We start from the raw sequence: 51,344 nt of genomic DNA, 5'->3' as shown, positions 1-51,344 counted from the left end.
CGCGCGTGGTCCGGCTTGCCGCGTCGCACTGGTGCCGCGTGGCGACGTGGACGCGCTGCGCACGGAGGCGGACGTCGCCCGCGCGGACGCCGTGGCCGCGGCGGCCCGCGTTTCCGCCGCGCGGGCGCAGGCGCGTGCGGCGCGGTCGGTACTCGACGTGCAGGGCGCCGCGGATGCGGCGTCGGTTCGTATCGCGGTCGAGGCACCGGTCGATGGGCGCATCGTGCGACGTGTCGCCGAAAGCGAGACCGTGGTGACCGCGGGCCAGCCGCTGCTGGAACTCGGCGACCTGCGCGACCTCGAGGTCGTCGTCGACGCGCTCACCTCGGACGCGGTGCGGATCGCGCCGGGCACGCCGGTTGAGCTGCGCAACTGGGGCGGCGACGGCGTGCTGGCCGCTCGCGTGTGGCGCGTCGAGCCGGGCGCATTCGTCAAGGTGTCCGCGCTGGGCGTCGAGGAGCAGCGTGTGCCGGTGGTCGTGCGGCTGCTGCATCCGCCACCGGCCGCGCTGGGCGACGGCTATCGCGTGGATGCGCGTTTCCTGGTGTGGCGTCGCTCCAACGTGCTTTCCTTGCCCGTCGCCGCGCTGTTCCGGGACGGCGACCGCTGGGCGATCTACGCCATCGAGGACGGCCGGGCGCGGCTGCGCCGCGTGCACGTGGGGCGCGTGGGCGAGACGCGCGCCGAGGTGCTGTCGGGACTTCGCGAGGGTGGGGCGGTGGTGCTCTATCCCGGCGACCGGTTGCGCGACGGCAGCCGCGTCACGCTGGCTGCAACGGCAGAGGACGGCTGACGCCGTCGCTCCCGCCTCAGTGCCGCGTCGCCTGCTGCACGTAACGCGCGAGCGCGTCGTCGAGCGTCGGCATCGGGAACGCGCGGCGGCTACCGAGCGCGCTGTAGCGCGGGCGGCGCGCGGGCAGCGTGGCGTGCTGGTTGCCACAGGCCTGCAGCGCACTCGCGTCGACCTGCGACAGCGCGGCCGCGCGTCGTGCGAGGTCGGCCCACGTGATCTCGCCATCGTTGGTGAGGTGCCAGATGCCTGATTCGCGGTCGATCAGCAGGTCGAGGCATGCGTGCACGAGGTCGGGCACGTACGTAGGCGATACCGTCATGTCCTGCGCGGCGAAGAACGGCTCGCCGCTGCGCAGCGCGCGCAACGCGATACTGACGAAGTTGTGCTGGTCCCACGGCCCGAAAAACGAGCTCGTGCGCACGACGAGTGAATCCGGATGCCGGTCGAGCACCAGCGCCTCGGCGCGCGCCTTGCTCTCGCCGTAGACGTTGAGCGGACGCGGGGCATCGGTTTCCACGTACGGGGAATCGCTCTCGCCGTCGAAGACGAGGTCGCTGGAGAACGTGACCAGCGGCAGCGCGTGACGGGCGCATGCCGCGGCGAGGTTGGCCGGGCCGAGGGTGTTCTCGCGGAAGCAGCGCTCGGCATCGCGCTCGGCATCGTCCACGCGCACGTAGCCTGCCGTATTGATGATGGCCCAGGGCTGGTGGAGGTCGATGGCGCGTTCGATGGACGCCGGATCCGCGATGTCCATCTCGCCGCGGCTGAGCACGCGGCAGTTGAGGTCGCGCTCGGCGCAGATGCGGGCGAACGCGCGGCCCAGCGTGCCGGTCGCGCCGGTGACGAGGATCGGTGCGTGCGCCTCGCCCGTGACGGGTCGCGGCGGGAACTGCAGGCCGGGCACCGCGCGCGGCGGTGTGAAGAACCGATCGTCGCGCTTCCACCAGCCGCTGCCCGACAGCACCGGGTGCGCGGGAACGTCGCCGCGGGCGAGATCCCGCATGAGGTGCGCAACGGCCGTGGGACGCGGCGTGCCGCTGCGGACGTCGAACGCGCCGGACTCGTAGTAGTCGCGCACCTCGGTGAGCAGGCAGTTCCAGTCGTAAAGCCCGAGCATTCCCCACACGGTGACGGCGCGCACGTCGATGCCGCTCGCCCGCGCGTCCTCGCAGCCGCGCCAGATCTCCGCGAGCCAGCGCAGCTGGTCCTCGCGACGCGCATCGATGTGCGCCTCGGTCACCGCGATCGGCAGCGCGTAACGCGCCCAGCATTCGGCCAGCAGCGGGCCGATGCCGCCGGTGGGCTGGGCGAGCACGCGCGCGGCTTCGACGTCGGCATAGCGGTGGCGGCCGTTGCCGCCGCGATGATGGTCCGGATAGTCCTCGACGTCGTCGTCGAGGAAGCGCTCGCTGGTGATGTAATGGTTCACGCCCACGATGTCGGGCGGGCAGGCGTTGTCGCGGAACCAGAGGATCTCCTCGGGCGTCGCACCGCAGCGATCGGTGAGCCAGGCCCACAGGTAGTGCGATTGGTCCACGCGGCCGCAGAGCAGGTCCCAGGCGAGCCAGCGCAATTCGTTGTTGAAATACGCCTGGTATTCGAGAACGGGCGTGCTGTAGGTCTTGCCGAGGTCATCGGTCTGCACGAGCCGTGCCGACGGGTTCACCTCGCGGATCGCGCGCATCGCGAGCACCACACCGCGGCACTCGTTGAACAGGCATTCGCGGAACGTCGCCTCGTCGCGCCCGTGCGGGTACCAGAGGCCGTACAGGCCGGAGAAGCGCGCGGTGGTCAGCGGCTCGTTGACCGGCGTCCAGTACGCCACCCACGGGTAGCGCTCCGCGACCGCACGTGCATAGGCAGCGAGCTTCGACGGAAACTCCGGATCCACCAGGCTGGTGTCGATCGGGCCGCTGCCGTGGTGCACCAGCCCGACGATCGGCGTGACGTCGAGCTCGCGCAGTCGCGCGAGCCGCTCGTCAGGCCACGACCAGTCCGCCGACGCGAGCCCGAACGGGGCGATCTGTTCCCACAGCACGGGATAGCGGATCGCCCGGATGCCCAGCGAGGCGAAGCGGTCGAGGTCGTCGATCCGCTCCCAGTGCGCGTTGCGCTCGAGCTGTCGGATGAACTGGTCGCCGACGCGGTTGACCGTGCATTCCACGCCGCCCCACAGCTCGAGCCGTCCGTTGCCTTGCGTCATCGTTTCGGCCGGTTCCCCGTCAGCGCTTGGCGGCGATCAGCGGCGCCGGCGTCGCGGTGGCCTGCGCCACCACCAGATCGACCGGCGCACGCTCGTCGTCACCCATCTTTTCGAGGATGTAGTCCACCGACTTCAACGCGGCTCCGACGCACTGGTCCATGTTGTAGTAGCGGTACTGGGCGAGGCGGCCGACGAAGGTGACGTCCTGCTCCTGCTCGGCAAGCGCCTCGTACTTCTTGAACAGCAGTTCGTTCTCGGGGCGCGGTACCGGGTAGTAGGGGTCGCCTTCCGCAGTCGGGAACTCGCGCACCAGCGACGTGCCGCGGTGCTGCTGGCCGGTGAGGTGCTTGAACTCGGTCGTACGCGTGTACGCATAGTCGTTCGGGAAGTTCACCGTGCCGACCGACTGGTACCACTCGGTGTCCGGCAGATGCTCGTGTTCGAAGCGCAGCGAGCGGTAGGGCAGGTGGCCATAGCAGTACGCATAGAACGCGTCCACCGGACCGGTGTAGACGATGTGGCGCGCCTGCACGCGGTCGCGCAGCTCGAAGAAGTCGGCGCCGAGCTCGATGGCGATGTTGGGATGATCGAGCATGCGCTCGAACATCTTGGTGTAGCCCTCCGCCGGCATCTTCTGGAACTTGTCGGTGAAGTAGCGATCGTCGCGGTTGGTGCGCGTGGGCACGCGCGCGGCGACCGATGCGTTGAGCTCGGACGGGTCCAGGCCCCACTGCTTGCGCGTGTAGCCGCGGAAGAACTTCTCGTAGAGATCCTGTCCGACGGCATTGACCACGACGTCTTCCGACGTGCGTATCTTCTCGCGAGGCTCGCGTACCGAGTCGTAGAAGCCCTGGATCGTGTCCTCGTCTAGGTCCATGCCGTACAGCGCGTTGACCGTATCGATGTTGATCGGAATCGGGACGAGCTTGTCCTCGACCTTCGCCAGCACGCGGTGCTCGTACGGACGCCACTCGGTGAACTGCGTGAGGTATTCGGCGATGCGGTCCGCGTTCGTGTGGAAGATGTGCGGCCCGTAGGGGTGGATCAGCACGCCGTGCGCGTCCATGCGGTCATAGGCGTTGCCGCCGATGTGGTCGCGCTTGTCGATCACGAGGACCCGGTAGCCGCGCTCGGCCAGCTCGCGTGCGACGACGGAGCCGGAAAAGCCCGCGCCTACGATCAGTACGTCTGTCTTCATATGTGGATTCCTGTCAGGCGGCGGCTTGGGTGCGGACGTCGGCCCACAGGGCCTGCTGGACGTCGTTGCGCATGGATTCGACGGTGGCGTCCCAGCTGGCGCCGGCCGCGCGTTCGATGCCCTGTGCGATGAGATCGGCGTCCGGCGTGCGCCAGGCGCGCTCGACCGCATCGACGAATTCCTGCGGCGAGCGGGCGATGTCGACGATGGGCGTGAAGTTGCGGACGACGTCGGCGACGGCGGTGGAGACGATGGGCTTGCCCGCCGCCATGTACTCGAGCGTCTTCGTCGGATTGATGTACTTGGTCGCCTCGTTGAGCGCGAACGGCATGAGGCAGACGTCGAAGCCCTTGACGATCGCCGGCAGGTCCTCGTAGCGCTGCTGCCCCAGCCAATGGATATTCGGCTGCTTGGGCAACTCGGCCGGGTCGACCTTGGCGAGCGGCCCCGCCATGATGATCGACGCCTCGGGGAATCGATCGGCCAACGCGCTGATCAGCTCGTAGTCGAGGCGCTCGTCGATCACGCCGAAGTAGCCGAAGCGCGGGCCCGGCGTCGACGCCACCGCGGCAGGAACTTCCGTCGCCGCGTCCCGCGCGCTGCCGTAATGCTCGACGTCCACGCCGCAGCCGTAGAAGTTCACGTTGCCATGGTGCCTGGACTTCGACTCGAACAGCTGGTAGCCGCCGGTGAACACCACGCCCGCATTGGACATCACGAAACGCTCGCGATCCGCGATGTCCGGTGGAGCGAAGCGGAAGTTCGCCAGTTCGTCCATGCAGTCGTAAACCACGCCGACGGTGCCGAGCTGGCCCATGTAACCCGGTGCCGGCATCGGCGAATAGAACCAGTGCACGGCGTTGTCGAAGCGGCCGGCCAGAAGCGGGTGCTCGCGAAGCGCGCGCTTGATCTGCGGCAGGAAGATTTCGGCGTCGTGGTCCGCATCCACGGCGAGGTGCTGCGGGATCTGCGGGACGATCCGCACGAGGTTCGGATACGGCTCGTCGATCGCCAGGCGCGGTTCGCCCTCGGCGATGACCGGATCCTCGATGAAGAGCACCGCGTGCTGGCGCGCCAGTCGCGAAAAGATCTGCTGCGGCCGCTGCCAGACGAAATCCCATCGCAGGTGGCAGTGCACGATGATCGGGAAATCCTCCCGGCCGTCGCCCGTTGCGGCGACCGCGGCCGCCGAAGCGGCATTCGACGCGCCCGGTGCGGAGCCGTCCATGATCCCGGCGTCGCCTTCGACGCTTACCGAACTCGTTTCCTTTGACATGGCGCTCTCACTGAATTGGTTAAACATGAGTCTTGAGTGAACGGCATCTCGAACAAGTGAAATCCGAAAACGAATACACATCCATGACGACGCTGGCTGACGCGGAGCGCTTCTGCGACGACGATGCTTATCCCCGGCCGCAGCTGCGCCGTGCGAACTGGCGCTCGCTCGACGGTTCGTGGCTGTTCGCGTTCGATGACGAGAAGCGCTACACGCATCCCTGCGAGATCGAGCAATGGCCGTTACGGATCGAGGTGCCGTTTCCGATCGAATCGGTGGCCAGCGGGATCGGTGATCGCGGGTTTCACAAAGCTTGCTGGTACCAGCGTGATTTCGACGTGGAGGCAGGCGGCGATTCGCGCGTGATCCTGCACTTCGGCGCGGTGGATTACGCCGCGAAAGTGTGGGTGAACGGCCATTTCGTCGCGAGCCACGAAGGCGGACACACGCCTTTTCAAGCGGATATCACCGGCGCGCTGAACTCTTCAGGCTTGCAGGTCGTGACGGTTCGCGTCGAGGACGATCCGCATGAATTGAACAAGCCCCGCGGCAAGCAGGACTGGCAACTCGAGCCGCATTCGATCTGGTATCCGCGTACCACCGGTATCTGGCAGACGGTGTGGATCGAGCGGGTCGCACGCACGCACATCCAGAAGGTCCGCTGGACCCCGCACGTCGAAGGCTTCGCGCTCACGTTCGAAGCGCGCGTCGCCGGCGAGATCCGCGAGGGCATGACCATGGACGTGGAGATCCGCCATCGCGATCGTCTGGTGGCGAATGATCGCTACATGGTCATCGACGGCGAGGTCGACCGCCGCATCATCCTGTCCGACCCCGGCATCGACGATTTCCGCAACGAACTGCTGTGGAGCCCCGAGCGCCCGCAGCTGCTCGATGCCGTGATCCGCCTGCGGCAGGGGGAGGTCGTGCTGGACGAGGTGCGTTCGTATACGGCGCTGCGCTCGGTGGGCGTGCTGCGCGACCGGTTCATGCTCAACGGTCGCCCGTACCACCTCAAGCTCGTGCTGGACCAGGGCTACTGGCCGGAGACGCTGCTGGCGGCGCCGAGCGACGCCGCGCTCCGCCGCGATGTCGAACTCGCGAAGGCGATGGGCTTCAACGGCGTGCGCAAGCACCAGAAGATCGAGAGCCCGCGGTACCTGTACTGGGCCGACCGACTGGGCCTGCTCGTGTGGGAGGAGATGCCGTCGGCGTACCGTTTCACGCGCACCGCGATCAAGCGCACGGTGAAGGAGTGGGGCGAGGCGATCGAGCGCGATTTCAGCCACCCCTGCATCATCACGTGGGTACCGTTCAACGAGTCCTGGGGCGTGCCGGAGCTGACGTCCGTGGGCGCGCACCAGCACGCGGTGGCCGCGCTCTACTACCTGACGAAAACGCTCGACCCGACCCGGCCGGTGATCGGCAACGACGGCTGGGAAAGCAGCGATACCGACATCATCGGCATCCACGACTACGACGCCAACATCGAACACATGCGCCAGCGCTACGGGCCGGAAGTGAGCACGGAGCAGCTGTTCGACCGTCGCCGCCCGGGCGGGCGAATCCTCACGCTCGACGGCTATCCGCACCGCGGCCAACCGGTGATGCTGACGGAATTCGGCGGTATCGCATTCGACACGCGCCCGCGCAAGGCCAGCGACGTGGATGGCGAGACGGCCGAAATCTGGGGCTATTCGGTGGCCGAGGCCGCGGACGAGTTCGCGCGCAAGTTCCACGAGCTCATCGAGGCGGTGACGTTTACCGCGCTCTTCAGCGGGTACTGCTACACGCAGTTCGCCGACACCTTCCAGGAGGCGAACGGCCTGCTGACCGAGGACCGCGTGCCGAAGATCCCGATCGAGCAGATCCGCAAGGCGGTCGGCATGTCGCGCACGCATATCCAGGGCGCCGCGTGATGCACACGCTGGCGTTGACCAAGCCCGATGGCCGCTCGCTCACGCTCTACGCGCGGGAGCCTATGGGCGCGGTCGGCGCTGCGCCGAGCCCCTTCCTCGAGCCGTTGGGGCGAAGCCCGCACCTGCGCCGCCATCCGCTGCGTGACGAATGGATCACCTACGCCGCCTACCGGCAGGACCGAACGTTCCTGCCGCCGCCGGAGTACAACCCGCTGGCGGTCACGGTCGACGCCGCCGCACCCACGGAACTCCCGCAGGGCAACTGGGACGTGGCGGTGTTCGACAACCGCTTCCCGTCGCTGAGCCTTGGCGCCGACGAGGTGCCGGCTTTGATCGTCGATACCGCGCCCGGCACGGGCAAGTGCGAGGTCGTGGTGTTCACACAGGACCGGCTGTCCGCGCTAGGCCGCCTGCCCCTGTCGCACATTGAACTTCTGCTGCGTGTCTGGGCCGATCGCACCGCCCGGCTGGGCGAACTCGACGCGATCCGCTACGTGCTGCCGTTCGAGAACCGCGGCGCCGAGGTCGGCGTGACGCTGCACCATCCGCATGGGCAGATCTACGCGTATCCGGCGGTGCCGCCCGTGCCGGCGCGCATGCAGCAGGTGGCGTCGGCCTACTACCGGCAGCACGGCCGAGGCGTGCTGCAGGATCACATCGCCCGCGAGATCGAAGACGCGCAGCGGCTGATCTACCGCGGCGAGCACGCGGTCGCCTTCGTGCCGGCGGCCGCCCGGTATCCGTACGAGGTTTGGGTCGCACCGATCGAACCCGTCGCCACGTTCTGCGACCTCGGCGATGCGCAGCGCGCGGACCTCGCGCGCGCACTCAAAACCGTGCTCATGAAGTACGACGCCTTGTGGGACCGGCCGTTCCCGTACCTGATGGCGTGGTACCAGGCGCCGACCGACGGGGAGCCGCATCCGGAATCGCACCTGCACGCGGAGATCTACCCGCCGTACCGCACGCGCGACCGACTCAAGTACCTCGCCGGCACTGAGATCGCGGCCGGCTGGTTCGCCATGGACGCGCTGCCGGAGGACAAGGCGCGCGAGCTGCAGGCCATCGACGTGGACATCGACGCATGAGCTTCGAGGACATCTTCGGTCGAGCGCCCACGGTGGTCGCGTCGGCTCCGGGCCGCGTGAACCTGCTGGGCGAGCACACCGACTACAACGACGGCTTCGTGCTGCCGGCCGCGATCCCGCAGAAGACGACGGTCGCGCTGCGGCCGAACCAGGGCGGCGAATTCGTCGTGCATGCGGCGGACCTCGCAAGCGAATCGCGCTTCGGGCGCGACACGCTGCCGGGCGACCACTTCGCGGCCTACGTCTACGGCTGCATCCGCTGCGTCATGGCGATGGGCGTGGAGGTGCCGCACCTCGATGTCCACGTGCGCTCCGACGTCCCGATGGGCGTGGGCCTGTCGTCGAGCGCGGCGCTGGAGGTGGCCACGCTGCGCGCGTTGCGGGAGTTGCTGTCGCTCGACATCGACGACGTGCGCATCGCGCAGATGGCACAACGGGCCGAAATCGACTTCGCCCACGTGAACTGCGGAATCATGGACCAGATGGCGTCGAGCCTCGCGGACGAGTCGCACATGCTGTTCCTGGATACGCGCACGCTCGAGCGGCGGCTGGTCCCGATGCCGCCGGGCGCGGAACTGCTGGTCGTCGACTCGGGCCTCAGCCGCTCGCTGGCGGCCAGTGCCTACAACACGCGGCGCGCCGAATGCGAGGCTGCGGCGCGCGCGCTGGGCGTGCCGGCGCTGCGCGACGTCGAGGATCCGCAGCGGGTCGAAGCGCTCGACGAGCCGCATCGCCGCCGCGCGCGACATGTCGTGAGCGAGAACCGACGCGTGCTGACGGCATTGCAGGGCGTGGATGCCGAGACGTTCGGGCAGCTGATGAACGACTCCCACGCCAGCCTGCGCGACGACTACGAGGTCTCGGTGCCGGAACTCGACCGACTGGTGGCCCTCTTGCAGTCGCATCCGTCGGTGCACGGGGCGCGCCTGACCGGCGCGGGCTTCGGCGGCGCCTGCGTCGCGCTGTGCCGCGCCGGCGAGGCACGGCGCGCGGGTGCGGACGTCGTGCGGCAGTACGGCGAGCGCGGCCGCGTGCTGGTGCCGGTCGCGGGAGGGCAGGCATGACGACGCGGGAAGACCCATTGCAGACCGGTACGGCACAAGCGCGCGGCGCGGCGCGGCCGCGGACGCACACGCTGGCGGCCGGGGGCCTCGTGGCGGTATTCCGGCCGGAACAGGGCATGCTCGGCACGTCGCTCAAGCACCGCGGCGAAGAAATCCTGCGGCGCGTCGACGAGATGGACGAGGCGCTCGTGACGGGTATGTCCGTGGGCATTCCACTCAATTACCCATGGGCCAACCGCCTGCGCGGGCCGCGCTACGACTTCGACGGCAAGGAGGTCGAACTCGACCCGGCGTCCCCGTGGCTCATGAAGGACTGGAACGACATCGTGATCCACGGCGTGCCGTGGCCGAAGCTGGGATGGCAGGTGGAGGAGGCGAGCGACCGCCGCCTGCGCAGCCGCCTGCGCTGGAATCGCCCGGAGTTGCTCGCGGTGTTCCCGTTCGAGCACGAAGTGGAGATGACCGCGACGCTCGACGGCCTCGGCCTTACCGTCGAAACGGCGGTGCTCGCCAATGCCGGCATGCGCGTGCCGGTGAGTTTCGGCTTCCATCCCTACATCGGCGTGCCCGGACTGCGACGCACGCAGTGGCAACTCACGCTGCCGGCCATGCAGGGCATCGTGCTCGACGACAGGCTGCTGCCCGTCGGCGAGCGAACCGACCTGCCGCCGTACGACGACCGCCTGGCCGACCTCGACTTCGACCACGGCTTCGCCCTCATTGGTCCAAGCCCATCGATGTCGATCTCCGGCAATGGCCGCCGCATCAGCGTCGACTTCCTCGAGAACTTCCCGTTCGCGCAGATCTACGCGCCGCCGGGTCACGACTACATCTCGCTCGAACCGATGACGGCGCCGGCCGACGCGCTGCGCAGCCACGCGCATCTGCCCGAGGTCGCGCCGGGCGGTCGCTTCGCGGCGACATGGCGGTTGCGCGTCGAAGCGACCGAGAACGCGCTGCACTGAGGCAGCGCGGCGGCTCGGGGGCGATCAGGGTGTGCCGGACTCGGGTGCGCGGCTGGGATCGTCCTTCGCCTTGCCGGACTCGTCGGTCCGCTGCGAGGACGACTTCACGCCCTGCTGGTCGCGGGTGCGCTGGTCGCCGCCCCGGTTCAGCAGGTCGCGGCGCTGGTTGTCGTTCACGCCGGCAAGGCCCTGGCCCATGTTCTTGCCGGCGTCGTGCGGGTTGCGGTCGGTCATCGTCGTGCCTCCGGTGGGTCGCTCGAAGCTAGCGTCGCGGGCGTGAGTCGCGCCTCAGCGGCGGTGGGGGCGGCGTTTCCGATTGGCGGGGCGATACCGCACGCCCGGCTGCGCGTTCGTGGTCTTACCGGCTGCGACCTCCGCCGTTTACCCTGCGTGCTCGACGGAGGGGTTCGATGATCGGGAAGTCCGCGAAATCCGGCGCGCGCCGCGCCACGGCCTACGTCTGCGCCGAGTGCGGCTCCGAGCACAGCAAGTGGCAGGGGCAGTGCACGGACTGCGGCCGCTGGAACACGCTCAGCGAGATCGCGCTCGAAGCCGCCGTGCCCGAGAAGTCCGGCGTCGCGCAGTCGCGCCGCAGCGGCTGGGCGGGCAAGGTGGATCCGCCCGCGATCACGGCGCTCAAGGACGTCACCGTATCCGAAGAATCGCGCGAGACCACGCACATCGGCGAGTTCGATCGCGTGCTCGGTGGCGGCCTGGTGCACGGCTCGGTCGTGCTGGTCGGCGGCGATCCGGGCATCGGCAAGTCGACGCTGCTGCTGCAGGCGGTCGCGCTGATGGCGCAGTCGCTACCGGGGCTGTATGTCACGGGCGAGGAATCGCTGGCGCAGGTCGCGGGCCGCGCGGTGCGCCTCGGGCTGCCGCTGGAGGGCGTGCACGCGCTGGCCGAGACCTGCATCGAGCGCATCCTCGAGCAGGCCGCGCCGATGGGCCCGCGCCTGATCGTCGCCGACTCCATCCAGACGCTTTGGACCGAAACGCTCACCGCGGCGCCCGGCTCGGTGAGCCAGGTGCGCGAAAGCGCGGCCCGGCTCGTGCGCTACGCGAAGGAAACCGGCACCGCGGTGTTCCTCGTCGGCCACGTGACCAAGGAAGGCGGCATCGCCGGCCCGCGCGTGCTCGAGCACATGGTCGATGCGGTGCTGTATTTCGAGGGCGAATCGGGCAGCCGTTTCCGAGTGCTGCGCGCGTTCAAGAACCGCTTCGGCGCCGTCAACGAGCTGGGCGTGTTCGCGATGGCCGACAAGGGGCTGCGCGAAGTACCGAACCCGTCGGCGATCTTCCTTTCCGGCAGCCGCGAAGCGCAGCCCGGCAGTTGCGTGATGGTGACGCGCGAGGGCACGCGGCCGCTGATGGTCGAGGTGCAGGCGCTGGTCGACCATTCGCCGCTGTCGAACCCGCGCCGCGTCGCGGTGGGCATGGAAGGCAATCGCCTCGCGATGCTGCTCGCGGTGCTGCATCGCCATGGCGGGGTCGCGGTCGGCGACCAGGACGTGTTCGTCAACGTCGTCGGCGGCATCCGCGTGCAGGAAACCGCGGTCGACCTGCCGCTGCTGCTGGCCGTGCTCTCGTCGCTGCGCGACAGGCCGCTCGGCGAGATGACCGTGGCTTTCGGAGAAGTCGGCCTGTCCGGCGAGATCCGCCCGGTGCCGAACGGCGAGGAACGCCTGAAGGAAGCCGCCACGCACGGCTTCAAGCGCGCGATCGTGCCGAAGGCGAACGCGCCGAAGTCGGGCAAGGTGGCCGGCATGGAAGTGATCGCGGTGGAACGCCTCGCGGACGCGCTGGAGCACGCCTGAGCGCGCCCCGCGCGGTTGACCCCCTGCGCCCGCATCGCTACGGTGGCCCCTGACAGGACCTGGCCGACGCCGGGTCCTTTTTCACTTGGAGGCTCCATGTCCGCTCTGCCGCGCCTGATCATGTCCATCCGCGATGCACGCCGCCTGGAGGCGCTGATCGCCTCGCCGCGGGCCGCGGGCTCGGCCACGGCCGAGCTGCTGGAGCGCGAGATCGCCCGGGCCGACGTGCGCGAGCCGGCCGACATCCCGCCGGACGTGGTCACGATGAATTCCGACGTCGTCTGCGTGGACGAGGTGACTGGCGTCGAGCATTCGCTGCGCCTCGTGTATCCCGAGGCGGCAGACGTGGACGCGCACCATGTGTCCATCCTCGCGCCGATGGGCGCGGCACTGCTGGGCCTGTCGGTCGGCCAGTCCATCGACTGGCCGATGCCCGGCGGACGCATCTCACGGCTGCGCGTCGCACGCGTGACCTACCAGCCGGAAGCGGCGGGCCTGCCCGAATAACCGAAGGGCGATGGTCGTGCGGGGCTGGCGCGGCGGGTATCGCCGCGCGTTCGAGGTGGTCGGGCGCGTGACGGACGAAGGCGTCTGCGGCGAATGCGTGCACGCGGGCGATCGCTGGACGATGCGCGCGCGCCTGGCCCCCTGGGCGCAGGTCGGGTACGCCCCCACACACGAGCCGCTGGAAATCGTCTGCGAAGGCGACGTCGATGCGCTGCGCGACTGGCAGCGGCGCTGGCCGCCGGGTCGGGATGTGCGCGCGCGTGTCAGGCCCGGCGTGTCGCCGATGACCGCACGGCTTCTTGCCCTGCGGTCGTGACGGTTAATGGCCGCCCGCGGCCGCGGGCCCGGCCTTCGCCGCGAACGGCGGCTTGGCGATCCATACGAATGCGATGACGACGAGGAACACGATACCCAGCACGTGGAAGATCTCGTTGAAGCCGATCTGCACGGCCTGCTGCGAAATCATCTGGTTGAGCACGACCGCGCCCCGTTGCGGGTCGCCTTGGCCGAGCTTCTCGACGGTTCCGCGGATCACCGGGTCGTAGGCGTCGATGTGCTCGGTCAGCCGCGCGTGGTGGATCGTGCTGCGCTGGTTCCAGGCCCAGGTCGTCAGTGAAGCCGCGAAGCTGCCGCCGAGCGTTCGCACGAACGTGGCGAGGCCCGAACCCGCGGCGATCTCGTGCGGCTCGAGATCCGACAGCAGGATCGTCAGCACCGGCATGAAGAACAGCGCCACGCCCAGGCCCTGCCAGAGCTGCACCATCGCCACGCGGTTGAAGTCGACGTCGAGGTTGAAGCCCGAGCGGATGAAACTCGTGCCCGCCATCACCACGAAGGCGAAGCTCGCGAGGACGCGCAGGTCGAAGCGCGTGGCGTACTTGCCCACGAACGGCGTCAGGATCACCGGCAGGATGCCGATCGGCGCACTGGCGAAACCCGCCCAGATCGCGGTGTAGCCGAGATTGCGTTGCAGCCACAGCGGCACCAGCAGGCCCACGCTGAAGAACGCCGCATACGCCATCACCATCGCCGCGGTGCCGGCGCTGAAGTTGCGATGGCGGAACAACCGCAGGTTGACGATCGGATCCTTCTCGGTGAGCTCCCAGATCAGGAACACCGCGAGCGAGATCACCGAGACGATCGAGAGGATCACGATGCGCGTGGAGTTGAACCAGTCCTCGTCGTTGCCGAGGTCGAGCAGGGTCTGCAGCGCGCCCACGCCGAGCACCAGCGTGGCGAGGCCGATGTAGTCCATCTTCGGCTTCTGCAGCCGTTCCGGCCGCCCCTTGAGCTGCCGGCCGACGACGAAGCTCGAGAAGATGCCGATGGGAATGTTGATGAAGAAGATCCATTCCCAGCTGTAGTTGTCGGTGATCCAGCCACCGAGGATCGGGCCCGCGATCGGCGCGACGACCGTCACCATCGCGAGCAGTGCGATCGCCTGTCCGCGTTTGTTCGGTGGATAGATCGAGATCAGCAGCGCCTGCGTGACCGGGTACATCGGACCGGCGACGAAGCCCTGCAGCGCGCGCGCGACGACCAGCAGGCCCATCGAGTTCGCGAGGCCGCAGAGCAGCGAGGCGATGACGAACGCGAGCGTCGCCCACGTGAACAGCTTGACCTCGCCGAAGCGGCGCGTCATGTAGCCGGTGAGCGGCAACGCGATCGCGTTGCTCACCGCGAACGACGTGATCACCCACGTCGCCTGGTTCGAGCTCGCCCCGAGGTTGCCGGCGATGGTCGGCAACGAGACGTTTGCGATCGTGGTGTCGAGCACCTGCATGAACGAGGCGAGCGCCAGACCGATCGTCGCGAGCGCGAGGTTCGGCGGGCGGAAGCCGTTGGCGGGGGCGGGGGCAGCGGCCATGGATGCCTGTCGTTGTGCCGGCGCGCAGCGGCGTCGACGTCGATGCGGGTGACGCCGGCGCGTGCGCCGGGCGTCGTTCGTGGCGGCACGCACCCGGTGGGGCGCGCGCCGGCGGCGATCAGCCGCGGCCCGAGAGGTTCTCGCGGATGACCTGGTCGATGCGGTCCTGCGCGGCCTTCATCTGCTGGTCGTACGCGGTGGTCGTGAGCAGCGGCTTCTGCGGCGGCGCGCTGGCCAGCACCGGGCCGGTCTGGTCGTGCAGGTCGACGTCGGCGCTCATGCTCAGGCCGATGCGAAGCGGGTGCTTCGCCAGCTGCGCGCGGTCGAGCTCCACGCGCACCGGCACGCGCTGCACGATCTTGATCCAGTTGCCGCTGGCGTTCTGCGCCGGCAGCAGCGAGAACGCGCTGCCCGTGCCGAGGCCGAGGCTCGCGACGCGGCCCTTGAACGTGACGTCGCCGCCGTAGAGGTCGGAGTGCAGCTCGACCGGCTGGCCGATGTGCATCTTGGCGAGCTGCGTTTCCTTGAAGTTCGCCTCGACCCAGACCTGCTCCAGCGGAATCACCGTCATCAGCGCCTGGCCCGGCTGCACGCGCTGGCCGAGCTGTACGCTGCGCTTGGCGACGTAGCCGCTGACCGGGGCGACGATCCCGCCCCGCTGCATCGCGAGGTAGGCCTGACGCACCTGCGCGGCGGCCGCCTTGACCTGCGGCTGGTCGCGCACGGTGGTCGCGTCCACCAGCGCGCGGTTGCGCGACAGGTTGCCGCGCGCGGTGGCCAGCGCGGCCTCGGCGACCGCCAGGTCGTCGCGCGCATGGCTCAGCTCCTCGGCCGATACCGCGCCGGTGGCGACCAGCCCGCTGCGACGCGCGACGTCGGCGCGCAGCTTGGCGACGGCGGCTTCGCGGGCGCGGATCTCGCCCTGCGCGGAGGTCACGCTGCTGTACAGGCCGCGCACCTGGCGCACGGTGTTCGCGAGGTTCGCGACCGCCTGCTCGTACCCGACCTGCGCATCGGTCGCGTCCAGGCGCACCAGCACCTGGCCCGCTTCGACGCGCATGCCGTCCTCGGCGGTGATCGCGGTCACCGTGCCCACGGTCTGCGGGGTGATCGTGACGATGTTGCCCTGCACGTACGCGTCGTCGGTGTCCTGGTGCCAGCGACCGACGAGGAAGTGGTAGAGCAGCCAGCCGATGCCGGCGAGCAGGACGACGAGCGCGAGGATCATCAACGCACGACGGCGCTTGCTGTTCTTCGCAGGCGCGGCGGCGGGGGCGGTGGGGGCGGGTGTGCTCATCGGGAGGCGGTCGCGGAGTCGGAATCGGAGTCGGAGGAGGGCGCGGTCAGCTCGAGGCCACCGCCGAGCGCCTGGTCGAGATCGACCGTGGCGATCAGGCGCTGCGCACGCAGCGCCGCGAGTTGCTGGTCGAGCTGCAGCAACGGACGCTGCGCGGCGAGCACGTCCATCTGCGTGGCGAGCCCGGCCTTGTAGCGGGTGTTGGCGAGCGTCAGCGCGGACTGCGCGGCGCCGCGGGCCTGCCGCACCGCCGCAATCTGCGCGTCGAGCGCGCGTGCGTCGTCGAGCGCATCGGCCACTTCGCGCAGCCCGGTCACCAGGCTGCCGTTGTAGGCGGCGACGGCGAGGTCGTAGTCAGCGTCGCCCTTGGCGAGGTTATTGCGCAGGCGGCCGCCGTCGAAGATCGGCAGCGAGATCGCCGGTCCGCCCTGCGCGAGCAAGGCCTTCGTCGAGAACAGGTCGGCGAGGCCGCCCGCGGCGACGCCGACGAGTGCGGACAGGTTGACCGACGGATAGAACTCCGCCTTCGCGGCATGGATCGCGCGGCTCGCGGCTTCGGCGCGCCAGCGCGCCGCCACCACGTCGGGGCGGCCGCCGAGCAGTTGGCTCGGAATTACCGAGGGCACGCCGGGTGCCGGCGCCTTCAGCAGCGTGGGACGCGCGATGGAATCCGCGCGATCGGGACCCTTGCCCAGCAGCGCCGCGATCGCGTTCTTCGCAGCGTCGATCTGCTGCTGCGCGGCCTGCGCCTGCTGGGTCGCCGAATCGACGAGCACCTGCGCATTGCGCACCGGCAACTCGTTGTCGACACCGGCCTTGAAGCGCTGGCGGCCGAGGCCGAGCAGCTTCTGCGAGCGCGACTTCTCGCCGTTGGCCACGTCGAGCGCGTCGTACGCCTGCGCGAGACCGACGTAGGCGCGCGCGATGTTCGACGCCAGCGTGAGGCGTGCCGCCTGCGCGTCGATCTCGCTCGCCCGCACCTGGCCGAGCGCGGCTTCGTAGCGCGCGCGCTGCCCGCCCCAGACGTCCGGGCTGTACTTGATGTTGAGGCCGAGCAGGATCACACCCTTGTACTCGCCGCCGAGCGGCGCGGGCGCGACCGATTCCGGGATCCGGATGCCCGAGTACTGCGCCGTGGCTCCGACGCTGGGTTGACGTGCTGCGTCGGCGAGGCCGGCCTGCGCCACCGCCTGCCGCACGCGCGCATCGGCGGCGGCGAGAGTCGGCTGGCCCTGCGCGGCTTCCTCGATCAGTGCGTCGAGCTGCGGGTCGCCGAATGCACGCCACCAGTCGCGCGACACCGGCTGTTGCGCGACCGCGCCCAGCGTGCGCGACGCGGCGAGCGTGTCGGCGTCGATCGGTCGCTCCTGCGGCTCGATGCCGCGCGTGCTGGCGCAGCCGGCGACGGCGAGCGCGAGGACGAGCGGGGCGAGGCGCCGGGCGGAAGGCGTGACGGTTCGTGGGCGCATGTCAGTCGGAATCGGAGGAAAGGTTGTCGCGGACGCGCGAGAGCATGTCCATGAGGCGCGCCTGTTCGCTGGCGTCGAAGCCGTGCATCGCGCGGGCGTGCACGCGGCGGCCGTAATCGCCGACCACCGACCACAGCCGACGGCCCTCGTCGGTCAGGTCGACGTGCAGCGCGCGGCGGTCCTGCGGATCGGTCACGCGAGCGACGAGGCCCTGCGCTTCCAGCTTGTCGAGCACGCGGGTCATCGCACCGGGGTGCAGCTGCGCGGCGCGGGCGAGCTCGGACACCCCGGCACGCCCGGCGCCGAGCGTCTTGAGGGTGATGTACTGGCTGAAGGTGAGGTCGTGGCCGCCCGCCTGGAGCTCGCGCTCCATGTAGGCCCACATGGCGTCGCGGACCTGGCGGAACATCAGGCCGAGCGAGGAGCCGTTACAGGTGGAAGACGTCGTCATGGGCGCGCAATTTAAGTGCGCGCGCAATAGTTGTCAATGCAAATATTGTATCGACGAGTAGTTAGCCGGCGTTCCGTTCGGGAAACGGTTCAGGCGACCTGCCGGTGGAGGATCAGCTCCAGCACCGCCTTGCTGCCGAAATAGGCAAGCACCAGCAGGGCCATGGCCGAGAGCGTCCAGCGCACCGCGGTCGCGCCCCGCCATCCGTACCGCCGTCGGCCGACCAGCAGGGCGCCGAACGCGAGCCAGGACAGGATGCTGAGCACCGTCTTGTGCATCAGGTGCTGGGCGAAGAGGTTCTGCACGAACAGCACACCGGTGAGGAGGGTCGCGGTCAGCAGGCCGAAGCCGACGGCGATCGTCCGGAACAGCAGGGATTCCAGCTGCACGAGCGGCGGCAGCGCACGCGACCAGCCGTGGAATTCGCGACGCCGCAGCGCACGCTCCTGCACCCAGAGCGTGACGCCCAGCAGGGCTGCGACCGCCAGCGTCGCGTAGGCCAGTAGCGCCAGCGCGGCGTGCAGCTGCTGCTGCCAGTCCAGCGTCATGGACGCCGCGTGCCCGTATGCGCGGTAGGCCCCCAGCAGGACCGCCGCGAGCGGCAATGCCAGCACCGCGAGCGCGGCCACGCGTTCGCGCACCGCGACCGCGGTCGTGAGCGCCGCCATGCCGAGCCCGACCAGCGACAGCGCCGCGAAGAAGTGCAGGTCGGGCCCGCCGACCTCCTTCCACGCCGCGATGTGCACCGTCGCATGCGTGGCCAGTCCCAGCGTCGCGGGAACGCGCCAGCCTTCGGACGGGGACACCGGATCGGCGCGCAACGCGGCCGCGAGCATGCCGGTCGCGGCCAGGTAGAACAGGATGGAAACGATGACGAGCGCCATGGACGAAGTGTGGCACAGCCGTTCCACGGGCCGCCGGCCCTCGACCGCTATACTTCGCGACCGTTTTCGTCGTCGGTTGCACACATGTTCGAGTCCCTGTCCCAGCGCCTCTCCGGCACCATCGAGCGCCTGCGCGGCCGCGGCCGCCTGACGGAGGAGAACATCCGCGAGGCGTTGCGTGAGGTGCGGATCGCACTGCTGGAAGCCGACGTCGCGCTGCCCGTCGTGCAGGCGCTGATCGAGCGCATCAAGACGCGCGCGGTCGGACAGGAAGTGCTGAAGTCGCTGACGCCGGGCCAGTCGCTCATCAAGGTGGTGCGCGACGAGCTGACCGCCGTGATGGGCGCGCAGGCCTCCGACCTCAACCTCAACGTGCCGGCGCCCGCGGTTATCCTGATGGCCGGCCTGCAGGGTGCGGGCAAGACGACGACCGTCGGCAAGCTCGCCAAGCACCTGAAGGAGCGCCGCAAGAAGAAGGTCATGGTGGTGTCGGCCGACGTGTACCGACCCGCGGCGATCGAACAGCTGCGCCAGCTCGCGCAGCAGGTCGACGTCACGTTCTTCCCGTCCGACGCCTCGCAGAAGCCCGAAGCCATCGTGCGCGCCGCCATCGACGATGCGCGCAAGTCGTACGCGGACGTCCTGATCGTCGACACCGCCGGCCGCCTCGCGATCGACGAGGCGATGATGGCGGAGATCAAGGCGCTGCACGGCGCGGTGAACCCGGTCGAGACGCTGTTCGTCGTCGACTCGATGACCGGACAGGATGCCGCGGTGACGGCCAAGGCCTTCGCCGACGCGCTGCCGCTCACCGGCGTCGTGCTCACCAAGACCGACGGCGACGCGCGCGGCGGTGCGGCGCTGTCGGTGCGCTACATCACCGGTCGCCCGATCAAGTTCATCGGTACCGGCGAGAAGCCGGACGGCCTCGACGTCTTCCATCCGGACCGCATCGCGAGCCGGATCCTCGACATGGGCGACGTGCTGTCGCTGGTCGAGCAGGTGGAGCAGCAGGTCGACAAGGACAAGGCGCAGAAGCTCGCCGAGAAGGTCGTCAAGGGCAAGAAATTCGACCTCAACGACATGCGCGACCAGCTCGAGCAGATGCAGAGCATGGGCGGCCTGCACGGGCTCATGGACAAGCTGCCGGGCATGGGGCAGGTGCCCGCGCACCTCAAGGACCAGATCACCGGCAAGGAAGTGCCGCGGATGATCGCGATCATCAATTCGATGACGAAGAAGGAGCGGCGCAACCCGGCGCTGCTGAACGGCTCGCGCCGCGCACGCATCGCCAGGGGCGCGGGCCTGACCCCGGCCGACGTGAACAAGGTGATGAAGCAGTACCAGCAGATGGAAAAGATGATGTCCAAGCTGGCCGGTGGCGGCATGAAGGGGCTCATGCGCGGCATGAAGGGCATGATGGGCGGTCGCGGCGGCATGCCGTTCCGCTGACCGGCCAAGCGGCCGCAGCGCCCGCCGGGTTCCCCGCGGGCGGAAATCCCGCTAAAATCGCCGGCTTACCCTGCCATTCCGGCAGCTGGGCAACACGAGAACCTCATGGTCAAGATCCGCCTTACGCGTGGCGGCGCCAAGAAGCGCCCCTTCTACCACATCATCGTCACCGACAGCCGCAGCGCCCGCGATGGCCGCAATATCGAGCGCGTCGGTTACTACAATCCGGTCGCGTCGGGCAACGACAAGCGCGTCGAGCTCGACGTCGCCCGCGTGCAGCACTGGGTCGGCCAGGGCGCGCAGATGACCGACAAGGTCGCCGACCTGTTCAAGCAGGTTTCCAAGGCGCAGGCCGCAGCCTGATGACCTCGCCCGTGCCTGGCACGGGCGGTAGCGGGGCGCCGGCAGGTGCCCCGACGAAGACACCGGGGCGCCGCATCCTGGTTGGAAGGGTGGTCGGCGCCTTCGGCGTTCGAGGGGAAGTGAAACTCGAAAGCTGGACGGAGCCGCGCTCCGCCATCTTCGGCTACCGGCCCTGGATCCTTCGGGATGCGCGCGGCAACGAGCGCGAGCTGACGACCGTTCGTGGTCGGCAAGCCGGCAAGGGGCTCGCCGCCGAGATCCCCGGCGTCGAGGACCGCGATGCCGCGGAGGCGATGCGCGGCACGGAGGTCTACGTCGACCGTTCCGCGCTGCCGAAGCCCGCCGACGGCGAGGTCTACTGGATCGATCTCGAAGGTCTCGAGGTCGTCAACACCGAGGGCCGGTCGATGGGGCGCGTGTCGCACCTCTTCGCGACGGGCGCCAACGACGTGCTGGTCGCGCGCGACGGCGACCGCGAGTGGATGATCCCGTTCGTGCGGCCTCTGTACGTCACGTCGATCGATTTCGATGTGGGCCGCGTCACCGTGGACTGGGATCCGGACTTCTGAGGCAACGCCCCGGACCGCCCGCGATGCCCCCGCGCGGCGCCCGTTCGACGCCGCGGCACGGCGTGCGCCTTCCCTGATCGCCCTTTACAGGTTCGCCCATGCGCATCGACGTCGTCAGCCTGTTTCCCGAGTTCGTCGCGCAGTGCGCGGCGTTCGGCGTGGTCGGCCGTGCGGTCGAGCGCGGTCTGCTGGCGATCCACGGCACCAATCCGCGCGACCACGCGGAGGGCAACTACCGGCGCGTCGACGACCGCCCGTTCGGGGGCGGCCCCGGCATGGTCATGCTCATCGATCCGCTGCGCCGGGCGATCGCCTCAGCGCGTCAGGCGGGCGGGGGACCGGCCCGCGTGGTCTACCTCAGCCCGCAGGGGCGGCGGCTGGACCAGGCGGGCGTCCGGCGCCTGGCGGCCGAGCCCCGCCTGATCCTGCTCTGCGGCCGCTACGAGGGCATCGACGAGCGGTTCGTACGGGCGGAGGTCGACGAGGAGCTGTCGATCGGCGACTACGTGCTGTCGGGCGGCGAGCTGCCCGCCGCGGTGTTGATCGATGCGATCGCCCGGCTGCAGGAGGGCGTGCTGAACGACGCCGAGTCGGCGGTGCAGGACAGTTTCGAGGACGGGCTGCTCGACTGCCCGCACTACACGCGCCCGGTCGAGCACGCCCTAGGGGCCGTGCCGAACGTGCTGCTGTCCGGCGACCACGCGCGCATCGCGCGCTGGCGGCGCATGCAGGCCCTCGGCCGGACCGCCGAGCGGCGCCCGGACCTGCTGGAGGGGCGGACGCTATCGAAGGCCGATGCCGCGCTCCTCGCGCAGTATCGTGCCGACGCCTCGGGGCCGATCCCGCCGGACCCGGAAGCGACCCAGGCCCGGCCCTAGCCAGGCCGGGAAAAATCCCGTTACAATCGCGGGCTTAGCTCCACCGACGCCGGCACGCGGGTCCACGCGCACTCGCGGCTCTACAACGACACCAACAGGCCCAAGCCCATGAACAAGCCGTCCCTCAATACGCTGCTCCAGAACTTCGAAGCCGAGCAGATCACCCGCAAGCTTCCCGACTTCAGCCAGGGCGACACCGTCGTCGTGAACGTGAAGGTCAAGGAAGGCAACCGCGAGCGCGTCCAGGCTTACGAGGGTGTGGTCATCGGCATCAAGAACGGCGGCCTGAACTCGTCGTTCACCGTCCGCAAGATCTCGCACGGCTTCGGCGTCGAGCGCGTGTTCCAGACGCACTCCGCCACGATCGATTCGGTCGACGTGAAGCGCCGCGGCAAGGTGCGCGCCGGCAAGCTGTACTACCTGCGCGGCCTGCAGGGCAAGAAGGCGCGCATCAAGGAAGACCTGGCGGGCAACGCCAAGGCGAAGGCCGCCGCAGCCGCAGCCGCGGCCGCCGCGCAGCAGTAACGCGCGAGTCCGCTGCCCGAACGGCCGCCTTTGGGCGGCCGTTCGCGTTTGGGAGTCGCGCGGCGTTGCCGGCCCGTTGCCGATGCTGGCGCCATGCCCCGTTCGACTGCATCGCCACGACACCTCCGCCTGCGCGTGCATGGACGCCTCGCGCGTTTCCTGTCACCGGCGCGGCGCGGCGGCGACGTCGAGATCCCGATCGACGGCACGCACGGCGTCAAGGACCCGATCGAGTCGATCGGCATCCCGCATGTGGAGGTGGCTGCGGTCGAGGTCGACGGCGAGCGCCGGCCTCTCGCCCACCGGGTGCACGGCGGCGAGACGGTCGACGTGTACCCCGTCGAGCGGCAATCGATCGACCTGCCGCCGCGTTTCGTGCTGGACGCCCACCTGGGCCGTCTCGCGCGCTACCTTCGACTCGCGGGGATCGACACGGCGTACAGCGCGCTCGCCCGCGACGACGTCCTGCGCGAAGCGGCGCAGGCGGGGCGCCGGGTGCTGCTGACCCGCGACGTCGCCCTGCTCAAACGCGGCGATGTCGACGACGCGGCGTTCGTCTACGCAGTGGCGCCCGTCGAGCAATTCGCGGAGATCTGCGCCCGCTTCGGGCTCGACCGTTCGTTCGCACCGTTCACCCGATGCGCGCGGTGCAACGGCCGCCTCGAGCCCGTCGACGCGGCGGGTGTCGCCGACGACGTGCCGACGCGCGTTCTGCAGGCCGTCGAGCGCTTCAGTCGGTGTACGGAGTGCGGGCAGGTCTACTGGCCCGGCACCCACGAAAGCCGGTTGCGGGCGCGGCTGGCGCTTGCCGGCGTTCATCTACCCTGAGCCGGGGCGCGGCATGCTCCCGCTTCCACCTCTCCTGCTTCCGATGACCGAAACCCCCACTTCCGTTCGCCTCGACCTGTGGCTCTGGGCCGCCCGCTTCTTCAAGACGCGCTCGCTGGCCAAGCAGGCCATCGAAACCGGGCGCGTCGAGGTCGATGGCCAGCGCGCCAAGGCCTCCCGCGCGGTCCGCGTGGCCGACCGCCTGGTCGTCGTGCGCGGCGATGAAAGGTTCGAGATCGACGTGCTGGCGCTGAGCGACGTACGCGGCCCGGCGAGCGTCGCGCAGGCGCTGTATGCGGAGACCGAGGCGTCGACTAAACGACGCGAGGAGGCGAGGGCGATGCGCGCCGCCCAGCGCGACGGCTTCAGGCCGCCGGAGCAGCGACCCGACAAGCGCGCGCGCCGTTTGATCCGAGCGCTCGGCGACATCGACGCCGCCTGAGGCGTCGCGACGCGTCAGAGCAGCGGTCGCGGGCTGCGCATTTCCGCGGTCTGCGTGGCGAGCGGCGTCGCGGCTGCGCCGGTGAAATCCTGCAGGTCGACGTCACCGTCGCGATCGCGATCGAGGACCGACAGCAGCGCCGGATGCACGTTGCCGCGCTCGCGCAATGTCGTGACCTCCTCGCCCAGTGCGGTGCGCAGCCCGTCGGGGGACGGCTGTGGCGTCGTCGGACCGTCGGCCTCGCGGGGCGTGAACAGCCGGCGCGCGAGGTAGGCCATCACCACCGGCGCGAGAAGCCGCAGCAGCATGCCGGCGCGATCCGGTCCGAGCCCGGTCGCGTTCGACACCGCTTCGGCCGCGACAGGCTGACGCGTACCGAACACGTGGCCGAGGATGCCCGCGCCCGATCCGCCGCCCGCGAGCGCGGTGCCGAGCGCATTGGCGGGATCGATGCCGCGATGGTCCACCTCAAGCGCCGACAGGAGCGAGCGCGCGCCGGGCTCGGCCTGCGCATTGCGGTGCAGCGCGCCCAGCAGCATCGGCAGCGCGGTCGCGACCGCCTGCATCGTGCTTTCGGGCGACAGGCCCAGTCGTTGCGACATCTGCTGCGTCGGCGCTCCGCGCAGCTGGTCGAGAAGGTCGTCGAACAAGGGAGCGTTCATGGCGGTTCTCCGGAAAACGCGTCAAGTCAGCCACGCACCGGATCGACGAGCCGTGACGGCCGCCTAGCGCGTCTGGCCGAGGTGCATGCGCACGTTCGCGACCTCGACACCGACCGCGCTGACGGCGTCCCGCAGGGTCGCAGCGTCCGTCTGCAACTCGCGGCACCAGAACGCGAGCTCGACATCGTCGTTGACGTTGACGCGTTCGGAATCGTTCGGAACTCGATGGCTCATGCGGTCCTCCGGCAGTGCGCAGGATCGAATCAGGCCCGGCGTGCGCGCGGCGACAACGCGGCGGGCCGACCCGATGTCCGCGGCGTGGCCGAGGAGTCGTTCGCCAACGATGTCCGGCGCGAGGCACGGCTTGCCGGCGGCGGGCCGTGCCGGAACAATCGCCGCAAACGGGGGAAAAACAATGAAGGACGTCGTCGATCATCCGCTGGAGCGGATCGTGTTCTTCTCGGACGCGGTGTTCGCCATCGCGATCACCTTGCTGGTGATCGAGGTCCGGGTGCCGGAGGTCGCGCACGGCGCGGGCGACGTCGAGTTCTGGCGCGCGCTAGCCGGACTGGTGCCAAACCTGGTGGGCTTCTTCGTCAGCTTCGGCGTCATCGGCGCGTTCTGGATGGGCCACCATCGCGCGTTCTCGCACGCGGCCCGCCATTCGCCGCGGATCGTCGGGTGGAACCTGATGCTGCTCGGCACCATCGCGTTCATGCCCTTCCTCACCGCGTTCATGGCGGACTATCCGGGCGCCCGCGTCCCCGCGTCGCTGTACTGGGGCTGGATGCTGCTGACGTCGCTGCTGAACCTGCGCGTCAACACGCTGGCGACCAGCCCTGCGATGCGATCGGCGGAGACGACGGGCGACGACATCCGCTACGTGCGCGGCCGCGGCATCAGCACGATCTGCGCCTCGCTCGTCTCGCTCGGCATCGCCCAGTTCGAACCGTTCCTCGGCCCGCTCGGCATGGGCACGCTGCCGCTGTGGCGGCAGCTGTTCTGCCGCCCGCGTCGCGCTGGGGCGCCGGGTGCGCCGGCCTGACGATCAGGCGAGCGACTTGAGCCGGTAGAGCGCTTCGAGCGCCTGTTTGGGCGACAGTTCGTCGGGATCGATCCCGGCGAGCGCGTCGAGCGCGGCGGCGCTGGGCGGGAACAGGCCGAACTGCTGAGGCGCGTCGAGCGTCTCGGACGTGATCGGTGCGCGCGGGTCGACCGGGCGCTGCTGTTCGAGTTCCGCGAGGCGCGCGCGCGCCTGCGACACCACCGTTTTCGGCAGGCCCGCGAGCGCGGCGACCTGCAGGCCGAAACTGCGATCGGCCGGGCCGTCCTTGACGGCGTGCATGAAGACCAGCCGGTCGCCATGTTCGACCGCATCGAGGTGCACGTTGGCGATGCCGCTGCCGGGCTCGGCGAGGCGCGTGAGCTCGAAGTAGTGCGTCGCGAACAACGTGTAGGCGCGATTGACGCCCGCGAGGTGCCGCGCGCAGGCCTCGGCCAGCGCCAGGCCGTCGTAGGTGGAGGTGCCGCGGCCGATTTCGTCCATCAGCACCAGCGACTCGCTCGTCGCGTGGTGGAGGATGTAACTCGTCTCCGCCATCTCGACCATGAAGGTCGACTGCCCGCGGGCCAGGTCGTCGCCCGCGCCGATGCGCGTCAGGATCCGGTCGATCGGACCGATCACCGCGACGGCTGCGGGCACGAAGCTGCCGATGTGCGCGAGCAGAACGATGAGCGCGTTCTGCCGCATGTACGTCGACTTGCCGCCCATGTTCGGGCCGGTGATGACCAGCATGCGGCGGCCGACGTGGCCCGGCGCGCAGTCGAGGATCAGATCGTTGGGCTCGAACGGTGCATCGCGCACGGCCTCGACGACCGGATGCCGGCCGCGCTCGATACGGATGCCCGCAAACTCGGCAAGCTCGGGCTTCGACCAGTCCAGCATCTGCGCACGCTCGGCGAACGCCGCCAGCACGTCGAGCTCGGCCAGCGCGGCGGCGCATTGCTTCAACGGCTCCAGCCGCTCATTGAGCGCATCGAGCAACCGCTCGTACAGCAAGCGTTCGCGCGAGAGGGAACGCTCGCGTGCGCTGAGCACCCTGTCCTCGAACTGCTTCAGCTCGTCGGTGATGTAGCGCTCGGCGCCGGTCAGCGTCTGGCGACGCGTGTAATGCGTCGGCGCGCGCGAGGCCTGAGCCTTGCTGATCTCGATGTAGTACCCGTGGACGCGGTTGTAGCCGACCTTGAGCGTCGGAATGCCGCTGGCCTCGCGCTCGCGAGCCTCGAGATCGACCAGGAACTGGTCGGCGTTGGTCGAGAGCCGGCGCAGCTCGTCGAGCTCAGCGTCGTATCCATCGGCGAAGACGCCGCCGTCGCGCGCGAGCACCGGCGGATGCGGGACGATGGCTTCGGCGAGATGCGCGGCCGTCGCATCGTGCTCGCCGAGCGAGGCACGAAGCGCGAGCAGGCGCGGCGAGTCGAGCGGGGCGAGCAGGTCGCGCAGCGACGGCAGCATCGCGAGCGCGTCGCGCAGCGTCGACAGATCGCGCGGGCGCGCGCTCCGCAGGGCGACACGCGCGAGGATGCGTTCCACGTCGCCGACCGCGTGCAGCCGCTCGCGCAGGTCATCCGTCGCGCGGGCGTCGCCGAGCGTGGCCACCGCATCGTGGCGCAGCCGCAGCACGGTGCGGTCGCGCAGCGGCCTGTGCAGCCAGCGCCGCAGCAGGCGGCCGCCCATGGGCGTCACCGTGGTGTCGAGCACGCCGAGCAGCGTATGGCGGGTGTCGCCGTCCACGCGGGTGTCGAGTTCCAGATGGCGGCGCGTTGCCGCGTTCATGGCGATCGCGCCATCGCCGGACTCGACGGCGATCGAGGTGAGGTGGGGACGCCGCTGCTTCTGCGTCTCCTCGACGTAGCCCAGCAGCGCCGCGGCCGCGGCGATCGCAAGCGGTCGATCGTCGAGGCCGAAGCCCGAGAGGTCGTGCACCGCGAAGAAACGCAGCAGGTGGCGACGGCCGCCGTCGACGTCGAACAGCCACGGCGCGCGGCGACGCAGGCCGGTGCGCGTGCTGATGCAGGCGGGCAGGGGGTCTTCGTCGGGACACAGCACTTCGGCCGGATCCAGGCGCGCGATCTCCGCCTCGAGCTGGTCCTCGTTCGCGACCTCGTTGCACAGGAAGCGCCCCGCGGCGAGGTCGGCCCAGGCCAGGCCCCAGCCGTTCTTCCCGCGCGCGACGGCGAGCAGCAGCGTGTCGCGGCGCTGGTCGAGCAGCGCCTCGTCGGTCACCGTGCCGGGCGTGACGATACGGACGACCTTGCGTTCCACGAGGCCCTTGGCCAGCGCCGGATCACCGATCTGCTCGCAGATGGCGACCGACTCGCCGAGCGCGACGAGGCGCGCCAGATAGCTCTCGGCGGAGTGGTGCGGCACGCCGCACATCGGGATCGGCTGGCCGGCCGATGCGCCGCGCTGGGTCAGCGTGATGTCGAGCAGGCGCGCGGCCTTGCGGGCGTCGTCGTAGAAGAGCTCGTAGAAGTCGCCCATGCGGAAGAACAGCAGCACGTCCGGATGCTCCGCCTTGCAGGCGAAGAACTGGCGCATGAGCGGGGTGTGGGCGTCGGCGGGGCGGACGTCGGCGCTGGCGTCGGGCACGGGCGGGTTCGGTCGGGCGGGCCGGGCAGGGTCACCGGCGGGGCGACAGTATGCCGCGCGGCCATAATGGCCGGATGCACCCGCCCACCGACGACGACCTCCGCCGCCTCGGCGAGACCCTCGCGAGCGCCGCGCTCGCCCAGCACCTCACCGTGGTCACCGCCGAGAGCTGCACGGGCGGCTGGATCGCCAAGACGCTGACTGACCTCGCCGGTTCGTCCGCCTGGTTCGACTGCGGCATGGTGGTCTACAGCTACGAGGCCAAGCAGGCGTTGCTCGGGGTGAACCCGCACACGCTGGAGGCGCATGGCGCCGTCAGCCGCGAAACCGTCGTCGAGATGGTCTCCGGGGCCCTCGTGCACTCCGCTGCGACGCTCGCGGTGGCCGTCACCGGCATCGCCGGGCCGGGCGGCGGGACGGCCGACAAGCCGGTCGGTACGGTCTGGATCGGCTGGAAACGGCGCGGCGGCTACCCGCAGGCGACCGTCCACCATTTCGACGGCGACCGGGACGCGGTCCGGCGGCAGACGGTCGCGACCGCCCTCCGCGGCCTCATCGAGCTGGCGGCCTGACGAACGGTCTTGCGGTCACGGCCCGGGTTAGTAGTATTGCTACTAATGAACCTGACCGACACCCAGCAGGCGATCCTCGAAATGATCGCCGAGCGCATCGAGGCCGACGGCGTGCCGCCGTCGCAGACGGAGATCGCCCAGGTCTTCGGCTTCAGCAGCGTCCGCGCCGCGCAGTATCACCTGCAGGCCCTCGAGCAGGCGGGCGCGATCCGCCGGGTACCCGGCCAGGCGCGCGGCATCCGGCTCGTCGCCACGCCCAACGGGCCCGCGTCGAATGCGAACGACATGCTGCACCTGCCGGTGCTCGGCCAGGTCGCCGCGGGCCTGCCGATCGGCGCCGACATCGGCTCCGACGACATGGTGCTGCTCGACAAGAACCTGTTCGCACCGGCGCCGGATTACCTGCTGCGCGTCAAGGGCGACTCGATGCGCGACGAAGGCATCTTCGACGGCGACCTGATCGGCGTGCACCGCACGAACGAAGCGCGCTCCGGACAGATCGTCGTGGCGCGCGTCGATGACGCGATCACCGTGAAGCTGCTGAAGATCGCGAAGGACCGCATCCGCCTGCTGCCGCGCAATCCCGATTTCGCGCCCATCGACGTGCTGCCGGACCAGGACTTCGCGATCGAAGGCCTCTACTGCGGCCTCGTGCGGCCGAACCGTTGAAGCGCGGCGATTCGGGTAATTCCGACACCCGCCGCAGCGCACGTCCGACGGCGCGTGCCGGCCGTTCGTCGCAGAGTTCAGCTGCCGATGCCATCGTCTCAACCCCTGCGATGTCCGGCCCCGAGAATCTCCCTACACCTATGAACACCAGGAACCCGTCAATGGATGAGAACAAGAAGCGCGCACTTGCAGCCGCTCTCGGCCAGATCGAGAAGCAGTTCGGCAAGGGCTCGGTCATGCGCATGGGCGACCGCGCCGTGGAAGCCGTCGAAATCGTCGGCACGGGTTCGCTGATGCTCGATATCGCGCTCGGCATCGGCGGCCTGCCGCGCGGCCGCGTGGTCGAGATCTACGGTCCGGAGTCGTCGGGCAAGACCACGCTCACGCTGCAGGCGATCGCCGAGTGCCAGAAGAAGGGCGGCACCGCGGCCTTCATCGACGCCGAGCATGCGCTCGACCCGATCTACGCTGCCAAGCTGGGCGTCAACGTCGATGACCTGCTGCTCTCGCAGCCGGATACGGGCGAACAGGCGCTCGAGATCGCCGACATGCTGGTGCGTTCGAACGCGGTCGACATGGTCGTGGTCGACTCGGTCGCCGCGCTGACGCCGAAGGCCGAAATCGAAGGCGAGATGGGCGACCAGTTGCCGGGCCTGCAGGCCCGCCTGATGTCGCAGGCGCTGCGCAAGCTCACCGGCAACATCAAGCGCTCGAACACGCTGGTGATCTTCATCAACCAGCTGCGCATGAAGATCGGCATCATGATGCCGGGCCAGAGCCCGGAGACGACCACCGGCGGCAACGCGCTGAAGTTCTACGCCTCGGTGCGTCTCGACATCCGCCGCATCGGTTCGATCAAGAAGGGCGACGAGATCATCGGCAACCAGACCCGCATCAAGGTCGTCAAGAACAAGCTGGCGCCTCCGTTCAAGCAGGTCGTCACCGAGATCCTGTACGGCGAAGGCATCTCCCGCGAGGGCGAGCTGATCGACATGGGCGTCGACGCGAAGCTCGTCGAGAAGTCGGGCGCGTGGTACAGCTGCGACGGCGAGCGCATCGGGCAGGGCAAGGAGAATGCCCGTCAGTTCCTCAAGGAGAACCCGGCGATGGCGGCCAAGCTGGAAGCGGCGCTGCGTGAGAAGTTCGTTCCGCAGGAGATCAACCCGGCCGAAGCCGAGGCGGATGCCTGATCGGAACGATGTCACCGACACGCCCCCCACGTGATCACGAGTCGGCCCCGGGCGATGCGCCCGGGGCCGAGTCGTTTCCGCGATCCGGCGGATCGGACACGCCGCAGGGCATCGTGCGTCTGTCGGACCTGTTCTCGGTCGACGATTTTCCGGACGCCGCGCAGTCCACCGCGCGGCGTTTGCCGCAGGGCAAGCGGCGGTCCTCGACGAGCGGAGCCCTCAACGTTCCCACAACGGCGTCCGGGCCAGGCAAACCGGGGCGGCCGGCGGCAACCCTTGAGCCCGCTCGATGCGACCGGTCGGTCGATGCGACCCCGGCGCCAGCGCCCGGCGCGGCCCGCGACATCCATCCTCCGGCGGCATCCGCCCCGCTGGAGGCCGATGCGGGCCCCGCCTACGAGAGCCTGTTCGGAAACGAGAGCGACACACGCAGGCGGCCCAAGCGCGAGCGCAAGCCGGCGACGGCGCTTCAGCGCGCGCTCGGGCTGCTCACCCGCCGCGAGCATTCCCGGAAGGAACTCGTGCGCAAGCTCGTCCAGCGCGGCGTCGACGCGGGCGAGGTGGAAGCGGCCGTCGACAAACTCGCCGGCGCAGGCTGGCAGGACGACGCGCGCTTCGCCGAAAGCCTCGTCCGCAGTCGCGCGTCCACCGGGTACGGGCCGCTACATATCCGGGCCGAGCTCGGCACCCATGACCTCCCGGCCGAGGTGCGGCAGGCGGCCCTCGATGATTTCGACGGCGATTGGGTCGAAATCGCCCGCGACCTGGTCGCCCGACGCTTCGCGCGGGTCGACGACGCGCGGCAGCGTGAACGCAAGGCATCCGACTTTCTGATCCGGCGCGGTTTTCCCGGGGACGTCGTGCGCGCCGCGGTTCGGTCCGGCGCCGACGACTGAGCGGTCCATTCGCGTCCGCATCGGCCAGCGCCCCGCCTGTTACTCTTCGGGGTCCACATGAGCGCCCCTGCCGCCGACCGGCGGTCGTGCGGCTGCCCGTCGCCACTTCCGAATCGCGATCCCCGCATGAAAACGACGTCCGAAATCCGCAGCGATTTCATCGAGTTCTTCCGCAGCAAGGGCCATACCATCGTGCCCTCGGCGCCGCTCGTGCCGAACAATGACCCGACGCTGCTGTTCACCAACTCGGGCATGGTGCAGTTCAAAAACGTGTTCCTCGGCAGCGAGAAGCCGGGCTACGTACGCGCGGCCGACGTGCAGCGCTGCCTCCGGGCCGGCGGCAAGCACAACGACCTCGACCAGGTCGGCTACACCGCGCGCCACCACACATTCTTCGAGATGCTGGGCAACTGGTCGTTCGGCGACTACTTCAAGAAGGACGCCATCGCCTGGGCCTGGGAACTGCTGACCCGGGTCTGGAAGCTGTCCCCGGAGCGCCTGCTCGTCACGGTCTACCACACCGACGACGAGGCCTTCGACATCTGGCATCGCGAGATCGGCCTCCCGGTCGATCGCATCGTGCGCATCGGCGACAACAAGGGCGCACCGTACGCGTCGGACAACTTCTGGCAGATGGCCGACACCGGCCCCTGCGGCCCGTGCACCGAGATCTTCTACGACCATGGCCCCGACGTTGCCGGCGGCCCGCCCGGCTCGCCGGACGAGGACGGCGATCGCTACATCGAGATCTGGAACAACGTCTTCATGCAGTTCGACCGGCAGCCCGATGGCACGCTGGTACCGCTGCCCGCGCCGTGTGTCGACACCGGCATGGGTCTGGAGCGCATGGCGGCCGTGCTGCAGCACGTGCACAGCAACTACGAGATCGACCTGTTCCGGCACCTCATCGGCGCCGCCGCGAAACTCACGAACCGCAGCGACCTCGACAACAAGTCGCTGCGCGTGATCGCCGACCACATCCGCGCGTGCTCGTTCCTGATCGTCGACGGCGTGCTGCCATCGAACGAGGGCCGGGGCTACGTCCTGCGCCGCATCATCCGTCGCGCGATCCGCCACATCTGGAAGCTCAACGGGCTCACGCCGGACGGCACCTTCTGGAAGATGGTGGCGCCGCTCGTCGAGGTGATGGCGGACGCGTATCCGGAACTGGCGCAGAAGCAGGCGCTCGTCGAGCGCGCGCTGAAGGCGGAGGAAGCGGCGTTCGCGCAGACGCTCGACGCCGGCATGCAGCGCCTGGAGGGCTATCTCGCGCGCAATGGCGGTCGCATCGACGGCGAGCAGCTGTTCCAGTTGCACGACACCTACGGCTGTCCGCCGGACCTGATCGCGGACATCGTGCGCGAGCGTGAAGGTGCCGAGCTCGAGCCGTCGGCGATGGAGGATTACGAGCGCCTCATGGCCGAGCAGAAGGACCGCGCGCGCGCCGCAGGCAAGTTCGGCAATGCGACCACGCTGCCGGCCGAGCTGGCCGCGCAAATGGCCGCCACCGAGTTCCTCGGCTACGAGAAGCTCGTCGAGGGTGGCCTGCAGGTACTCGCCATTCTCAAGGACGGACGTCCGGTCGACTCGATCGAGGCCGGCGACGAAGCGGTCGTCATCCTCGATCGCACGCCGTTCTACGCCGAGAGCGGTGGACAGGTGGGCGACGCGGGCGAGCTCGACGAGAAAGACGTGCGTTTCGTCGTCCGCGATACGCTGAAGTTCGCCGGGCAGTTCCACGGCCACGTCGGCGCGCTGCAGGCTGGCCGCCTGTCGCGCGGCGATCGGCTCATGGGCTCCGTCGATGCAGTGCGTCGCGCCGCGACCGTGCTCAATCATTCGGCGACGCACCTGCTGCATGCGGCGCTGCGCCGCGTGCTCGGCGAGCATGTCGCACAGAAGGGATCGCTCGTGGCGCCGGACCGCCTGCGTTTCGACTTCTCGCATTTCCAGCCGATCGCACCCGCCGAGCTCGCGGAGATCGAGCGCCAGGTGAATGCCGAAATCCGCTCCAATCATGCGGTCGACGTGCACCACATGGGCATGCAGGAGGCGGTCGACTTCGGCGCACTCGCGCTGTTCGGCGAAAAGTACGGCGACCGCGTGCGCGTGCTGCGCATGGGCGAAGCGTCCACCGAACTCTGCGGCGGCACGCACGTATCGCGCACGGGCGACATCGGCCTGTTCAAGATTCTGTCGGAAGGCGGCGTGTCCGCGGGCGTGCGCCGCATCGAAGCGGTGACGGGGCAGGGCGCGCTCGACTACGTGTCGACCGAGCTGCAGCGGCTCGACGAGGCCGCGCGCCTGGTCGGGGCGTCGCGCGCCGACGTCTCCGACAAGGTGCGCGCGATGCTCGATCGCCAGCGCCGTCTGGAACGCGAAATCGAATCGCTCAAGGCCAAGGCGGCCTCGGGCGCGACGTCCGACCTCGCTTCCAGCGCGGTCGACGTCGACGGCATCCGCGTCGTGGCCGCGCGGCTGGAAGGCTTCGATGCCAAGGCCCTGCGCGATGCCGTCGATCGGCTAAAGCAACAGCTGGTCGATGCCGTTGTAGTCCTCGCGGGCGTCCAGGACGGGAAGGCCGCGCTCGTGGCCGGCGTCAGCGGTCGCGCGCTCGGGCAGGTCAAGGCGGGCGACCTGCTGGGCGTGGTCGCGCGACAGGTCGGCGGCAAGGGCGGTGGCCGTCCCGACATGGCGCAGGGTGGTGGCGACGACGGTCCCGCCCTCCAGTCCGCGCTTGCCGGCGTGCCCGATCTCGTAAAGGAACGTACTGCCGCTGCAGGAGTGTGAACAGCTTCCTTGCGGCGTGAAATGGCCGCTCGCTAACATGGCGGGCGTTTGTGTCCAAATATCAGTGCGCGGCAGAGGCCGCGCGCCCGGCAAGATGCCGGTTCAAGGAGGTCGTAATGCTTATCCTGACGCGGCGCGTCGGCGAAACCCTGATGATCGGCGATTCGGTATCGGTGACGGTGCTGGGCGTCAAAGGCAATCAGGTGCGTATCGGCATCACCGCACCGAAGGACGTCGCCGTCCATCGCGAGGAGATCTATCAGCGCATCCAGCGTGGCGGCGAGGTCCGCGACGAGGCGGCGGACGACGCGCAGGGCTGACGGATTGCCGCATTGCCGCCGGGGCGTTAACATCCCCGGCCTCGCGGCGCTAACCGCGGGAAAAACCCGGAGACGTGCCCGAGAGGCCGAAGGGGCTCCCCTGCTAAGGGAGTATGGGGTCAAAAGCTCCATCGAGGGTTCGAATCCCTCCGTCTCCGCCAGTTGTACCGCCGCATCGCGGCACCGATCGCAGAGAAATATGTACTGCGATTTTCGATGAAAAATATTGACGGACGGTTCGACGGACGCCATAATTTTTCGACTACGCGCCCGTAGCTCAGCTGGATAGAGCACCAGGCTACGAACTTGGGGGTCGGAGGTTCGAATCCTTCCGGGCGCGCCATACAAGACGGAAAGACCGATGGGAAACCATCGGTCTTTTTGTTTGTGCGTTCGCAGGTGCACACCTCTGAATTGCCGGCGTAATCGACAAATGCGCGTCGATGACCGCTCGGCGGCCGGGGCGTTGCCGCGATGCCTCGCCCTCGAATCGGTCAGCGGGCCAGCTCGTCGACGACGGTCCCGGGCGCGCGCATCCAGGCGAAGTGATCGGCATGCGCGCCGAGCGCATCGGTGTCGAGTATCGCGACGTGGCGATCGCGGCAGGCGGTCTTGGACAGCAGGTAATCGAGCGACGAACTCGGCGCCAGCCAATCGCGTGCCGGCAACACGGCGCGCACCGGCACGTCGACCTCGCGCAGGCGTGGCTCGATGTCGCCTACGCCCGGCGCCGCATAGCGGCCGGTCAGGCCGGTGCGCGACCAATCTCGGATCACGCCGCGCGCCTCGTTGCCTCCGAAGCCGATGCGCCGACCCGGGAGCGAACCGAACGCGCTCGCCATCGCCGCCAGCAGCCGGTAGGCCGCAGGCAGCCACAAGCCGACCCGGCGCGGAAATGCGCGCCAGTAGGGCGAGCCGCTGGCGACCAGCCAGAGCGCGCCGATGCGGCGGGGCGCGAGTGCGAGCGAGCACGCGGCAAGCTGACCCCCGAGGCTGTGGCCGCCGATGACGTCCACGCGGCCGAATTCCGCGGCGGCGGCGCCGAGTGTCCCGGGTATGTCGAGAAGGAGCAGTTCGCGATACGCCCAGTCGCGATCGCGGGCGGCGCGCCACGAACTGCTGCCGAATCCCCGCCATTCGTGGACCACGACCGCGATGCCGCGGCGCGCGAGTTCGGCGGCGAACGCTTCGTACGTGCGCGCCGGCACGCCGAGCGCGGGAATCCAGGTGAGCACGCGGTCCACGCGGTCGCCCGAGACCGCGAGCGCCTCCCAGGCATGGCCGTCCTCGCTCCGGCACGGCAGCCAACGCGCGCTGACGGTCATCGGCCCGCGGCGAAGTGATCCAGGACAGTGATGTCGCTGCGGCCCGGCCGGTACCCCTGCAGCAGCGCGCGGTGCACGTAGTCGGTGCCGCGCGCGCAGGCCGCGGCGAGCGAGTGCCCCAGCGCGAGGTTGGCCGCGATGGCGGACGCGAGCGTGCAGCCCGTGCCATGCGCGCGGACCGCCAGGCGCGGATGCTCGAAGCGCTCGGTCCGGCCGCCCGGAAGCGCGAGCAGGTCGACCACCGGACCGTCCCCGCGCAGGTGGCCGCCCTTCAGCAGGACGCCACGGCAGCCGCGCGCGATCAGCGCGCGCGAGGCCTCGAGGACATCCTCGTGGTCGATGATGTGGCGCGCGAGCAGCACCTCGGCCTCGGGCACGTTGGGCGTCAGCACGGCCGCCATCGGCAGCAGGCGATCGCGCAGTGCGCCGACGGCATCGGGATCGAGCAGGGCGGCGCCCGACGTCGCCACCATGACGGGATCCACCACCACCGGCACCGGATGCTGGCGCTCCAGCGCATCCGAGACCGCGTGGATCACCTCGGCGTTCGCGAGCATTCCCAGCTTGACCGCGCGCACCTCGAAATCGGCGAAGCAGGCATCGACCTGCTCGGCGATGAAGGCCGGGTCGGTGACGGCGACGCCGGTGACGCCGCGTGTGTTCTGCGCCGTCAGCGCCGCGATCGCGCTCAGGCCGTGCACGCGATGCGCGGCGAAGGTCTTGAGGTCGGCCTGGATGCCGGCCCCGCCACCGGAGTCGGATCCGGCGATCGTGAGGACCGACAGCGTCACAGGACGTCGGAGGCGAAGTCCGCCAAACGCGAACGCTCGCCCCGGCGGAGCGTCACGTGCGCGCTGTGCGGCCACGCCTTGAATCGGTCGACGACGTAGGTGAGGCCGGACGTCGTTTCGGTGAGGTAGGGCGTGTCGATCTGCTCGAGATTGCCGAGGCAGACGATCTTCGTGCCGGGACCGGCGCGGGTCACCAGCGTCTTCATCTGCTTGGGCGTGAGGTTCTGCGCCTCGTCGAGGATCACGTAACGCGACAGGAAGGTGCGGCCGCGCATGAAGTTCATGGAGCGGATCTTGATCCGCGAGGCCAGCAGGTCGTTCGTCGCAGCCCGTCCCCAGCTGCCGCCTTCCTGGTTGCTCGTCAGCACTTCGAGGTTGTCGGTCAGCGCGCCCATCCAGGGCGTCATCTTTTCTTCCTCGGTACCCGGCAGGAAGCCGATGTCCTCGCCGACGCTCACCGTCGCGCGGGTCATGATGATCTCGCGGTAGATCTGCTGGTCCATCGTCTGCGCAAGCCCCGCGGCGAGCGCGAGCAGCGTCTTGCCGGTGCCGGCCGTGCCGAGCAGCGACACGAAATCCACTTGGGATTCATCAGCGCGTTCAGTGCGAAGTTCTGCTCGCGATTGCGCGCGTGGATGCCCCAGACCGCATGCTGCGGCGTGCGGAAGTCGTCGACGATCTGCAGTCGCACGCGCTGGTCGTCGACGCCGACCACGCGCAGTTCGGCTTCCTCGTCGCCGGGCAGGTGCAGGAACTGGTTCGCGTACCAGTCGTCGCCGTCGGCACGCGCGATCTCGTAGTACGTGCGGCCGCGCTCGGTCCACGAGCGCAGGCCCTTGCCGTGCCGCTGCCAGAAATCCTCCGGCAGCTCGGTGACGCCGGTGAACAGCAGGTCGAGGTCGGTGAGCGCGCGGTCGTTCTCGTAGTCCTCGGACGACAGGCCGGCGATCGCGGCCTTGATGCGCAGGTTGATGTCCTTCGATACGAGGACGACCGCGCTGTCGGGCTCGCGCTGCTGCAGCGCCTCGACCGCGCCGAGGATGGCGTTGTCCGGCACGACCGCACCGAACTTGGGGGTGATCTCGTTCGGCTGCGTCTGGAAGCGCAGGCGCCCGACGCTCTGCGGGCCCCGCAGGTTGAGCCCCTCGGGCTGCATCAGCGGCACGCCGGCGGAGAGCGCCTCGTGGCCGTGCGACTGGATGAGTTCGTTGAGGTAGCGGCTGGCCTGCCGCGCATTGCGGCTCGCCTCGGACGTGCCCTTCTTGCCGCGATCGAGTTCCTCGATCACCTGCATCGGCAGGTAGACGTCGTGCTCCTCGAACCGGAACAGCGCGGTCGGGTCGTGCATCAGGACGTTGGTGTCCAGCACGTAGGTCCGCTTGCCTGACGTCATCTGCCGCTCCGTGATGCGCGCCCGTCGCGCGCCGACGGGTCACGATAGCGCCGCTGGCGTGACGGGTGAAGCGTATTCAGCCGCCGCTGAGTTCGCGGAGCGTCGCCAGTACGGCCGCGGCATGGCCCGCGACCTTCACCGGCCGCCAGACGTGGGCGACGCGGCCGGCCGGATCGATCAGGAAGGTGCTGCGCTCGATCCCGAGGGAGGTGCGGCCGTACAGCGTCTTCTCGCGGATCACATCGAACGCCCGGCACAGGGCTTCGTCGCGATCGCTGACGAGGTCGAATACGAACCCCTGCCTGGCGCGGAAGTTCTGGTGCGACTTCACGGTGTCGCGCGACACGCCCAGCACCGCGGCGTCCGCGGCCTCGAATTCCGGCAGCAGCGCATTGAAGTCGAGCCCTTCGGTGGTGCAGCCGGGCGTGCTGTCCTTCGGATAAAAGTACAGCACGAGCCAGCGACCGCGGTAGGCGGCGAGCGACGTGGCGGCGCCGCTGGCGAGCGCCAGCGGAAGGTCGGGAACGGTGTCGCCGGGGCCGGCGATCGGGGCGGGCGCGGACATGGCGTTTCCTGGGACGAAGTCGACGCGCAGCGCGCGTCGCGGGCGGATCAGAACTTCATGGGATCCATGATCGCATCGAGGTTCAGGTGATCGCAGAACTCGAGGAAGTCGTCGCGCAGCGCCGCGATGTGCATGCTCGACGGCACGCCGATGGTCAGCTGGGCCGAGAACATGTCGGCGCCGGTCTGCATGGCGCGGTAGCGCGAGCAGTGCAGCGTCTCGATCGTGATCCCCTGGCGGTCGAAGAAGTCGGCGAGCTGGAACAGGATGCCCGCCTTGTCGGCCGCGACCACTTCGACGACGTACGGCAGCAGGTTCGACTGCACGGGCTTCGGGCCGGTGCGGTACCAGACCAGCTTCAGGCCTTCCTCGCGCTCCAGCCGCGTGAGCATCGCCTCGAGCTTGGCGACCGCGTCCCACGAGCCGACCGCCAGCGCGGTGACCGACACATCGCGGCCCACCGTCGACAGGCGCGCGTCGACCATGTTGCATCCGCTGTCGGCGATGCGGCGCGTGACCATCAGCAGGGGCGAGGCCGGATGCGTGGTGTACGCGTTGATCAGCAGATGGTTTTCGTTCGGCGACGGCCGGGGAGCGGTGTCGGTCAAGGCGGCGCCTGCGATCGGGAGGAGGGGAGAGCCCGGCGGAGCTGCCGGTGGAAAGCCGCATCCGCGGCCCGACAGGATACTTGCCGCCGGTTTTTCGCCGCAAGTAACATCCGCCCGCGCATACTGCGCCCATCCGACGACTTTTCTGCATCCGCGGAGGCTCCCTTTGCGACTCAGCGGCAGCATCACCGCGCTGGCCACGCCCTTCGACGTGTCCGGCGAACTCGACCTCGACGCGTGGCAACGCCTGCTGCGCCAGCAGCTCGACGCCGGCACGCAGGGCGTGGTCGTCGCCGGCTCGACCGGCGAGGCCGCCGCATTGCTCGATCCCGAGTACGACCTGCTGCTGCGCATGGCGGTGGAAACGGTCGGGGGGCGCATCCCCGTGCTGGCCGGCACCGGACTGTCGAACACGCTCAAGACCATCGAGCTCACGCGCCGTGTCGCGGCGCTGGGCGCCGACGCGGCGCTGGTGGTCACGCCACCCTACGTGCGGCCGACGCAGGCGGGCCTGGTCGCGCACTACCGGGCGCTCGCGAGCGACGCCGCGCTGCCCATCGTGCTCTACAACGTGCCCGGCCGGACCGGCTGCGACCTGCTGCCGGAGACGGTGGCCGAGCTCGCCGGCCATCCACGCATCGTGGGCATCAAGGAAGCCCGCAGCGAGCCCGAGCGCATGGCCGCGCTGCTGGCCTTCCGCGACGCCGGCTTCGCGGTGCTCAGTGGCGACGACGCCACGGCCTGCCGTGCGATGCTCCAGGGCGCCGACGGGGTGATCTCCGTGGCCTCGAACGTCGTGCCGGGGATGTTCCGTCGCCTGTGCGACCTGGCGCGGGCGCGCGACCCGGGCGCCGCGGACGTCGATGCGCAGTTGCACGAGCTCTACGATTTCCTCGGCGTCGAGCCGAACCCGATTCCGGTCAAGGCGCTGCTGGCGCGCCTGGGCATCGGGCACGGCCTGCGCCTCCCGCTCATCGAACTGTCTCCCGCGCATGCCGAGTCGGCGACGCGGTTGGCCGGCCTCATCCAGCAACTCGAAACCGCCTGCCGCACCGTCGTCGCGGCCTGAACCCGGAGCGTCCATGTCCAAGCTGTCCCCCGTGCGCGTCGCCCTTCTGGCAGTGGCGGTCGCCGCTACCGCCACCGGCTGCGGCTGGTTCCACAAGGGCTCGAAGCTCTACAGCGGCCCGGTCGAATCGCGACCGCTGGAAGTGCCGCCGCCGCTCGACACGTCCGCGACCACCGCGTCGGCGACCGCGAGCAGCATGACCTCCTCGGGCGCGCAGCAGGCGGCCGCACAGTCGTCGTCGCTCGGGTTCACGGTCGCCGGCTCGCGTGAGGACGCGTACGCCAAGCTCGGCACCGCCCTGGGCAGCGTGCCCGGTGCGGTGATCGCCAACCGTGCCCCGTTGCTCGGCGCCTACGACGTGAACTACGGCGGCTCCAACTTCCTCGTGCGCGTCAGCGCGGGCGCGGGCGGGAACAGCTACGTCGCCGCGATCGACCCGCGCGGGCTGCCGGCGACGGGCGATGCCGCGCGACGCCTCGTCGCCGCGCTCAAGGCCTCGCTCGCTCCCTGATCGGTCGCCGTCCACATCAAGCGAAACGGGCGCCCCGCGGCGCCCGTTTTCGTCTGGATGGTCCCGCGCTCAGCGTTCGAGCAACGGCAGCTTGTTCGGCTTGCCTTCCCACTCGGCGGCATCCGCAGGCGCGTCCCTGCGGGCGGTGATCGCCGGCCATTCCTTCGACAGCTCGGCATTGAGCGCGATGAACGACTCCTGCCCGGCGGGCACGTCATCCTCCGGGTAGATCGCGTTGATCGGACACTCGGGCTCGCAGAGCGTGCAGTCGATGCACTCGTCCGGATCGATCACCAGGAAGTTCGGACCTTCGCGGAAACAGTCGACCGGGCAGACCTCGACACAGTCGGTGTACTTGCACTTGATGCAGTTCTCGGTGACGACGAAGGGCATGGCGGCGATTCCGTGGGAGCGCGGCGATTTTACGCCGCCTGAAACGAAACAACCCGCGCATCGCTGCACGGGTTGCCGGTGTGGCCTGTCGCGACTGAGCAGTGCGCCGGACCGTGTATATGGCGCTCCCTACGGGATTCGAACCCGTGTTTTAGCCTTGAGAGGGCCACGTCCTAGGCCTCTAGACGAAGGGAGCAAGAGGAAAGCGCTGGAAGCTCCGTCCGGCGCGGCGTGTAGTATAGGCGGGCTCACTGTCCCGCGGCAATGGGCTTTCCCTCGGCTACGCGGCGCCGCCCGCTGATGACCCTCGATTCCGACGCTGCCCTCTCGATCATTCCGCGCGACGCGCACAACGTGTCGCGTCGCGACATCAGCCCCAACGCGCTCCGCGTCCTCTACCGCCTGCGCGAAGCCGGGTTCGGTGCCTATCTGGTCGGCGGCGCGGTACGCGACCTGCTGATCGGCGGGCATCCGAAGGACTTCGACGTGGCGACCGACGCCACGCCCGAGCAGGTGCGCGCGCTGTTCCGCAACTGCCGCCTCATCGGCCGGCGCTTCCGGCTCGCGCACGTCGTGTTCGGCCGCGAGATCATCGAGGTCGCCACGTTCCGCGCCAACCAGGTCGAGGAGGAAGGCGTCGAGGCGCACGAAGTCGAGGCCGTGATCCGCGACAACGTCTTCGGCTCGATCGAGGAAGACGCGGTACGTCGCGATTTCACCGCGAACGCGCTGTACTACTCGATCGAGGACTTCTCCATTCGCGACTACGTCGGCGGCTTCCAAGACGTACAGGCGCGCGTGCTCCGGCTGATCGGCGACCCCGAGCGACGCTACCGCGAGGACCCCGTGCGGATGCTCCGCGCCGTGCGCCTGGCGGCGAAGCTCGGCTTCACCATCGACGGTCCGACTGCCGAGCCGATCCCGCGGCTGGCGGCTCTGCTGCGCGACGCGGCGCCGGCGCGGCTCTTCGAGGAGTGCCTCAAGCTCTTCCTGTCGGGTCACGGCGTGCAGAGTTTCCTCGGGCTCGAGGCGCACGGCCTGCTCGATGTCCTCTTCCCGGAGTCGGCCGGTGCGTTGCGATCCAATCGCAGCGGCGCGCTTCGGCGGATGGTGCTCAAGGGACTCGCCGAAACCGACGCGCGCGTCGCGGCCGAGGAGCCGGTGTCGCCGTCGTTCCTGTTCGCGCTGCTGCTGTGGCCGGCGTACTGCCGCTCGCTGGCGCGTCTCCAGGCCGACGGCGTGCAGGCGCCCGAAGCGCAGCAGCGCGCGGCCGACCGCGTCACGCTGCACGAGATGGACGTGATCGCGCTGCCGCGCCGCTTCTCGCTGCCGATGCAGGAGATCTGGCTGCTGCAGCCGCGCTTCGCGCAACGGCAGCGTCGTCGCGTGTTCCGGCTTTTGTCGCATCCGCGTTTCCGCGCGGCCTTCGATTTCCTCGTGCTGCGGCTGACCGCGTCGGACGAGCACGCGGGCGACGTCGAGTTCTGGCGCGAGGCGCAGCAGCACCCCGACGCGGCGGTGAACGCGGCCGAGGCGGCGGGCGAGTTCGACGAGGCGGGCGACAAGCCGCGCCGGCGCCGACGTCGCCGGCGTGCGTCCGGCGGTCCCGGCGAGTGAACGCGGTCGTCGAGGCCTATGTCGGGCTCGGCGCGAACATCGGTGATGCGGCCGCGGCGGTCGAACAGGCTATTGGCTGCCTGGCTCGACACGAGAACATCCGGCTGGTCGCGCGCTCCTCGCTCTACCGCACGCCGGCCTGGGGCGACACCGACCAGCCGGATTTCGTGAACGCGGTGGCGCGGATCGAAACGTCCCTCGGCGCCGCACCGCTGCTGGACGTCCTGTTGCGCATCGAGCGTGACGCGGGCCGGGACCGTGCGCGCAGTCGCCGCTGGGGCCCGCGCGAGCTCGACCTCGACCTGCTGCTGTACGGCCAGGCCCGCATCGACACGGCCGGCCTGCACGTGCCGCATCCGCATCTGCACGAGCGCGCCTTCGTGCTGGTGCCGCTCGCGGAGATCGCCCCGTCGCTCGACATTCCCGGGCATGGCCGCGTCGACGCGCTGGCGCGTGAGATGGCAAGCGCCGACATCGAAGCGCTACGCTAGCCGCATGTACACCAATGCCGCCGGCGCCACGACGTCGCCCGTGACCCTTCCCCGGCTGCTGCAGGCGCGGGACGAGGGTCGACGCATCACGATGCTCACCTGCTACGACGCGGGCTTCGCGCGCGCGATCGATGCGGCGGGCGTGGACTCCGTGCTGGTCGGCGATTCGCTCGGCATGGTGGTGCAGGGTCACGGCAGCACGTTGCCGGTAACGGTCGCGGACATCGAATACCACACCGCGTGCGTCGCCCGCGGGCTACAGCGCGCGCTGCTGCTTTCCGACATGCCGTTCCAGTCCGACGCGACGCCCGCCGCCGCGATCGACGCGGCCACGCGCTTCCTGCGCGCCGGCGCGGCGATGGTCAAGATCGAAGGCGCGGGCTTCAAGCTCGACGTGATCCGCCATCTTGTGGAGCGAGAGACGCCGGTCTGCGCGCATCTGGGTCTTACGCCGCAGTCCGTGCTCCGCCTCGGCGGCTACCGCGTGCAGGGCCGTGGCGACGAAGCGGCGGCACGCCTGCTGGACGATGCGCGCGCGGTCGAGCAGGCCGGTGCGTCGATGCTGGTGCTCGAATGCGTGCCGGCGCCGTTGGCGGAGCGCATCACCGCGTCGTTGTCGATTCCCACCATCGGGATCGGCGCCGGGCCGGGCTGCACCGGCCAGGTGCTCGTCCTGCACGACATGCTCGGCCTGCGGCATGGGCGCCAGCCGCGCTTCGTCAAGGACGTCCTCGCGACCGGCGGCAGCGTCACCGGCGCATTCGAGGCGTTCGTTCGCGAAGTCGGCGAGGGCGCGTTTCCCGGCCCCGAGCACGGTTACGCCTGAGCATGACGACGGTCATCGATTCGCTCGCGTCGCTTCGCGACACGGTCACCACGTGGAAGCGCAACGGCGAGCGCGTCGCGTTCGTGCCCACGATGGGCAACCTGCACGCGGGTCATTTCTCGCTGGTGCGCCTCGCCCGCGAGCACGCCGACCGCGTGGTCGCGAGCGTGTTCGTCAACCCGACGCAGTTCGGACCGAACGAGGATTTCTCGCGCTATCCGCGAACGCCGTCGCAGGACATCGAGGGCCTGCGCGAGGCGGGCTGCGACCTGCTGTGGCTACCCGACGTGCCGACGATGTATCCGTACGGGGCGTCGCAGGCGGTGCGCGTGCAGGTGCCGGGTGTGACGGACATCCTGGAGGGCGCGCACCGGCCCGGTCATTTCGACGGCGTTGCCACCGTGGTCGCGCGCCTGTTCCTGCAGGTGCAGCCGGACGTCGCCGTGTTCGGGCGCAAGGACTACCAGCAGCTGGCGGTCATTCGTTATCTGGTCCGCGATCTGGCGTTTCCGATCGACATCGTCGCGGCGCCGACGGTCCGCGAGCCCGACGGCCTCGCCATGAGCTCGCGCAACCAGTACCTGTCGGACACGGAACGCCCGGTGGCGGCGCGCATCCACGCCGTACTGCAGGCGATGCGCTCGGCCGTGCAGGGCGGCGGCGCGATCGGGCAGGCGGAGGCGGCCGCTGCGGAAGCGCTCACCGTGGACGGTTTCGAGGTCGACTACGCGGCCATCCGCCGCCGCGACCTGCAGCCCGCCGGTCCCGGCGATCATGAACTGGTCGCGCTGGTGGCGGCGAAGCTCGGCCGCACGCGCCTCATCGACAACCTCGAATTCGACCGATCGGCCAGCTGAACGCCTGCATGCTGCACCGCGCCATGCGCTGCTAGACTTCGCGTGTCCAGTGCCCGCGGCCCGCGGGACGAGTCCGCCGCCATGCTCCTCAGTCTGCTCAAGGCCAAGATCCACCGCGCCACCGTCACCCATGCGGAGCTGCATTACGAAGGCTCCTGCGCGATCGACGGACGCCTGCTCGACATCTCGGGCATCCGCGAGTACGAGCAGATCCACATCTGGAACGTCAACCAGGGCACGCGTTTCGTGACGTACGCGATCCGCGCGGAGGAGGGGAGCGGCACCATCTCGGTGAACGGCGCCGCGGCGCATCTGGCGCAGCCCGGTGACCTCGTCATCATCGCCGCCTACGGACAATGCGACGAGGCGGAAGCCGCGACGTTCAAGCCGGTGTGCGTGTACGTCGACCGCGACAACCGCCTGACCCACACCAACCAGTCGATCCCCGCACAGGCCGCGTAACGCATGTCCATTGCCGACCGCCTCAGCCCATTGCGCGCCGAGGCGGCGCGCATGGAGTCCGTCCTGCTTCGCGACCTCGTCGCGGACGACCCCGACCGGGCGCGCGACTTCGCGTTGCGCGTCGGCCCGATCCACGCCAGCTTCGCGCGCCAGCGCTATGACCGCGGCGCGCTCGACGCGCTGTTCGCGCTCGGCGAATCGCTGGATTTCGATGGCCGGCTGGCGGCCCTGTTCGCCGGCGAGCACGTCAACGTGACCGAGCGTCGCCCGGCGCTGCATACGGCGCTGCGCAGCGGCCTGTCCGATTCCGACTCGGCGATGCGTGCGCATGCGATGGCGCGCGAGGCGCGTGGCGCGATGCAGGCGATGGTCGCCGCCATCGCAGGCTCCGGCGTCACGGACGTGGTCAGCGTGGGTATCGGCGGTTCTGACCTCGGGCCCCGGCTGGCGGTCGATGCGCTCGCGCCCCCGGGCGGCGGCGGGATCCGCGTGCACTTTCTCTCGAACGTCGACGGCCACGCCGCCGAGCGCGTCCTGGCCGGGCTCGATCCCTCGCGCACCGCCGCGCTGCTGATCTCCAAGAGTTTCGGCACGCAGGAAACGCTGCTCAACGGCCGCCTGCTGCGCGACTGGCTGGGCGACGACACGCGGCTCTACGGCATCACCGCGAACGTCGATCGCGCCGCCGCGTTCGGCATTCCGGTGGAGCGCGTGCTGCCGATGTGGGACTGGGTCGGCGGGCGGTATTCGCTGTGGTCCGCCGTGGGCCTGCCGATCGCCATCGCGATCGGCATGGACGGGTTCGAGGCGCTGCTGCAGGGCGCGTGCGAAATGGACGCGCACGTCGCCGGCGAGCCGGTGCGGCGCAACCTCGCGGCGTGGCATGCGCTCACCGCGGTGTGGAATCGCAACGCGCTCGCGCTGACCAGCCAGGCGGTGCTGCCCTACGACGAACGCCTGCGCCTGTTGCCGAACTACCTCCAGCAGCTGGTGATGGAAAGCCTGGGCAAGTCGGTGCGCATCGACGGCGCGGACGTGGACGTGGACACCGTGCCGGTGTGGTGGGGCGGCCCGGGCACCGACACGCAGCACAGCTTCTTCCAGGCGCTGCACCAGGGCACCACCGTGGTGCCCTGCGATTTCGTCGGCGTGGTCCGCGCCGATGCGCCGCACCGCGCCAACCACGACGCGCTGCTGTCGAACCTGCTGGCGCAGAGCGAGGCATTCGCGAACGGTCAGGACAGCGACGATCCGCACCGCCGCTATCCCGGCGGCCGACCCAACACGATGCTGCTGCTCGATGCACTGACGCCACAGGCGCTGGGCGCACTGATCGCGATGTACGAGCACAGCGTGTACCTGCAGTCGGTCGTGTGGGGGATCAATGCGTTCGACCAGTTCGGCGTCGAGCTGGGCAAGCAGATCGCCGATCGCCTCCTTCCCGCGGTGCGCGGCGAGGCGCCGGCCGACGACCCGGTGACGCGCGCGCTGATCGCGGAGATCGGTGCACACCGCTGAGTCCGTGCAGCGCGGCGCGCGATCGGGGGGCGCCCTCGGTCGACTCAACGCTTGCGCGGAGCGCGCGGCGATCTCTTCGATGACGAAGGTACGACGGCGTCCGCCGCCTTCTTCGCGGCCGGCCGGGGGCGAGGTGCCGGCAGCGCCGCCGCCGTCGCGTCCAGTACCCGCCGCAGCCACTCGCCGTCGTCCCAGGCATCGGGTGACAGTCGGAGATAAAGCTTCGCGCCCGGATACGGCGGCCCGAACTGCGGCGTCGTCGCTTCGGCGATCACCTCGCGTCCGGCCGGCGTGTCCTTGACGAACAGCACGTCGTCGCAGACGAAGGCCACCGGGAGGCCGTTCCGGTACAGGCAGTACTCGCCGAACATCCGCTTGGTGGCGTACGACGCGCCCCGCGTGCCGAGCTGGTCGATCAGGAACTCGACGGTGGCGGGATCGGTGGCCATGGCGATGTCCTTGGTGGATTCACTGCCGGGTGAGCGCCCGGGCGACGCGTCTAACGCGGCCGTGCGGTGCCGGCGTGTCGGTCGAGCGCCCATTCCACGCTGTCGCGCACCACCGGGTCCGCGCTGTCGCGGCGCGATTCGAGTGCCTCGAGCACGGCGGGGGTGGCGGGCGCATTGCCAAGTGCGATCGCGATGTTGCGCAGCCAGCGGGCATGGCCGCTGCGACGGATCGCGGTGCCTTCGGTGCGCCGCAGGAACTCCTCTTCCGACCACGCGAACAGCTCGGGCAGCGTCGCGGTGTCGAGATCGTTGCGCGCGCGGAAGTCGGGCTCGTCGGTGCGCCGTGCGAACTTGTTCCAGGGGCAGACGAGCTGGCAATCGTCGCAACCGAAGATGCGGTTGCCGATCAGCGGCCGCAGCTCCGGGTCGATCGCGCCCTCGTGTTCGATGGTGAGGTACGAAATGCAGCGGCGCGCATCCAGCCGGTGCGGCGCGACGATCGCGCCCGTCGGGCAGACGTCGATGCAGCGCGCGCACGTGCCGCAATGGGACGTCGCCGGCGCGTCCACCGGCAGCGGAAGGTCGACGTAGATCTCCCCGAGGAAGAACCAGGAGCCGCCGTCACGGTCGATGAGGCAGGTGTGCTTGCCGATCCATCCGAGCCCGGCGTTGCGGGCGAGCGCCCGCTCGAGCACGGGCGCGGAATCGACGAAGACGCGATATCCGAACGGTCCGATCTCGGCGGCGATCCGCTCGGCGAGCGTCTGCAGCCGGTGCCGCATGAGCTTGTGGTAATCCCGGCCCAGCGCGTAGCGGGCGACATACGCGCGTTCGCCGTCGGCCAGCGTCTGCCAGGCCTCGGCATCGTCGCGCCGGCCGTAGTCCAGGCCCACGCTGATCACGCGCAACGTGCCCGGCAGGAGTTCCGCGGGCCGCGCGCGCTTGCTGCCGTGGCGCGCCATCCAGTCCATCGATCCGTGCAGGCCCCGATCGAGCCAGTCGGCGAGGAACGCCTCGTCCTCCGCGAGCTCGACGCCGCTGATGCCGCAGCGCTGGAAGCCCATGTCGCGCGCGAGTTGGCGCACGCGCGCGGCGGTCGCGGCGAGGTCCAGGGGTGCGTCGACCGCGGCGGCGGGGCTCATGGGCGAAGTATAGAATCCGGCGATGCGCGACCTTCCGCCGCTGTTCGACACCGATTCAGTGCGTCGCTTCGATGCCGCCGCGATCGCGGCGGTCGGCGGGTCCTCGATCCTGATGACGCGCGCGGGGCAGGCCGCCTGGCAACGCGCGCTCGACCTCTGGCCCGCGGCGATGCGGCTCGTCGTCGTCTGCGGAAGCGGAGGCAACGGCGGCGACGGCTACGTACTCGCGACGCTCGCGCACAAGTCCGGCCGCCGCGTGCAGGTCATCGAGTTCGCGCCCTCGGGCACGCGCCATGCCGATGCCGCCGCGGCGCGCCAGCGCTTTGTGGAGGCCGGTGGCGCGATCGCGGCGTGGAGCGGCGTGCTCCCCTCGGCCGACCTGGTCGTCGATGCGCTGTTCGGCATCGGCCTCGCGGGCGCACCCGAAGGCGCAGCGGACGCACTCATCGAAGCGATCAATGCGCAGGACGCGCCGGTGCTCGCGATCGATGTCCCCAGCGGCGTCGACGCGACCGGCGTGCCGGGCGTCGCCGTGCTCGCGACGGCCACGGTCGAATGCCTGCTGCCGAAGGCGGCGCTTCGCACGGGCCGCGCCCTCGAATGCGCCGGGCAGTCGTCGTGCGCGGCGCTCGACGTGCCGGCGTCGGTCGAGCGACCGCGGCCCGCCGCCGCGCTCGCGTCGGTTGGGCATCTCGGCGCGTCGCTGCCGCCCCGGCGCCGTGACAGCCACAAGGGCGACCACGGTCGCATCGCGTGCATCGGCGGCGACCACGGCAGCGGCGGCGCGATCCTGCTCTGCGCGGAGGCAGCCCTGCGCAGCGGCGCCGGCCTCGTGCGCGTGCACACGCGGGACGAGCACCGCGTGGCGCTGCTCGCACGCCTGCCCGAGGCGATGTCCGTCGCGGAAGACGCGGACCCGGCGCCGGCCTGGGCCGATGTGACGGTGATCGGGCCCGGGCTGGGGCAGGGCAACTGGGGCTTCTCGCAGCTGCATCGCGTCGTCGAGGCGAAGCGCCCGTGCGTCATCGACGCCGATGCACTGAACCTCGTCGCGCGCCACGGCATCGCCCTTCCGGACGGGGCGGTGGCGACGCCGCATCCCGGGGAGGCCGCGCGGCTGTTGGGCATTCCGGTCGCCGACGTGCAGCGCGACCGGTTCGGATCGGCCGCACGCCTCGCCGAACGGCTGCGAAGCGTGGTCGTGCTCAAGGGCGCGGGGACGATCGTTGCCGCGCCCGAACACACGCCCGTCGTGCTGGATGCCGGCAATCCGGGCATGGCGACGGGCGGGATGGGCGACGTGCTGGCCGGCGTCATTGCGGCGGTGCGCGCCCAGGGGCTCGAGCCGTTCGACGCGGCCTGTACGGGAGCGCTGCTGCATTCCGCGGCCGCCGACCGCGCGGCGCAGGCGGGCGAGCGCGGCCTGCTGCCGACGGACCTGATGCCGTTCCTGCGCACGCTGGCGAATCCGGCATGACCTGGCACCTCCCCGACGCCGCCGCGACCGACGCGCTGGGGGCGGCGCTCGCGGCCACCCGCCCGCCCCGGGCGGTCGTGCACCTGGTCGGCGACCTCGGTGCGGGCAAGTCGACGCTCGCCCGCGCGCTTCTACGCGCGCTGGGCGTGCAGGGGGCGATCCGCAGCCCGACCTACACGCTCGTCGAACGCTACGCGGTCGATGGAGGCGAGGCCTGGCACCTCGACCTCTACCGCATCGGCGACCCCGGCGAGATCGATTACCTCGGCCTGGATGCCGACGCCGTCGTGCTGTGGCTGGTCGAATGGCCCGAACGCGGCGCCGGCGCGCTTCCGCCGCCCGATCTCGTGGTGGCGCTCGATCTTGGAGGCACGGGCCGTAACGCCGCGCTGACGGCCTCCTCACCAGTGGGCGACGAATGGCTCGGTCGGCTCACAGCCGCCTTCACGCCCGAACTCTTCACGGCCGGCTGAGAAACAGGCGGCAGGTCACGGATTCGCAAGGGAAAAGTTGCTTGCATTGACCCCTCCGCAGTGGTTGACTTACTGCCATGCGCGTGAAGGCTGACACTGTCCAGAAGATGGTCCTCGGAGCGGCGCTCCTGGCGGCGCTCGTCTGGAACCTGGCGCAGGCCGCCGAGGTTCGCGGCGTCCAGCTCGACAGGGGCCCCACCGGCACTCGTGCCGAGGTCGCGCTCGACGCGGCGGCGGCCGACTACCGCGTCATCCGCCTTTCCGCCCCTGAACGTCTCGTGGTCGACCTCCCGGCGTCCTCGATCCGCCGTGGCGCTCCGTTGCCGTCGCCGACCGGCGTGGTCCGCAGCGTCCGTTACGGCGCGCCCGCGCCGGGCGTCGCGCGCATCGTGTTCGACCTCGCGCAACCGGTGGCCGCGTTGCAGCCTCGCATCGAGCCGGCGGGTGCCGGCGCCCGCCTGGTGCTGGAGTGGCCGGGCGACGACGAGCCCGTGGCGGTCGCTGCCGCTCCGACCGCCTCCGTGCCGTCGCCGACGGTGCTGCAGCCGCCTTCCACGCCGCCGGGCACCGCCATCGAGCGGCCGTCGATCGACGCCGTGATCGCCTCGGTGGCCGGCTCGTCCCAGGCCGCCCCGGCCGTGACGACGACGCCGGTCCTGCCACCGCAATCGTCAGCGCCCGCGATCGTGGCGCCGCCCCGCATCGAAGCCTCGGCAGCTACCACGGCGTCATCCGCCCCGGTCCTCCTGCCGGCGCCCGCCGCGCCGCGCG

Annotated in this window: 51 protein-coding genes, 3 tRNA genes and 2 pseudogenes; 35 read left to right on the top strand and 21 right to left on the bottom strand. The window is 70.0% G+C overall.

The genetic code is table 11. The features are described from left to right. Positions 1-793: efflux RND transporter periplasmic adaptor subunit (locus E4F61_RS07785; protein ID WP_133479107.1), on the top strand; the 793-nt coding region annotated here is incomplete at its 5' end. 16 nt (positions 794-809) lie between these two features. Here the strand turns inward: E4F61_RS07785 and E4F61_RS07780 are convergent. Genes E4F61_RS07780 through E4F61_RS07770 form a run of 3 tightly spaced genes read right to left on the bottom strand, consistent with a single transcriptional unit; the run spans position 810 to position 5,470 of the window. Then, positions 810-2,996, bottom strand: a complete 2,187-nt coding sequence (locus tag E4F61_RS07780; RefSeq protein ID WP_133479106.1) for a sugar nucleotide-binding protein — start codon at positions 2,994-2,996, stop codon at positions 810-812. 19 nt (positions 2,997-3,015) lie between these two features. Next, positions 3,016-4,194 carry a UDP-galactopyranose mutase gene (glf, locus tag E4F61_RS07775; RefSeq protein WP_133479105.1) on the bottom strand — a complete coding sequence of 393 codons (1,179 nt, stop codon included), beginning with the start codon at positions 4,192-4,194 and terminating at the stop codon, positions 3,016-3,018. A 13-nt stretch (positions 4,195-4,207) separates the two neighbouring features. Next, positions 4,208-5,470, bottom strand: coding sequence for a glycosyltransferase (locus E4F61_RS07770; protein ID WP_162301445.1), 1,263 nt, complete (start codon positions 5,468-5,470; stop codon positions 4,208-4,210). 83 nt (positions 5,471-5,553) lie between these two features. Here E4F61_RS07770 and E4F61_RS07765 point away from each other — a divergent pair, with 83 nt between their 5' ends. From E4F61_RS07765 to E4F61_RS07750, 4 genes are read left to right on the top strand one after another with little or no spacing between them, the layout of a single operon-like run. Continuing rightward, entirely contained in the window at positions 5,554-7,389 is a 1,836-nt protein-coding gene (locus E4F61_RS07765) for a glycoside hydrolase family 2 protein (RefSeq protein ID WP_133479103.1), read from the top strand. Beyond that, positions 7,389-8,477 carry a galactose-1-phosphate uridylyltransferase gene (galT, locus tag E4F61_RS07760; RefSeq protein ID WP_133479102.1) on the top strand — a complete coding sequence of 363 codons (1,089 nt, stop codon included), beginning with the start codon at positions 7,389-7,391 and terminating at the stop codon, positions 8,475-8,477. Before E4F61_RS07765 ends, galT begins: the two co-directional genes overlap by 1 nt. Then, complete coding sequence (gene galK, locus E4F61_RS07755) at positions 8,474-9,541, top strand: galactokinase (protein WP_133479101.1); 1,068 nt, start codon at positions 8,474-8,476, stop codon at positions 9,539-9,541. Before galT ends, galK begins: the two co-directional genes overlap by 4 nt. After that, a complete protein-coding gene (locus E4F61_RS07750; protein WP_133479100.1) occupies positions 9,538-10,506 on the top strand; it encodes an aldose 1-epimerase in 969 nt (322 codons plus the stop codon). The genes galK and E4F61_RS07750 overlap by 4 nt, the downstream gene beginning before the upstream one ends. 24 nt (positions 10,507-10,530) lie before the next feature. Here the strand turns inward: E4F61_RS07750 and E4F61_RS07745 are convergent, their stop codons facing one another. After that, a complete protein-coding gene (locus tag E4F61_RS07745) occupies positions 10,531-10,740 on the bottom strand; it encodes a hypothetical protein (RefSeq protein WP_133479099.1) in 210 nt (69 codons plus the stop codon). A 176-nt stretch (positions 10,741-10,916) separates the two neighbouring features. On the opposite strand from E4F61_RS07745, the gene radA reads away from it, so the two are divergent. The 3 genes from radA (at position 10,917) to E4F61_RS07730 (ending at position 13,146) form a co-directional block, all read left to right on the top strand. Beyond that, a complete protein-coding gene (gene radA, locus E4F61_RS07740; RefSeq protein ID WP_133479098.1) occupies positions 10,917-12,323 on the top strand; it encodes a DNA repair protein RadA in 1,407 nt (468 codons plus the stop codon). Positions 12,324-12,419: 96 nt separating this feature from the next. After that, positions 12,420-12,830, top strand: coding sequence for a nucleoside diphosphate kinase regulator (rnk, locus tag E4F61_RS07735; RefSeq protein ID WP_133479097.1), 411 nt, complete (start codon positions 12,420-12,422; stop codon positions 12,828-12,830). Between the two features lie 10 nt (positions 12,831-12,840). Next, positions 12,841-13,146, top strand: a complete 306-nt coding sequence (locus E4F61_RS07730) for a hypothetical protein (protein ID WP_133479096.1) — start codon at positions 12,841-12,843, stop codon at positions 13,144-13,146. 3 nt (positions 13,147-13,149) lie between these two features. On the opposite strand, the gene E4F61_RS07725 is transcribed toward E4F61_RS07730, so the two are convergent. The 5 genes from E4F61_RS07725 to E4F61_RS07705 form a co-directional block, all read right to left on the bottom strand. Then, positions 13,150-14,697 carry a DHA2 family efflux MFS transporter permease subunit gene (locus tag E4F61_RS07725; RefSeq protein ID WP_133479095.1) on the bottom strand — a complete coding sequence of 516 codons (1,548 nt, stop codon included), beginning with the start codon at positions 14,695-14,697 and terminating at the stop codon, positions 13,150-13,152. Between the two features lie 118 nt (positions 14,698-14,815). Next, entirely contained in the window at positions 14,816-15,994 is a 1,179-nt protein-coding gene (locus tag E4F61_RS07720) for an HlyD/EmrA/EmrK family protein (RefSeq protein ID WP_133479094.1), read from the bottom strand. Beyond that, on the bottom strand, positions 15,991-17,463 hold the full coding sequence (locus E4F61_RS07715) for an efflux transporter outer membrane subunit (RefSeq protein WP_133479093.1): 1,473 nt from the start codon (positions 17,461-17,463) through the stop codon (positions 15,991-15,993). The genes E4F61_RS07720 and E4F61_RS07715 overlap by 4 nt, the downstream gene beginning before the upstream one ends. Before the next feature lies 1 nt (position 17,464). Further along, the gene (locus E4F61_RS07710; protein WP_133479092.1) at positions 17,465-17,914 is read right to left on the bottom strand and encodes a MarR family winged helix-turn-helix transcriptional regulator; all 450 of its coding nucleotides are present in this window, start codon (positions 17,912-17,914) and stop codon (positions 17,465-17,467) included. Positions 17,915-18,003: 89 nt separating this feature from the next. Then, complete coding sequence (locus E4F61_RS07705; protein WP_162301444.1) at positions 18,004-18,798, bottom strand: cytochrome C assembly family protein; 795 nt, start codon at positions 18,796-18,798, stop codon at positions 18,004-18,006. Positions 18,799-18,882: 84 nt separating this feature from the next. On the opposite strand from E4F61_RS07705, the gene ffh reads away from it, so the two are divergent. The 7 genes from ffh (at position 18,883) to E4F61_RS07670 (ending at position 23,855) form a co-directional block, all read left to right on the top strand. Further along, positions 18,883-20,250, top strand: coding sequence for a signal recognition particle protein (gene ffh, locus E4F61_RS07700; protein WP_133479091.1), 1,368 nt, complete (start codon positions 18,883-18,885; stop codon positions 20,248-20,250). Positions 20,251-20,355: 105 nt separating this feature from the next. Next, a complete protein-coding gene (rpsP, locus tag E4F61_RS07695) occupies positions 20,356-20,613 on the top strand; it encodes a 30S ribosomal protein S16 (RefSeq protein ID WP_133479090.1) in 258 nt (85 codons plus the stop codon). Then, positions 20,613-21,182 carry a ribosome maturation factor RimM gene (gene rimM / locus E4F61_RS07690; RefSeq protein WP_133479089.1) on the top strand — a complete coding sequence of 190 codons (570 nt, stop codon included), beginning with the start codon at positions 20,613-20,615 and terminating at the stop codon, positions 21,180-21,182. The genes rpsP and rimM overlap by 1 nt, the downstream gene beginning before the upstream one ends. Positions 21,183-21,280: 98 nt before the next feature. After that, positions 21,281-22,060, top strand: coding sequence for a tRNA (guanosine(37)-N1)-methyltransferase TrmD (gene trmD, locus E4F61_RS07685; RefSeq protein ID WP_133479088.1), 780 nt, complete (start codon positions 21,281-21,283; stop codon positions 22,058-22,060). Between the two features lie 108 nt (positions 22,061-22,168). Further along, positions 22,169-22,585 carry a 50S ribosomal protein L19 gene (rplS, locus tag E4F61_RS07680; RefSeq protein WP_133479087.1) on the top strand — a complete coding sequence of 139 codons (417 nt, stop codon included), beginning with the start codon at positions 22,169-22,171 and terminating at the stop codon, positions 22,583-22,585. Between the two features lie 93 nt (positions 22,586-22,678). Beyond that, positions 22,679-23,413: a Mut7-C RNAse domain-containing protein gene (locus tag E4F61_RS07675; protein ID WP_133479086.1), complete on the top strand. Its 735-nt coding sequence runs from the start codon at positions 22,679-22,681 to the stop codon at positions 23,411-23,413. Between the two features lie 43 nt (positions 23,414-23,456). Beyond that, complete coding sequence (locus tag E4F61_RS07670; protein WP_133479085.1) at positions 23,457-23,855, top strand: RNA-binding S4 domain-containing protein; 399 nt, start codon at positions 23,457-23,459, stop codon at positions 23,853-23,855. A 14-nt stretch (positions 23,856-23,869) separates the two neighbouring features. Here the strand turns inward: E4F61_RS07670 and E4F61_RS07665 are convergent, their stop codons facing one another. Both E4F61_RS07665 and E4F61_RS07660 read right to left on the bottom strand, forming a co-directional pair. Next, entirely contained in the window at positions 23,870-24,517 is a 648-nt protein-coding gene (locus E4F61_RS07665; protein WP_133479084.1) for a DUF937 domain-containing protein, read from the bottom strand. Between the two features lie 63 nt (positions 24,518-24,580). Then, positions 24,581-24,751 carry a DUF3606 domain-containing protein gene (locus E4F61_RS07660; RefSeq protein WP_133479083.1) on the bottom strand — a complete coding sequence of 57 codons (171 nt, stop codon included), beginning with the start codon at positions 24,749-24,751 and terminating at the stop codon, positions 24,581-24,583. A 181-nt stretch (positions 24,752-24,932) separates the two neighbouring features. Here E4F61_RS07660 and E4F61_RS07655 point away from each other — a divergent pair, with 181 nt between their 5' ends. Next, positions 24,933-25,562: a TMEM175 family protein gene (locus E4F61_RS07655; RefSeq protein WP_162301443.1), complete on the top strand. Its 630-nt coding sequence runs from the start codon at positions 24,933-24,935 to the stop codon at positions 25,560-25,562. Between the two features lie 3 nt (positions 25,563-25,565). Here E4F61_RS07655 and mutS read toward each other — a convergent pair whose 3' ends face one another. Beyond that, positions 25,566-28,118, bottom strand: coding sequence for a DNA mismatch repair protein MutS (gene mutS, locus E4F61_RS07650; RefSeq protein WP_133479108.1), 2,553 nt, complete (start codon positions 28,116-28,118; stop codon positions 25,566-25,568). 125 nt (positions 28,119-28,243) lie between these two features. Here mutS and E4F61_RS07645 point away from each other — a divergent pair, with 125 nt between their 5' ends. The 8 genes from E4F61_RS07645 to E4F61_RS07610 all read left to right on the top strand — a co-directional run bounded on the left by E4F61_RS07645 (position 28,244) and on the right by E4F61_RS07610 (position 34,949). Next, positions 28,244-28,741: a CinA family protein gene (locus tag E4F61_RS07645; protein ID WP_133479081.1), complete on the top strand. Its 498-nt coding sequence runs from the start codon at positions 28,244-28,246 to the stop codon at positions 28,739-28,741. A gap of 45 nt (positions 28,742-28,786) precedes the next feature. Next, entirely contained in the window at positions 28,787-29,410 is a 624-nt protein-coding gene (gene lexA / locus E4F61_RS07640; protein ID WP_133479080.1) for a transcriptional repressor LexA, read from the top strand. A 161-nt stretch (positions 29,411-29,571) separates the two neighbouring features. Beyond that, entirely contained in the window at positions 29,572-30,600 is a 1,029-nt protein-coding gene (gene recA / locus E4F61_RS07635; protein ID WP_115646452.1) for a recombinase RecA, read from the top strand. A 404-nt stretch (positions 30,601-31,004) separates the two neighbouring features. Next, positions 31,005-31,496, top strand: coding sequence for a regulatory protein RecX (locus E4F61_RS14855; protein WP_238382845.1), 492 nt, complete (start codon positions 31,005-31,007; stop codon positions 31,494-31,496). Positions 31,497-31,622: 126 nt separating this feature from the next. Next, on the top strand, positions 31,623-34,286 hold the full coding sequence (gene alaS, locus E4F61_RS07625) for an alanine--tRNA ligase (protein WP_133479078.1): 2,664 nt from the start codon (positions 31,623-31,625) through the stop codon (positions 34,284-34,286). 116 nt (positions 34,287-34,402) lie between these two features. Further along, positions 34,403-34,606: a carbon storage regulator CsrA gene (gene csrA, locus E4F61_RS07620; protein WP_133479077.1), complete on the top strand. Its 204-nt coding sequence runs from the start codon at positions 34,403-34,405 to the stop codon at positions 34,604-34,606. A gap of 68 nt (positions 34,607-34,674) precedes the next feature. Further along, positions 34,675-34,767: transfer RNA gene (locus tag E4F61_RS07615), tRNA-Ser, on the top strand. A gap of 105 nt (positions 34,768-34,872) precedes the next feature. Continuing rightward, positions 34,873-34,949, top strand: a tRNA-Arg gene (locus tag E4F61_RS07610). A gap of 151 nt (positions 34,950-35,100) precedes the next feature. Here E4F61_RS07610 and E4F61_RS07605 read toward each other — a convergent pair. From E4F61_RS07605 to E4F61_RS07585, 5 genes and pseudogenes are all read right to left on the bottom strand, one after another. Then, positions 35,101-35,931, bottom strand: a complete 831-nt coding sequence (locus E4F61_RS07605; protein WP_133479076.1) for an alpha/beta hydrolase family protein — start codon at positions 35,929-35,931, stop codon at positions 35,101-35,103. Then, on the bottom strand, positions 35,928-36,722 hold the full coding sequence (gene thiD / locus E4F61_RS07600) for a bifunctional hydroxymethylpyrimidine kinase/phosphomethylpyrimidine kinase (protein ID WP_133479075.1): 795 nt from the start codon (positions 36,720-36,722) through the stop codon (positions 35,928-35,930). Before thiD ends, E4F61_RS07605 begins: the two co-directional genes overlap by 4 nt. Beyond that, positions 36,719-38,115 (bottom strand): annotated as a pseudogene (locus tag E4F61_RS07595) (PhoH family protein). Before E4F61_RS07595 ends, thiD begins: the two are co-directional and overlap by 4 nt. 76 nt (positions 38,116-38,191) lie before the next feature. Next, a complete protein-coding gene (locus E4F61_RS07590) occupies positions 38,192-38,680 on the bottom strand; it encodes a peroxiredoxin (protein ID WP_133479074.1) in 489 nt (162 codons plus the stop codon). A gap of 47 nt (positions 38,681-38,727) precedes the next feature. Then, entirely contained in the window at positions 38,728-39,288 is a 561-nt protein-coding gene (locus tag E4F61_RS07585) for a glycine cleavage system transcriptional repressor (protein ID WP_133479073.1), read from the bottom strand. A 166-nt stretch (positions 39,289-39,454) separates the two neighbouring features. Here E4F61_RS07585 and dapA point away from each other — a divergent pair, with 166 nt between their 5' ends. Next, positions 39,455-40,357: a 4-hydroxy-tetrahydrodipicolinate synthase gene (gene dapA, locus E4F61_RS07580; protein WP_133479072.1), complete on the top strand. Its 903-nt coding sequence runs from the start codon at positions 39,455-39,457 to the stop codon at positions 40,355-40,357. Between the two features lie 13 nt (positions 40,358-40,370). Next, the gene (locus tag E4F61_RS07575) at positions 40,371-40,868 is read left to right on the top strand and encodes a hypothetical protein (RefSeq protein ID WP_133479071.1); all 498 of its coding nucleotides are present in this window, start codon (positions 40,371-40,373) and stop codon (positions 40,866-40,868) included. Between the two features lie 69 nt (positions 40,869-40,937). Here E4F61_RS07575 and fdxA read toward each other — a convergent pair whose 3' ends face one another. Both fdxA and E4F61_RS07565 read right to left on the bottom strand, forming a co-directional pair. Beyond that, positions 40,938-41,261 (bottom strand): ferredoxin FdxA, encoded by a 324-nt coding sequence (fdxA, locus tag E4F61_RS07570; protein ID WP_133479070.1) that lies wholly within the window; start codon positions 41,259-41,261, stop codon positions 40,938-40,940. Positions 41,262-41,381: 120 nt separating this feature from the next. After that, positions 41,382-41,457 (bottom strand) — tRNA-Glu (locus E4F61_RS07565). A 128-nt stretch (positions 41,458-41,585) separates the two neighbouring features. Here E4F61_RS07565 and pcnB point away from each other — a divergent pair. The 6 genes and pseudogenes from pcnB to pgi form a co-directional block, all read left to right on the top strand. Then, positions 41,586-42,878, top strand: a pseudogene (gene pcnB, locus E4F61_RS07560) (polynucleotide adenylyltransferase PcnB); the annotation flags it as partial. Beyond that, positions 42,875-43,369 carry a 2-amino-4-hydroxy-6-hydroxymethyldihydropteridine diphosphokinase gene (folK, locus tag E4F61_RS07555; RefSeq protein ID WP_133479068.1) on the top strand — a complete coding sequence of 165 codons (495 nt, stop codon included), beginning with the start codon at positions 42,875-42,877 and terminating at the stop codon, positions 43,367-43,369. The pseudogene pcnB and the gene folK, both read left to right, overlap by 4 nt. A gap of 4 nt (positions 43,370-43,373) precedes the next feature. Then, complete coding sequence (gene panB / locus E4F61_RS07550) at positions 43,374-44,195, top strand: 3-methyl-2-oxobutanoate hydroxymethyltransferase (protein ID WP_133479067.1); 822 nt, start codon at positions 43,374-43,376, stop codon at positions 44,193-44,195. A gap of 2 nt (positions 44,196-44,197) precedes the next feature. Continuing rightward, the gene (panC, locus tag E4F61_RS07545; protein ID WP_133479066.1) at positions 44,198-45,052 is read left to right on the top strand and encodes a pantoate--beta-alanine ligase; all 855 of its coding nucleotides are present in this window, start codon (positions 44,198-44,200) and stop codon (positions 45,050-45,052) included. 81 nt (positions 45,053-45,133) lie between these two features. Beyond that, entirely contained in the window at positions 45,134-45,514 is a 381-nt protein-coding gene (gene panD / locus E4F61_RS07540) for an aspartate 1-decarboxylase (RefSeq protein ID WP_133479065.1), read from the top strand. Between the two features lie 3 nt (positions 45,515-45,517). After that, entirely contained in the window at positions 45,518-47,032 is a 1,515-nt protein-coding gene (pgi, locus tag E4F61_RS07535; RefSeq protein ID WP_133479064.1) for a glucose-6-phosphate isomerase, read from the top strand. A gap of 44 nt (positions 47,033-47,076) precedes the next feature. Here pgi and E4F61_RS07530 read toward each other — a convergent pair whose 3' ends face one another. Further along, a complete protein-coding gene (locus tag E4F61_RS07530; protein ID WP_133479063.1) occupies positions 47,077-47,481 on the bottom strand; it encodes a TfoX/Sxy family protein in 405 nt (134 codons plus the stop codon). Between the two features lie 50 nt (positions 47,482-47,531). Beyond that, positions 47,532-48,623, bottom strand: a complete 1,092-nt coding sequence (gene queG / locus E4F61_RS07525) for a tRNA epoxyqueuosine(34) reductase QueG (protein WP_133479062.1) — start codon at positions 48,621-48,623, stop codon at positions 47,532-47,534. A gap of 22 nt (positions 48,624-48,645) precedes the next feature. On the opposite strand from queG, the gene E4F61_RS07520 reads away from it, so the two are divergent. From E4F61_RS07520 to E4F61_RS07510, 3 genes are all read left to right on the top strand, one after another. Then, complete coding sequence (locus tag E4F61_RS07520; RefSeq protein WP_133479061.1) at positions 48,646-50,100, top strand: NAD(P)H-hydrate dehydratase; 1,455 nt, start codon at positions 48,646-48,648, stop codon at positions 50,098-50,100. Next, the gene (tsaE, locus tag E4F61_RS07515; protein WP_133479060.1) at positions 50,097-50,573 is read left to right on the top strand and encodes a tRNA (adenosine(37)-N6)-threonylcarbamoyltransferase complex ATPase subunit type 1 TsaE; all 477 of its coding nucleotides are present in this window, start codon (positions 50,097-50,099) and stop codon (positions 50,571-50,573) included. Before E4F61_RS07520 ends, tsaE begins: the two co-directional genes overlap by 4 nt. Positions 50,574-50,656: 83 nt before the next feature. After that, positions 50,657-51,344 (top strand): AMIN domain-containing protein (locus E4F61_RS07510; protein ID WP_162301442.1); only part of this gene is annotated, 688 nt, incomplete at its 3' end.

The organism is Cognatilysobacter segetis, assembly GCF_004359965.1.
In the GTDB taxonomy this organism is placed as follows: Bacteria; Pseudomonadota; Gammaproteobacteria; order Xanthomonadales; family Xanthomonadaceae; genus Cognatilysobacter; species Cognatilysobacter segetis.
This window is presented reverse-complemented; position numbering and strand designations above follow the sequence as displayed.

What these genes read in the sequence shown, in the direction of transcription:
- E4F61_RS07780 (WP_133479106.1), bottom strand. Translation starts at nt 2,996, where the DNA reads ATGACGCAAGGCAACGGACGGCTCGAGCTGTGGGGCGGCGTGGAATGC.
- glf (WP_133479105.1), bottom strand. Translation starts at nt 4,194, where the DNA reads ATGAAGACAGACGTACTGATCGTAGGCGCGGGCTTTTCCGGCTCCGTC.
- E4F61_RS07770 (WP_162301445.1), bottom strand. Translation starts at nt 5,470, where the DNA reads ATGTCAAAGGAAACGAGTTCGGTAAGCGTCGAAGGCGACGCCGGGATC.
- E4F61_RS07765 (WP_133479103.1), top strand. Translation starts at nt 5,554, where the DNA reads ATGACGACGCTGGCTGACGCGGAGCGCTTCTGCGACGACGATGCTTAT.
- galT (WP_133479102.1), top strand. Translation starts at nt 7,389, where the DNA reads ATGCACACGCTGGCGTTGACCAAGCCCGATGGCCGCTCGCTCACGCTC.
- galK (WP_133479101.1), top strand. Translation starts at nt 8,474, where the DNA reads ATGAGCTTCGAGGACATCTTCGGTCGAGCGCCCACGGTGGTCGCGTCG.
- E4F61_RS07750 (WP_133479100.1), top strand. Translation starts at nt 9,538, where the DNA reads ATGACGACGCGGGAAGACCCATTGCAGACCGGTACGGCACAAGCGCGC.
- E4F61_RS07745 (WP_133479099.1), bottom strand. Translation starts at nt 10,740, where the DNA reads ATGACCGACCGCAACCCGCACGACGCCGGCAAGAACATGGGCCAGGGC.
- radA (WP_133479098.1), top strand. Translation starts at nt 10,917, where the DNA reads ATGATCGGGAAGTCCGCGAAATCCGGCGCGCGCCGCGCCACGGCCTAC.
- rnk (WP_133479097.1), top strand. Translation starts at nt 12,420, where the DNA reads ATGTCCGCTCTGCCGCGCCTGATCATGTCCATCCGCGATGCACGCCGC.
- E4F61_RS07730 (WP_133479096.1), top strand. Translation starts at nt 12,841, where the DNA reads ATGGTCGTGCGGGGCTGGCGCGGCGGGTATCGCCGCGCGTTCGAGGTG.
- E4F61_RS07725 (WP_133479095.1), bottom strand. Translation starts at nt 14,697, where the DNA reads ATGGCCGCTGCCCCCGCCCCCGCCAACGGCTTCCGCCCGCCGAACCTC.
- E4F61_RS07720 (WP_133479094.1), bottom strand. Translation starts at nt 15,994, where the DNA reads ATGAGCACACCCGCCCCCACCGCCCCCGCCGCCGCGCCTGCGAAGAAC.
- E4F61_RS07715 (WP_133479093.1), bottom strand. Translation starts at nt 17,463, where the DNA reads ATGCGCCCACGAACCGTCACGCCTTCCGCCCGGCGCCTCGCCCCGCTC.
- E4F61_RS07710 (WP_133479092.1), bottom strand. Translation starts at nt 17,914, where the DNA reads ATGACGACGTCTTCCACCTGTAACGGCTCCTCGCTCGGCCTGATGTTC.
- E4F61_RS07705 (WP_162301444.1), bottom strand. Translation starts at nt 18,798, where the DNA reads ATGGCGCTCGTCATCGTTTCCATCCTGTTCTACCTGGCCGCGACCGGC.
- ffh (WP_133479091.1), top strand. Translation starts at nt 18,883, where the DNA reads ATGTTCGAGTCCCTGTCCCAGCGCCTCTCCGGCACCATCGAGCGCCTG.
- rpsP (WP_133479090.1), top strand. Translation starts at nt 20,356, where the DNA reads ATGGTCAAGATCCGCCTTACGCGTGGCGGCGCCAAGAAGCGCCCCTTC.
- rimM (WP_133479089.1), top strand. Translation starts at nt 20,613, where the DNA reads ATGACCTCGCCCGTGCCTGGCACGGGCGGTAGCGGGGCGCCGGCAGGT.
- trmD (WP_133479088.1), top strand. Translation starts at nt 21,281, where the DNA reads ATGCGCATCGACGTCGTCAGCCTGTTTCCCGAGTTCGTCGCGCAGTGC.
- rplS (WP_133479087.1), top strand. Translation starts at nt 22,169, where the DNA reads ATGAACAAGCCGTCCCTCAATACGCTGCTCCAGAACTTCGAAGCCGAG.
- E4F61_RS07675 (WP_133479086.1), top strand. Translation starts at nt 22,679, where the DNA reads ATGCCCCGTTCGACTGCATCGCCACGACACCTCCGCCTGCGCGTGCAT.
- E4F61_RS07670 (WP_133479085.1), top strand. Translation starts at nt 23,457, where the DNA reads ATGACCGAAACCCCCACTTCCGTTCGCCTCGACCTGTGGCTCTGGGCC.
- E4F61_RS07665 (WP_133479084.1), bottom strand. Translation starts at nt 24,517, where the DNA reads ATGAACGCTCCCTTGTTCGACGACCTTCTCGACCAGCTGCGCGGAGCG.
- E4F61_RS07660 (WP_133479083.1), bottom strand. Translation starts at nt 24,751, where the DNA reads ATGAGCCATCGAGTTCCGAACGATTCCGAACGCGTCAACGTCAACGAC.
- E4F61_RS07655 (WP_162301443.1), top strand. Translation starts at nt 24,933, where the DNA reads ATGAAGGACGTCGTCGATCATCCGCTGGAGCGGATCGTGTTCTTCTCG.
- mutS (WP_133479108.1), bottom strand. Translation starts at nt 28,118, where the DNA reads ATGCGCCAGTTCTTCGCCTGCAAGGCGGAGCATCCGGACGTGCTGCTG.
- E4F61_RS07645 (WP_133479081.1), top strand. Translation starts at nt 28,244, where the DNA reads ATGCACCCGCCCACCGACGACGACCTCCGCCGCCTCGGCGAGACCCTC.
- lexA (WP_133479080.1), top strand. Translation starts at nt 28,787, where the DNA reads ATGAACCTGACCGACACCCAGCAGGCGATCCTCGAAATGATCGCCGAG.
- recA (WP_115646452.1), top strand. Translation starts at nt 29,572, where the DNA reads ATGGATGAGAACAAGAAGCGCGCACTTGCAGCCGCTCTCGGCCAGATC.
- alaS (WP_133479078.1), top strand. Translation starts at nt 31,623, where the DNA reads ATGAAAACGACGTCCGAAATCCGCAGCGATTTCATCGAGTTCTTCCGC.
- csrA (WP_133479077.1), top strand. Translation starts at nt 34,403, where the DNA reads ATGCTTATCCTGACGCGGCGCGTCGGCGAAACCCTGATGATCGGCGAT.
- E4F61_RS07605 (WP_133479076.1), bottom strand. Translation starts at nt 35,931, where the DNA reads ATGACCGTCAGCGCGCGTTGGCTGCCGTGCCGGAGCGAGGACGGCCAT.
- E4F61_RS07590 (WP_133479074.1), bottom strand. Translation starts at nt 38,680, where the DNA reads ATGTCCGCGCCCGCCCCGATCGCCGGCCCCGGCGACACCGTTCCCGAC.
- E4F61_RS07575 (WP_133479071.1), top strand. Translation starts at nt 40,371, where the DNA reads ATGTCCAAGCTGTCCCCCGTGCGCGTCGCCCTTCTGGCAGTGGCGGTC.
- fdxA (WP_133479070.1), bottom strand. Translation starts at nt 41,261, where the DNA reads ATGCCCTTCGTCGTCACCGAGAACTGCATCAAGTGCAAGTACACCGAC.
- panB (WP_133479067.1), top strand. Translation starts at nt 43,374, where the DNA reads ATGTACACCAATGCCGCCGGCGCCACGACGTCGCCCGTGACCCTTCCC.
- panC (WP_133479066.1), top strand. Translation starts at nt 44,198, where the DNA reads ATGACGACGGTCATCGATTCGCTCGCGTCGCTTCGCGACACGGTCACC.
- panD (WP_133479065.1), top strand. Translation starts at nt 45,134, where the DNA reads ATGCTCCTCAGTCTGCTCAAGGCCAAGATCCACCGCGCCACCGTCACC.
- pgi (WP_133479064.1), top strand. Translation starts at nt 45,518, where the DNA reads ATGTCCATTGCCGACCGCCTCAGCCCATTGCGCGCCGAGGCGGCGCGC.
- E4F61_RS07530 (WP_133479063.1), bottom strand. Translation starts at nt 47,481, where the DNA reads ATGGCCACCGATCCCGCCACCGTCGAGTTCCTGATCGACCAGCTCGGC.
- queG (WP_133479062.1), bottom strand. Translation starts at nt 48,623, where the DNA reads ATGAGCCCCGCCGCCGCGGTCGACGCACCCCTGGACCTCGCCGCGACC.
- E4F61_RS07520 (WP_133479061.1), top strand. Translation starts at nt 48,646, where the DNA reads ATGCGCGACCTTCCGCCGCTGTTCGACACCGATTCAGTGCGTCGCTTC.
- tsaE (WP_133479060.1), top strand. Translation starts at nt 50,097, where the DNA reads ATGACCTGGCACCTCCCCGACGCCGCCGCGACCGACGCGCTGGGGGCG.